Annotated in this window: 52 protein-coding genes and 2 pseudogenes; 14 read left to right on the top strand and 40 right to left on the bottom strand. The window is 70.7% G+C overall.

Going from position 1 to position 56,834, the window contains the following annotated elements; genetic code table 11:
- The coding region (locus IEZ31_RS56850) for a carbohydrate-binding protein (RefSeq protein WP_373294694.1) at positions 1 to 413 on the bottom strand (413 nt) is incomplete at its 3' end.
- Positions 414 to 619: 206 nt separating this feature from the next.
- Between IEZ31_RS56850 and IEZ31_RS26690 the strand changes: the two genes are divergently transcribed.
- Together IEZ31_RS26690 and IEZ31_RS26695 are read left to right on the top strand one after the other, a co-directional pair.
- Positions 620 to 1,555: a hypothetical protein gene (locus tag IEZ31_RS26690; protein WP_190252731.1), complete on the top strand. Its 936-nt coding sequence runs from the start codon at positions 620 to 622 to the stop codon at positions 1,553 to 1,555.
- A gap of 86 nt (positions 1,556 to 1,641) precedes the next feature.
- Positions 1,642 to 2,754, top strand: a complete 1,113-nt coding sequence (locus IEZ31_RS26695; RefSeq protein WP_190252732.1) for a glycoside hydrolase family 130 protein — start codon at positions 1,642 to 1,644, stop codon at positions 2,752 to 2,754.
- 261 nt (positions 2,755 to 3,015) lie between these two features.
- Here the strand turns inward: IEZ31_RS26695 and IEZ31_RS26700 are convergent, their stop codons facing one another.
- The 19 genes and pseudogenes from IEZ31_RS26700 to IEZ31_RS26785 all read right to left on the bottom strand — a co-directional run bounded on the left by IEZ31_RS26700 (position 3,016) and on the right by IEZ31_RS26785 (position 21,412).
- Positions 3,016 to 4,209 carry a thiolase family protein gene (locus tag IEZ31_RS26700; RefSeq protein ID WP_190252733.1) on the bottom strand — a complete coding sequence of 398 codons (1,194 nt, stop codon included), beginning with the start codon at positions 4,207 to 4,209 and terminating at the stop codon, positions 3,016 to 3,018.
- Positions 4,206 to 5,126, bottom strand: coding sequence for an acyl-CoA dehydrogenase family protein (locus IEZ31_RS26705; protein WP_190252734.1), 921 nt, complete (start codon positions 5,124 to 5,126; stop codon positions 4,206 to 4,208). Before IEZ31_RS26705 ends, IEZ31_RS26700 begins: the two co-directional genes overlap by 4 nt.
- Complete coding sequence (locus IEZ31_RS26710) at positions 5,116 to 6,621, bottom strand: class I adenylate-forming enzyme family protein (RefSeq protein WP_190252735.1); 1,506 nt, start codon at positions 6,619 to 6,621, stop codon at positions 5,116 to 5,118. The genes IEZ31_RS26705 and IEZ31_RS26710 overlap by 11 nt, the downstream gene beginning before the upstream one ends.
- Positions 6,618 to 7,724 carry an acyl-CoA dehydrogenase family protein gene (locus IEZ31_RS26715; RefSeq protein WP_190252736.1) on the bottom strand — a complete coding sequence of 369 codons (1,107 nt, stop codon included), beginning with the start codon at positions 7,722 to 7,724 and terminating at the stop codon, positions 6,618 to 6,620. Before IEZ31_RS26715 ends, IEZ31_RS26710 begins: the two co-directional genes overlap by 4 nt.
- A complete protein-coding gene (locus IEZ31_RS26720) occupies positions 7,721 to 8,530 on the bottom strand; it encodes an enoyl-CoA hydratase/isomerase family protein (RefSeq protein ID WP_190252737.1) in 810 nt (269 codons plus the stop codon). Before IEZ31_RS26720 ends, IEZ31_RS26715 begins: the two co-directional genes overlap by 4 nt.
- Positions 8,531 to 8,536: 6 nt before the next feature.
- Positions 8,537 to 9,679 (bottom strand): CaiB/BaiF CoA transferase family protein, encoded by a 1,143-nt coding sequence (locus IEZ31_RS26725; protein WP_190252738.1) that lies wholly within the window; start codon positions 9,677 to 9,679, stop codon positions 8,537 to 8,539.
- A gap of 26 nt (positions 9,680 to 9,705) precedes the next feature.
- On the bottom strand, positions 9,706 to 10,845 hold the full coding sequence (locus tag IEZ31_RS26730) for an acyl-CoA dehydrogenase family protein (RefSeq protein ID WP_190252739.1): 1,140 nt from the start codon (positions 10,843 to 10,845) through the stop codon (positions 9,706 to 9,708).
- Positions 10,846 to 10,855: 10 nt separating this feature from the next.
- Positions 10,856 to 11,626, bottom strand: coding sequence for an SDR family NAD(P)-dependent oxidoreductase (locus IEZ31_RS26735; RefSeq protein WP_190252740.1), 771 nt, complete (start codon positions 11,624 to 11,626; stop codon positions 10,856 to 10,858).
- The gene (locus tag IEZ31_RS26740; protein WP_190252741.1) at positions 11,623 to 12,453 is read right to left on the bottom strand and encodes an IclR family transcriptional regulator; all 831 of its coding nucleotides are present in this window, start codon (positions 12,451 to 12,453) and stop codon (positions 11,623 to 11,625) included. Before IEZ31_RS26740 ends, IEZ31_RS26735 begins: the two co-directional genes overlap by 4 nt.
- A 17-nt stretch (positions 12,454 to 12,470) precedes the next feature.
- Positions 12,471 to 13,697, bottom strand: a complete 1,227-nt coding sequence (locus tag IEZ31_RS26745; RefSeq protein WP_190252742.1) for an acyl-CoA dehydrogenase family protein — start codon at positions 13,695 to 13,697, stop codon at positions 12,471 to 12,473.
- On the bottom strand, positions 13,694 to 14,899 hold the full coding sequence (locus IEZ31_RS56855) for a thiolase family protein (protein ID WP_229835882.1): 1,206 nt from the start codon (positions 14,897 to 14,899) through the stop codon (positions 13,694 to 13,696). The genes IEZ31_RS26745 and IEZ31_RS56855 overlap by 4 nt, the downstream gene beginning before the upstream one ends.
- Positions 14,897 to 15,652, bottom strand: a pseudogene (locus IEZ31_RS56860) (NAD(P)-dependent oxidoreductase); the annotation flags it as partial. The pseudogene IEZ31_RS56860 and the gene IEZ31_RS56855, both read right to left, overlap by 3 nt.
- 3 nt (positions 15,653 to 15,655) lie before the next feature.
- The gene (locus tag IEZ31_RS26755; RefSeq protein WP_190252744.1) at positions 15,656 to 16,372 is read right to left on the bottom strand and encodes an ABC transporter ATP-binding protein; all 717 of its coding nucleotides are present in this window, start codon (positions 16,370 to 16,372) and stop codon (positions 15,656 to 15,658) included.
- Positions 16,369 to 17,148 (bottom strand): ABC transporter ATP-binding protein, encoded by a 780-nt coding sequence (locus IEZ31_RS26760; protein ID WP_190252745.1) that lies wholly within the window; start codon positions 17,146 to 17,148, stop codon positions 16,369 to 16,371. The genes IEZ31_RS26755 and IEZ31_RS26760 overlap by 4 nt, the downstream gene beginning before the upstream one ends.
- On the bottom strand, positions 17,138 to 18,115 hold the full coding sequence (locus IEZ31_RS26765; protein ID WP_190252746.1) for a branched-chain amino acid ABC transporter permease: 978 nt from the start codon (positions 18,113 to 18,115) through the stop codon (positions 17,138 to 17,140). Before IEZ31_RS26765 ends, IEZ31_RS26760 begins: the two co-directional genes overlap by 11 nt.
- A complete protein-coding gene (locus tag IEZ31_RS26770) occupies positions 18,112 to 18,984 on the bottom strand; it encodes a branched-chain amino acid ABC transporter permease (RefSeq protein WP_190252747.1) in 873 nt (290 codons plus the stop codon). The genes IEZ31_RS26765 and IEZ31_RS26770 overlap by 4 nt, the downstream gene beginning before the upstream one ends.
- Positions 18,985 to 18,991: 7 nt before the next feature.
- A complete protein-coding gene (locus tag IEZ31_RS26775; protein ID WP_190252748.1) occupies positions 18,992 to 19,408 on the bottom strand; it encodes a VOC family protein in 417 nt (138 codons plus the stop codon).
- 31 nt (positions 19,409 to 19,439) lie between these two features.
- Entirely contained in the window at positions 19,440 to 20,195 is a 756-nt protein-coding gene (locus IEZ31_RS26780) for an SDR family NAD(P)-dependent oxidoreductase (protein ID WP_190252749.1), read from the bottom strand.
- A complete protein-coding gene (locus IEZ31_RS26785) occupies positions 20,192 to 21,412 on the bottom strand; it encodes an ABC transporter substrate-binding protein (RefSeq protein ID WP_190252750.1) in 1,221 nt (406 codons plus the stop codon). Before IEZ31_RS26785 ends, IEZ31_RS26780 begins: the two co-directional genes overlap by 4 nt.
- Positions 21,413 to 21,744: 332 nt before the next feature.
- Between IEZ31_RS26785 and IEZ31_RS26790 the strand changes: the two genes are divergently transcribed.
- From IEZ31_RS26790 to IEZ31_RS26800, 3 genes and pseudogenes are all read left to right on the top strand, one after another.
- Complete coding sequence (locus IEZ31_RS26790; RefSeq protein WP_190252751.1) at positions 21,745 to 22,761, top strand: LLM class F420-dependent oxidoreductase; 1,017 nt, start codon at positions 21,745 to 21,747, stop codon at positions 22,759 to 22,761.
- A 95-nt stretch (positions 22,762 to 22,856) separates the two neighbouring features.
- A pseudogene (locus IEZ31_RS56865) lies at positions 22,857 to 23,177 on the top strand (FAS1-like dehydratase domain-containing protein); the annotation flags it as partial.
- A gap of 63 nt (positions 23,178 to 23,240) precedes the next feature.
- Positions 23,241 to 23,648 (top strand): MaoC/PaaZ C-terminal domain-containing protein, encoded by a 408-nt coding sequence (locus IEZ31_RS26800; protein ID WP_190252851.1) that lies wholly within the window; start codon positions 23,241 to 23,243, stop codon positions 23,646 to 23,648.
- Between the two features lie 74 nt (positions 23,649 to 23,722).
- On the opposite strand, the gene IEZ31_RS26805 is transcribed toward IEZ31_RS26800, so the two are convergent.
- Both IEZ31_RS26805 and IEZ31_RS26810 read right to left on the bottom strand, forming a co-directional pair.
- A complete protein-coding gene (locus IEZ31_RS26805) occupies positions 23,723 to 26,344 on the bottom strand; it encodes a toll/interleukin-1 receptor domain-containing protein (RefSeq protein WP_190252752.1) in 2,622 nt (873 codons plus the stop codon).
- A complete protein-coding gene (locus IEZ31_RS26810; protein WP_190252753.1) occupies positions 26,341 to 27,744 on the bottom strand; it encodes a helix-turn-helix domain-containing protein in 1,404 nt (467 codons plus the stop codon). Before IEZ31_RS26810 ends, IEZ31_RS26805 begins: the two co-directional genes overlap by 4 nt.
- A 99-nt stretch (positions 27,745 to 27,843) precedes the next feature.
- On the opposite strand from IEZ31_RS26810, the gene IEZ31_RS26815 reads away from it, so the two are divergent.
- Genes IEZ31_RS26815 through IEZ31_RS26835 form a run of 5 tightly spaced genes read left to right on the top strand, consistent with a single transcriptional unit; the run spans position 27,844 to position 30,718 of the window.
- On the top strand, positions 27,844 to 28,380 hold the full coding sequence (locus tag IEZ31_RS26815) for a hypothetical protein (protein ID WP_190252754.1): 537 nt from the start codon (positions 27,844 to 27,846) through the stop codon (positions 28,378 to 28,380).
- 56 nt (positions 28,381 to 28,436) lie between these two features.
- Positions 28,437 to 28,889, top strand: a complete 453-nt coding sequence (locus tag IEZ31_RS26820) for a hypothetical protein (RefSeq protein ID WP_190252755.1) — start codon at positions 28,437 to 28,439, stop codon at positions 28,887 to 28,889.
- Between the two features lie 4 nt (positions 28,890 to 28,893).
- A complete protein-coding gene (locus tag IEZ31_RS26825) occupies positions 28,894 to 29,394 on the top strand; it encodes a hypothetical protein (protein ID WP_190252756.1) in 501 nt (166 codons plus the stop codon).
- Positions 29,395 to 29,401: 7 nt separating this feature from the next.
- Entirely contained in the window at positions 29,402 to 29,731 is a 330-nt protein-coding gene (locus tag IEZ31_RS26830; protein WP_190252757.1) for a hypothetical protein, read from the top strand.
- A 39-nt stretch (positions 29,732 to 29,770) separates the two neighbouring features.
- Entirely contained in the window at positions 29,771 to 30,718 is a 948-nt protein-coding gene (locus tag IEZ31_RS26835) for an ATP-binding protein (protein ID WP_190252758.1), read from the top strand.
- A 349-nt stretch (positions 30,719 to 31,067) separates the two neighbouring features.
- Here the strand turns inward: IEZ31_RS26835 and IEZ31_RS26840 are convergent, their stop codons facing one another.
- Both IEZ31_RS26840 and IEZ31_RS26845 read right to left on the bottom strand, forming a co-directional pair.
- Positions 31,068 to 32,069, bottom strand: a complete 1,002-nt coding sequence (locus IEZ31_RS26840; RefSeq protein ID WP_190252759.1) for a TolB-like translocation protein — start codon at positions 32,067 to 32,069, stop codon at positions 31,068 to 31,070.
- Positions 32,066 to 34,939, bottom strand: coding sequence for an AfsR/SARP family transcriptional regulator (locus IEZ31_RS26845; protein ID WP_190252760.1), 2,874 nt, complete (start codon positions 34,937 to 34,939; stop codon positions 32,066 to 32,068). The genes IEZ31_RS26840 and IEZ31_RS26845 overlap by 4 nt, the downstream gene beginning before the upstream one ends.
- Positions 34,940 to 35,079: 140 nt before the next feature.
- Here IEZ31_RS26845 and IEZ31_RS26850 point away from each other — a divergent pair, with 140 nt between their 5' ends.
- Together IEZ31_RS26850 and IEZ31_RS56870 are read left to right on the top strand one after the other, a co-directional pair.
- A complete protein-coding gene (locus IEZ31_RS26850; protein WP_190252761.1) occupies positions 35,080 to 35,337 on the top strand; it encodes a hypothetical protein in 258 nt (85 codons plus the stop codon).
- A gap of 19 nt (positions 35,338 to 35,356) precedes the next feature.
- Positions 35,357 to 36,331: a peptidoglycan-binding protein gene (locus tag IEZ31_RS56870; RefSeq protein WP_229835871.1), complete on the top strand. Its 975-nt coding sequence runs from the start codon at positions 35,357 to 35,359 to the stop codon at positions 36,329 to 36,331.
- Positions 36,332 to 36,476: 145 nt separating this feature from the next.
- Here the strand turns inward: IEZ31_RS56870 and IEZ31_RS26860 are convergent, their stop codons facing one another.
- Positions 36,477 to 37,202 carry a TetR/AcrR family transcriptional regulator gene (locus IEZ31_RS26860; RefSeq protein ID WP_190252762.1) on the bottom strand — a complete coding sequence of 242 codons (726 nt, stop codon included), beginning with the start codon at positions 37,200 to 37,202 and terminating at the stop codon, positions 36,477 to 36,479.
- Between the two features lie 24 nt (positions 37,203 to 37,226).
- On the opposite strand from IEZ31_RS26860, the gene IEZ31_RS26865 reads away from it, so the two are divergent.
- A complete protein-coding gene (locus IEZ31_RS26865) occupies positions 37,227 to 38,357 on the top strand; it encodes an FAD-dependent oxidoreductase (RefSeq protein WP_229835872.1) in 1,131 nt (376 codons plus the stop codon).
- 226 nt (positions 38,358 to 38,583) lie between these two features.
- On the opposite strand, the gene IEZ31_RS26870 is transcribed toward IEZ31_RS26865, so the two are convergent.
- From IEZ31_RS26870 to IEZ31_RS26910, 9 genes are all read right to left on the bottom strand, one after another.
- Positions 38,584 to 40,437, bottom strand: a complete 1,854-nt coding sequence (locus IEZ31_RS26870; RefSeq protein WP_190252763.1) for a DUF4118 domain-containing protein — start codon at positions 40,435 to 40,437, stop codon at positions 38,584 to 38,586.
- Between the two features lie 417 nt (positions 40,438 to 40,854).
- Positions 40,855 to 41,895 (bottom strand): nitrilase-related carbon-nitrogen hydrolase, encoded by a 1,041-nt coding sequence (locus IEZ31_RS26875; RefSeq protein ID WP_190252764.1) that lies wholly within the window; start codon positions 41,893 to 41,895, stop codon positions 40,855 to 40,857.
- On the bottom strand, positions 41,892 to 42,929 hold the full coding sequence (locus tag IEZ31_RS26880) for an oligopeptide/dipeptide ABC transporter ATP-binding protein (protein WP_190252765.1): 1,038 nt from the start codon (positions 42,927 to 42,929) through the stop codon (positions 41,892 to 41,894). The genes IEZ31_RS26875 and IEZ31_RS26880 overlap by 4 nt, the downstream gene beginning before the upstream one ends.
- Positions 42,926 to 43,876, bottom strand: coding sequence for an ABC transporter ATP-binding protein (locus IEZ31_RS26885; protein WP_190252766.1), 951 nt, complete (start codon positions 43,874 to 43,876; stop codon positions 42,926 to 42,928). Before IEZ31_RS26885 ends, IEZ31_RS26880 begins: the two co-directional genes overlap by 4 nt.
- Before the next feature lie 10 nt (positions 43,877 to 43,886).
- Positions 43,887 to 45,464, bottom strand: coding sequence for an ABC transporter substrate-binding protein (locus IEZ31_RS26890; protein ID WP_190252767.1), 1,578 nt, complete (start codon positions 45,462 to 45,464; stop codon positions 43,887 to 43,889).
- A 33-nt stretch (positions 45,465 to 45,497) separates the two neighbouring features.
- On the bottom strand, positions 45,498 to 46,385 hold the full coding sequence (locus IEZ31_RS26895) for an ABC transporter permease (protein WP_190252768.1): 888 nt from the start codon (positions 46,383 to 46,385) through the stop codon (positions 45,498 to 45,500).
- Positions 46,382 to 47,356 carry an ABC transporter permease gene (locus IEZ31_RS26900; protein ID WP_190252769.1) on the bottom strand — a complete coding sequence of 325 codons (975 nt, stop codon included), beginning with the start codon at positions 47,354 to 47,356 and terminating at the stop codon, positions 46,382 to 46,384. Before IEZ31_RS26900 ends, IEZ31_RS26895 begins: the two co-directional genes overlap by 4 nt.
- Positions 47,357 to 47,606: 250 nt before the next feature.
- Entirely contained in the window at positions 47,607 to 48,392 is a 786-nt protein-coding gene (locus IEZ31_RS26905) for a DUF1838 family protein (RefSeq protein ID WP_190252770.1), read from the bottom strand.
- A gap of 25 nt (positions 48,393 to 48,417) precedes the next feature.
- Positions 48,418 to 49,338 carry an LLM class flavin-dependent oxidoreductase gene (locus IEZ31_RS26910; protein ID WP_190252771.1) on the bottom strand — a complete coding sequence of 307 codons (921 nt, stop codon included), beginning with the start codon at positions 49,336 to 49,338 and terminating at the stop codon, positions 48,418 to 48,420.
- 210 nt (positions 49,339 to 49,548) lie between these two features.
- Here IEZ31_RS26910 and IEZ31_RS26915 point away from each other — a divergent pair, with 210 nt between their 5' ends.
- On the top strand, positions 49,549 to 50,274 hold the full coding sequence (locus IEZ31_RS26915) for a FadR/GntR family transcriptional regulator (protein WP_190252772.1): 726 nt from the start codon (positions 49,549 to 49,551) through the stop codon (positions 50,272 to 50,274).
- A gap of 169 nt (positions 50,275 to 50,443) precedes the next feature.
- Here the strand turns inward: IEZ31_RS26915 and IEZ31_RS26920 are convergent, their stop codons facing one another.
- The 6 genes from IEZ31_RS26920 to IEZ31_RS26945 all read right to left on the bottom strand — a co-directional run bounded on the left by IEZ31_RS26920 (position 50,444) and on the right by IEZ31_RS26945 (position 56,763).
- Positions 50,444 to 51,271: an IclR family transcriptional regulator gene (locus tag IEZ31_RS26920; RefSeq protein ID WP_229835873.1), complete on the bottom strand. Its 828-nt coding sequence runs from the start codon at positions 51,269 to 51,271 to the stop codon at positions 50,444 to 50,446.
- Between the two features lie 332 nt (positions 51,272 to 51,603).
- Positions 51,604 to 52,452 (bottom strand): IclR family transcriptional regulator, encoded by an 849-nt coding sequence (locus IEZ31_RS26925; RefSeq protein WP_229835874.1) that lies wholly within the window; start codon positions 52,450 to 52,452, stop codon positions 51,604 to 51,606.
- A gap of 417 nt (positions 52,453 to 52,869) precedes the next feature.
- Entirely contained in the window at positions 52,870 to 53,877 is a 1,008-nt protein-coding gene (locus tag IEZ31_RS26930; protein ID WP_190252858.1) for an ABC transporter ATP-binding protein, read from the bottom strand.
- Positions 53,874 to 54,896, bottom strand: a complete 1,023-nt coding sequence (locus IEZ31_RS26935; RefSeq protein WP_190252774.1) for an ABC transporter ATP-binding protein — start codon at positions 54,894 to 54,896, stop codon at positions 53,874 to 53,876. The genes IEZ31_RS26930 and IEZ31_RS26935 overlap by 4 nt, the downstream gene beginning before the upstream one ends.
- On the bottom strand, positions 54,893 to 55,798 hold the full coding sequence (locus IEZ31_RS26940; RefSeq protein WP_190252775.1) for an ABC transporter permease: 906 nt from the start codon (positions 55,796 to 55,798) through the stop codon (positions 54,893 to 54,895). Before IEZ31_RS26940 ends, IEZ31_RS26935 begins: the two co-directional genes overlap by 4 nt.
- The gene (locus tag IEZ31_RS26945) at positions 55,798 to 56,763 is read right to left on the bottom strand and encodes an ABC transporter permease (RefSeq protein ID WP_190252776.1); all 966 of its coding nucleotides are present in this window, start codon (positions 56,761 to 56,763) and stop codon (positions 55,798 to 55,800) included. The genes IEZ31_RS26940 and IEZ31_RS26945 overlap by 1 nt, the downstream gene beginning before the upstream one ends.
- Positions 56,764 to 56,834 lie beyond the last annotated feature (71 nt).

The following is a 56,834-nucleotide window of genomic DNA, read 5'->3' on the forward strand; positions in this document are numbered from 1 at the left end:
GCGGTGGTACCCGTGACCGTGGCGCGGACCGTGGCGCCCTCGTAGACGCGGTACCCCGTCACCGTACCGGTCGACGCGTTCCACGCCAGCGAGAAACTCGTGTTGGTGGTGGCCGTGACACGGAAGTTACCCGGCGCGGACGGCACGCCCGACGGCGTGGTCGGCGGGGGCGTGGTCGGGCCGCCGCCTCCGGTGCAGGTGCCGAGATCCTTCCACAGCGCCGGTGTGGTGGACGGGGTCCAGCCGGCGCCCGGATAGGCGGTGTGCGTCTGCAGGGCCTGGTAGGTGTGACCCTGGTACGTGACCTGGGTGCCGGCGGTGTACGTGTTGCCTTCCGCCCAGGCCGGGGCGGTGCAGGCGGCCTGGATGGCGGTGCTGCCCGCCTGCGCCTGGAGCGTGGGCACGAGAACCATGGTCGTCACGATGGCCAGTGCCGCGCCCGCTGCCAGGGCGATTGTGCGACGTCGAGATCTCATTGAACTCCTCACCATCGATGGATCGATGGTGAGGTACGCTATCAGTTAACATTATTAAATGTAAGAGTCGGCAACCTCAGGCACGCTGAAACACGAATCGGGCGACCGCGGGGCGGGCGACGGTGCGCGGCTATGATGCCGCGATGATCGATCTGGACGGTCTGCGGGCCGATGGCTCCTGGCAGCTCGCGTGGTCCGGCGACCGGCTCGACGAGGCCGTGTTCCGGCTGGCCCCGGACACCGCCGCCGCCCGTGGCGACCTCGTCGCCGGGCTCGGCACGGATTCGAGCGACCCGGAGCGGTGGGAGGCCGCGCTGATCGACACGCTGCTGGCCGATCCGGTCTCGGCCGGGCTGCGCCGGCTGGAGCTGCACCTCACCGACTTCCACCACAGTGCGCACCGCGCCGCGCGGGCGCTGGCCGCGCACCGCCGCGAACAGCTCACCAGCCTCTACTTCGGCCACGACTTCACGCACCTCTACGAGCACAGCCACACCTCGACCGGCGGCCGGATCGACCCGCTGGAGCGGCTGCACGAGGGATTCGCCGCCGAGGGGCACGCCGGGATGTGGGCGGCGTTGCCGGCGCTGCTGGAGCTGACCGCCGAGGGCGGCCTGCTGTTCGACGCCATCGACAGCGGCTCCCTGCGGCACCTGCGGCTGCGCGGGGCGCTGTTCGCCGACGGCAGCGTGTTCCCGGCCCGGGCGCCCGCGCTGGAGTCGCTGGAGCTGGAGATCCGCTCCGATGTGTTCGGCACCGCGTGCCCGGTCGAGCAGCTCGAGGAGCTCGACCCGGCCGGCCTGCCGGGCCTGCGCCGGCTCGACCTGGGGTGCTGCGAGTTCGACGCCGGTGACCTCGGCACGCTGCGCACGCTCGCCGAGGCCGCGATCCTGCCGCAGCTGGCGGCGCTGGTCCTGCCGGGGCTGCGGATCGAGGCGGACGAGTTCGACGGTGACCCGCTGGCGGAGCTGGCCGGGTTGGCCCCGGCGTTCGCACACCTGGAGCTGTCCGTGGCCGACGTTGTCGATGTCGAGGGCGTGGAGGATGCCGAGGTGACGCGTCTGTTCTCGTTGGAATGACCACTTCGACGAGTTGCGGGGCTGCCCGGTGAGGTCCCCCTCCAATGGTGACCCGGGACCGCCCTACGTGTGCGACGGTGAGCGCTGTGACGACGCGCCACGTACGCTTCGGCGACGCGACGACCGGCACGGTCTCGCTCGACCGGCCGGTCCTGCGTCACCCGGCCAATCCGATCCTCACCGCGCGGCAGGTCAACGCGGTCTGGCGCGAGCCGCACCTACAGGTGGTCACCGTGCACAACGCGGGCGCGGCGGCGCTCGCGGACCGGACCGCGCTGCTCTTCCGGTCGCACCTGCGCTGCGGGATCAGCGTGCTCGGCCTCGCCACCAGCGCCGACGGCGTCACGGACTGGACGGTGCACCCGCGGCCGGTGTTGTCGCCGGCGACCGAGCAGGACCAGCGCGTCGACGGCGTCGACTGGCAGCACCTCGTCGAGGTCGAGTCCGGCGGCGTCGAGGACGCCCGGATCAACCCCGTCGAGGACACGTTCGCGGTCACGTACAGCGCCTACCACGCCGGGATCCGCAATCGGGTCCGCGTGTCGCTCGCCCTCACCGACGATCTCACCACGTTCACCAGGCACGGCCCGATACTCGATCGCGACATGCGCAACGTGGTCGTGTTCCCGGAGCGGATCGGCGGGCGGTATGTCGGGCTGTTCCGGCCCAACGACGTCAGCCCGGGCGACACCGGCGGCGTGTACACGCAGGTCAGGATCGGATACGCGGACGACTTCCGGACCGGGCCGTGGGAGATCGCCGACGAGCCGGTGATGCGCACGGGCGCGGGACCGAGCGCCTTCTCCGACAAGATCGGGCCGGGCGCGCCGCCGGTGCGCACGCCGCACGGCTGGCTCAACGTCTTCCACGGCGTACGCACGACGATGGACGGCAATCCGTACGTGCTCGGCGTCGCCCTGCACGATCTCGACGACCCGAGCGTGGTGCGCATGTCGAGCATCCCGATCCTGTTCCCGTCGCGCGCCGACTGCCGGGTCCCCGACACCGACTACGTCCACGTGCCGAACGTGGTCTTCTCCTGCGGCCTCGTACGCGAGGCCGACGGCACGGTCGTCGTCTACTACGCCGGCAACGACACGGTCATGAACGTGGCCGTGACGCACGAGGACGTGCTGGCGGAGCTGTGCCTGCGCTACGGCCAGGATCCGCTGACCGGAAGGCTGCTTTACACCCTGTGACCGCGTCGAGGCACCTTGCCCGGCACCCACTGCCCGCCAAGTCATCGGTGACGTTCGGCCGGCGGGCCACTCAAGCACCACGCGAACAACGGGATCGTTTCCGGGCCCGAATCGCGAACGTGGTCGGCGTCGGCGTGCCGCCCTCGGCGAACCTTTCGAGGTGCTGTTCCTCATGCGCACCGGCCGCACCAGCAAGTTGGTCAAGACCGAGGTTCCGAAGCCCCGTCAGGGCGACCTTCGTGAGGAAGCCGTCCGCCGCAGTCACCGGACGGTGACGATGACCGACTCGGCCTCGCCGACGCCACCGCAGATGGTGACCAAGCCCCGCCCGCCACCCCGCCGGCGCAGCTCATTGATCACGGTCATCACCAGCCGGCCGCCCGTGGCGCCGGTGGGGTGGCCGACCGCGACGGCGCCGCCGTTGACGTTCGTCCGTTCGCGCAGCCGCCGCGCCTTGTCCCGGTCGCCGTCCGCCAGTACGAGCGTCGTCACCAGGGGTACGGCGGCGAATGCCTCGTTGACCTCGATCAGGTCGATGTCCGCGAGCGTCAGGCCGGCCCGGGCCAGCGCCCGCTGGGCCGCCCGCGCGGGCATCGACGCCAGCCGTTGCGGGTCGCCGGAGACCTGGGTGCAGGCGCCGACGGTGGCCAGGCCGGTGGTGCCGCGCCGGGTCGCCTCCCCCTCGCTGGCCAGCACCAGGGCCACCGCGCCGGTGCTCATGTTGGGCGCGTTGCCCGCCGTCACCGTGGCACTGCCGTAGACCGTGGGCAGCGCGGCCAGCTGCTGTGCCGTGGTGGCCGGCCGCGGTACCTCGTCGGCGGCCAACCGGACGGCGCGGCCGTTGCGGTCCGGCACGTCCACGGGCACGATCTCGTCGTCGAAGCAGCCGCGGGCCAGCGCGTCGGCGTAGCGTTGCTGGCTGCGCAGCGCCCAGTCGTCCTGTTCGGCGCGGTCGACGCCGTACTCGGTGGCTTCGGCGCCGGCCTGTACGGCCCTGGGCACCCCAGTGTGCGGGCAGGAGACGACGAGTTGGTCGGTGAGCACGATGTCACCGATCCGGTTGCCGAAGCGGGCCTCGTGCACGAAGTACGGCACCCGGCTCAGGTTCTCCACGGCACCGGCGACGCTCAGCGCGGTGTCGTCCAGCCGCAGTCCCCGGCTGGCCAGCGTGATCGCCGCGAGCGACGAGCAGCAGGCCCGGTCGACGGTGTACGCGACCTTCTCCTCGGGGATGCCGGCACGCAGCAGCACCTGCCGGGCCACCGAGCGCTCGGAGCCGGGGAAGTTCACCCCGAACGCCAACTCGTCGACGTCCGCGCCGGTCAGCCCGGCGCGGTGCAGCACGGCGCCCACCGGGATCGCCCCGAGCTCGGGCAAGGGCAGGTCACGCAGGGCGCCGCCGAAGCGGCCGAACGGGGTACGACCCGTGGCGAGGACGACAACGTCGCCGGTCATGGGGACTTCCTTTCGAAGACGTCGGCGGTCCACGCCGACCTGCGGTACGGGGCCAGCGCCTGGGTGCGCAGTTGGGCGATGCGCCGCCCGTACCAGGCCACGCCCCCCTCTTCGGTGAACGCCATCGCGCCGTACGCCTGGAAGGTGTGGTACGTGGCGGTACGTGCCGCGCGGGCGGCGGACAGGACGGCGGCACGGGCGGCACCGGCGGCGTCCGGCGCACCGTCGGCCAGCCGGGACGCGGCACGGCTGGTCAAGGCATGCGCGGCCGCCAGGCCGACGTCGGCCTCGGCGAGCGGGAACGCCACGCCCTGGAAGTCGCCCAGCGGCCGGCGGAACTGGTGGCGGGTGGCCACGTACCCGGCGGCGTCCCGAACCAGCCGGGTGCCGGCTCCGACGAGTTGCGCGGCAAGCGCCAGGTCACCGAGGGCGAGCGCGCCGCACTCGTCGGAGATGCGCCGGCGGGGCGCCAGCGGCAGCTCGGCCCACCGGTCACCGGTGAGCATCGGCACCGGCACCGCCTCGCCGACCGGCTCACATTCCCAGAGGCCGTCGTCGGTGAGCGCGAAGAACGCGGTGGCGCGGTGTCCCCAGGGCAGCGGACCGCCGGTGCCCACGGTGGCGATGCCGTTCGCCGGTGGTCCGCCGGCGGCGCGGGTCGCCAGGACGGTTTCCCAGAGCGGGCCGGGGCAGCCGAGCCCGCCCAGCTCCTCCATGACGGCGGCGATCTCGCGGGCCACCTCGGTGCCCTCGGACGCGAGGCCGAGGAACCCGATGTCGGCGAGGTCCTGCCAGGTCTGCTCGGGGAACCCGTCGCCCGGCAGGTGGCGCCAACCCTCCTCGTGGCGGCGGCACAGCGTACGCACTGCCTCCGCGAACTCCCGCGGCTGCTGGCCGTAGTCCACCTCAAGCGTCACGGGTGACCTCCCGCAGGGTACGTTTGTCCACCTTCATCGCCGGGGTCACCGGCAGCGCGTCGAGCACGTGGAACCGGCGGGGCACCTTGTACCCGGCCAGTGCGGCGCGGCAGTGTTCGCGCAGCGCGTCGGGATCCACGCCGGCGCCGGGGTGCGGTACGACGGCGGCCTCCACGCGTTCGCCCCACAGCGGGTCGTCCGCGCCGAACACCGCCACCTGGTGGACCTGCGGGTGCCGGGCGATCACGTTCTCGACCTCGATCGGGAAGACGTTCTCGCCGCCCGAGATGATCATGTCTTTGGCCCGGCCGGCCAGGTGGAGGAAGCCGTCCGCGTCGAGCCAGCCGAGGTCGCCGGAGCGGATCGCGCCGTCGACCACCGTGGTGCGGGTCTGTTCCGGCCGCGCCCAGTACCCGGACATCTGCCACGGCGTGCGGACCAGGACCTCCCCGACGCTGCCCCGTGGCACGTCCTGGCCGGTGTCGTCGACGATGCGGATCGACGCGCCCGGCACCGGGCGCCCCAGCCCCCGGTCGTCGCCGTCCTCCTGTTCCCAGGAGCGCACCCGGGCCGCCGCGCCGAACTCGGTGGCGCCGTACCCGGTGATCAGGTGGGCCCGGGGGAACGCGGCGCGCAGCCGGCCGGGGAAGTCGGGTGCGCTGGCGGTGGAGCCGAACAGCACCCGGCGGATCGAGGCGCCGTGCTCCGCGCCGAAGCCGGGATGGTCCAGCAGCCGTAGCAGTGCGGTGGGTGCGCCGAACAGCCGGGTGGGCCGGCCGGTGGCGAGCGCGTCGAGGACGGTGGCCTCGTCGAAGCGCGGCAGCAGCCAGGCGGTCCCGCCCGCGTACAGGGTCGCGAACACGACCGTGGCGATCGCGATGTGGAAGAACGGGGAGAAGTACAGCTCCACGTCGGTGCGCCGGATCTCCATCTGCGCCTGGCAGGACGCGGCGTACTGATACAGCGCCGAATGGGTCCAGGTGGCGCCCTTCGGCTCGCCGGTGGTGCCGCCGGTACCGATGATCATCGCGGCCGCCTCGTCCCGGAGCAAGGACGACGAGGAGGCGGGCGTCGCGACGGTCAGCGCCATCCGGTCGGTCAACGACCCGGCCGCGCCGGCCGCGGGCAGCGTGGCCAGGCCGCAGCCCAGCCGGGCCGCCAGCTCGGTGCCGGGTTCGGCGGCCAGCAGCAGGGCCGGCCCGAGCGGGGCCAGGAAGGCGTATGCCTCGGGTGGGGCGAGTCGGGTGTTCAGCGGTACCGCGACCGCCCCGGCGGCGACGACCCCGAACAGCGCGGCCAGATGCGGGGCGCCGGGAGCCAGCGCGGTGACCACCCGGTCGCCCGGGGCGACGCCGAGGGCGCGCAGCGCGGCGGCGTGCTCCTCGATCGCGGTCCACAGTTCCGCGTAGGTGTACTCGCCGGCCGGGTCGATCAGCGCCGGCGCGTTCGGCGCGTGCCGCGCGTGGTCGGCCAGCACCTCCAGGTACCCGGTCATCGCCGTCCTCCCAGCCCGAGCGCCTCGCGGGCCAGCACGCCCAGCATGATCTCCGAGGTGCCTCCGGCAATGGTCTCCATGAAGGTCTCGTGCCACAGGAAGCTCGGCGTGCCGGTGCCGGCGGCCCCGGCATCGCCGACGTCGAACGGCAGCCGCGCGATGCGTTGCAGGGTCCTGCTGCCCAGCAGCTTCGCCCGCGCCGCCTGCGCGGCACCGTCCTGGCCGGCCTCCAGGGCCGCGAGGGTGCTCATGGCGGCCGCCTCCACCTCGGCCACGCCGAGCGCGACGTCGGCGATGTCGGCGCGGATCCGGGCGTCGGCCGACCAGCCCCGCTCGACCGACCAGCGCAGCAGATCCTCGTAGTCGCGGCGGACCCGGCCGGGCAGCACCATCAGATGCCGCTCGACGGCCAGCGCGGCCCGGATCAGCCGCCACGCCTCGCCTTCGGCACCGATGCGGTTCTCCTGCGGCACGTACACGCCGTCGAGGCTCACCTCGTTGAGCCGGTGCCCGTCGATGGTGTGGATCGGCCGGATCTGCACCCCGGGTGCCGTGAGGTCGAGCATCAGCAGCGTGTGACCGTCGTCCGGGGTGCGGCACAGCAGCCACAGGTAGTCGGAGTTGTGCGCGTCGGAGGTCCACCGCTTCTCGCCGGTGACCCGGTAGCCGTCGCCGTCGCGTACCGCCCTTGTGCGCACCCCGGCCAGGTCGGAGCCGGCTTCCGGCTCCGAGTATCCCAACGCGAAGCTGATCTCACCCAGGCCGATGCCGGGCAGGAACCGCGCCCGCTGCTCGCCCGTGCCGTGGCCGATGATGGTCTTCGCGACGATCCCGGCGGCCAGGTCGGGGCGTACGGCGCGGGCGTAGGCCAGCTCGTCCCAGACGATGAACTCGGTCGAGGGCGGCGCGTCCTGCCCGTCCCACTCCCGCGGCCAGGCCAGCCGCAGCCAGCCGCGCCGGCCGAGCTCGCGGTACAGCTCGCGGCTGGCACCGCCGCGGCCGTGGAAGTACTGCATCGGGTCGCGGCTGTGCGCGTGGTCGGCCAGGAACGCCCGCACCTCGTCGCGCAGTCGCTCCTGCTCGGCGGTGAAGGCCCACCTCATGCCGGCACCTCGACGTTCCATTGTGGAGGACGTCGCTGCACGAAGGCGCGCGCACCCTCCAGGAAGTCGGGGTGGGTCCACTGCTGGCGGGCCAGTTCCCAGCCGTACTCCAGGGCCTCCTGGTGCGGCCGTTCGGCGGCCCCCCAGATCGCCTGCTTCGAGCGCGACACCGCACTCGGGGAGTTGGCGGCGATGGCCACGGCCAGCTCCCATGCGGTGTCCATCAGGCCGGCTGCCGGCACCAGCTCGTCGACCAGGCCCAGCTGGTAGGCGCGTGCCGCGTCGAGCCGGAAACCCTTGCCCGTCAACGTCATCCGCAGCACGGTACCCAGCGGCAGCCGGCGGGCCAGGCCGATGTTCTCCACCGCACCGACCTGCCCGACGCTGACATGGGTGTCCATGAACTGGGCGTGGTCGGCGGCCACGACGACGTCCGCGTCCGCGACGAAGTGCAGCCCGCCCCCGGCGACCAGCCCGTTCACGGCGCAGATGACGGGCTTCCACACCTGGTTCTGCAACGGTGACCAGACGATGTCCTCGGCCACCGTGCCCTGGCCGGACGTCGTCGTGCCGGTGTCGGCCACCTCGCGGACGTCGGCGCCGGTGCAGAAGTGCCGGTCCCCGGTGCCGGTGACGATGACCACCCGTACCGACGGATCGTCACGCACCTTCGCCCACAGCTCGCGCAGCCGGGGCCGCATCCGCCGGGACAGTGCGTTGCCCACGTCCGGCCGGTTGAGCCGGATGGTGGCGATGCCGTCGCGCTCGTCGTACTCGATGCCCTCGTTCGTCACACCGTTCGTCATGCCGGCCTAGCCCACGATCCGGTCGGCACGCAGCCGTCCGATGTCCACTGTGGATAGCCCGAGCTCGCCGAGCAGTTCGTCGGTGTGCCGGCTGTAGCCGACCGGCGGGCCCGGCGGGACCGGCGCGGTCCGGGAGAACCGCGGCGCGGGTGCCGGCTGGGGCGCACCCTCGACCGGGACCAGGGTGCGCCGGGCGGCCAGGTGCGGGTGCGCGGCGGCCTCGGCCATCGACAGCACCGGCGTGACGCAGGCGTCGGTACCGTCGAAGGCCGCCGTCCACTCGTCCCGGGTGCGGGTGGCGAAGATCCGGGCGAACGCGGCGGCCTGGGCCGGCCAGCGCTCCCGGTCGTGCTGTGGAAAGTCGTCGGCGGCCAGCTCGAGCCCGGACAGCAGCTGCGCGTAGAACTGCGGCTCGATCGCGCCGACCGCCATGAAGCCGCCGTCGCTGGTGCGGTACGTGCGGTAGAACGGGGCACCGCCGTCGAGCACGTTGCTCTCCCGCCGGTCCGACCAGGTGCCGGCGGCCAGCATCCCGTGGAACATCGCGGTCAGCGAGACCGCGCCGTCCACCATGGCCGCGTCGATGACCTGCCCGGTCCCGGAGAGCTCCCGTTCGCGCAGGGCGCACGCGATACCGAAGGCCAGGTACAGCGCTCCCCCGCCGAAGTCGCCGATCAGGTTCAACGGCACCGGCGGTGGCAGCTCGGCCGGCCCCATCGGATGCAGCGCGCCGGCGATCCCGATGTAGTTGATGTCGTGCCCGGCGCGCTGGGCCAGCGGCCCGTCCTGCCCCCACCCGGTCATCCGCGCGTAGATCAGCCCCGGATTGCGGTCCAGGCAGGGTTGCGGGCCGGCACCCAGCCGCTCCATCACGCCGGGCCGCATCCCCTCCATCAGCACGTCGGCGCCCGCCACGAGGCGCAGCAACAGGTCCACGCCCTCGGACCGCTTGAGGTCCAGTGCCACGGTGCGCCGGTGCCGGTGCCGCGGATCCGTCTCGGCGCTCGCTCCCGCGCCCGGCGCGGGAGCGCCCACCCGGTCGACCCGGATCACCTCGGCACCCATGTCGGCCAGCAGCATCCCGGCGAACGGCACCGGGCCCAGCGCCGCCACCTCGATGACCCGTACCCCGTGCAGCGGCCCGGACATGACGTCTCCCTCTTCGTGTGCTGTGTTCATCGCAGTGCTGACACCCCGAGCAGGTGCTTGCCCAGGTGCAGGATCTGGATCTGGCTGGTGCCCTCGGGGATGGTCGCCTCCCGCGCGTCGCGGAAGTAGCGCTCCACCGGGGACTCCTCCATCAGCCCGGCCCCGCCGTGCACCTGCAACGCCAGCGTGGCCGCCTGACCGGCAGCCTCGCCGCAGTAGTACTTGGCCATCGAGCACTCGTACCGGCCCGGCAGCCCGGCGTCGAGCGTGCGGGCTGCCTGATAGCCCAGCAGCCGGGCCGTCTCGGTGAGTGTGGCGACCTGCACCACCATCTCCTGCACCAGTTGGAATCCGGCGATCGGGCGGCCGAACTGTTCCCGGGTGCGGGCGAAGCTCACACAGGACTCCAGGCAGGCCTGGGCCAGCCCGACCGCGCCCATGGCCATGTTCAACCGGCCCAGGTTGACGCCGGCCATCGCCAGGGCCAGCCCGCGGCCCAACTCGCCGAGCAGGTTGGCCGCCGGTACCCGGGTCTGGTCGAAGACCAGTTCGCAGCTGGTCGTGGCCCGCAGCGGCATGTGCGGGATGTCGTAGGCCTGGTACTGCGACTCCGTCCGGTCGACCAGGAACGCGCTGACCTCGCCGGTGTCCGGCACACGGGCCAGCACGACCCCGAAGTCGCCGGCCAGGGCGTTGGTGATGTACAGCTTCCGCCCGTTGATGACGTAGTCATCCCCGTCACGCCGGGCTGTCGTGCGCAGCGCCCCGGCGTCGGAGCCCGCGTCGGGTTCGGTGAGCGCGAACCAGCCGAACCGCTGCCCGGCCAGCAGCGGCCGCAGGAACCGCTCCTTCTGCTCCGGCGTGCCGGCCGTGCTCAGCACCCGGGCCAGCATGCTCTGCACGTTGAGCGTGGTGCGCAGCGAACCCCAGCAGCGGCCCGCCTCCTGCATCAGCAGCGCCAGCACCATGTGGCTGGCACCGTCGCCGCCGTCGGCCACCGGTACCACGCCGCGCACGTACCCGAACTCGTACAGCTCGACCAGCCGATGCCAGGGGAAGGTACGTGCCCGTTCGTGCTCGGTCACGATCGGCGCGATCTTCGCGTCGAGGTACGAGCGCACACTGTCGCGCAGCAGCCGCTCGTCCTCGTTCAGCAGGACGTCCATGGCCGCCGCCTCAGCTGAACCGGCCGCCGGTGACGTGCAGCACGTCCCCGGTGACGAACGAGGCGGCCGGCGAGGCGAGGTACAGCGCGGCGGCGGAGATGTCCTCGGGGGTGCCGAGGCGGCGGATCGAGTTGGCGCGCTGCGCCCGTTCCGCGATGGCGTCGAACTTCGGGTGCCGGCGGACGGTCTCGGTGGCGACCAGGCCGGGGGCGATCGCGTTGACCGTGATGTTGTACCGGCCGAGTTCCTTGGCCAGGGTACGGGTCAGGCCGACGATGCCGGCCTTGGCCGCGGCGTAGTTCGCCTGCCCCGGGTTGCCCAGGTAGGCGCGGGAGCTGATGTTGATGATCCGTCCATAGCCGCGCTCGATCATGCCCGGCGCCACGGCCCGGCTGCACGCGAAGGTGCCGTACAGGCACACGTTGAGCACCTGGTGCCAGTCGTCGTCGCTCATGGACACCAGCGGCCGGTCCACCGGGAAGCCGGCGTTGTTGACCAGGATGTCGATGCGGCCGTGGCGCTCGTTCACCTCGGCGGCCATCGCGTCGATGCTCTGCCGGGACGTCACATCGAGCACGTGCGGATGTGCGTCGATGCCATCCGCGGCGAACTGCTCGGCACCGCGGGCGGCGGGTTCGGCGGCGATGTCGGCGACGATCACGATGGCGCCGGCCAGCCCGAGTTCCCGGCCGATGGCCAGGCCCAGCCCGCCCGCTCCACCGGTGACCACGGCCACCTGACCGCGGAGCGACTGTGTTGAAACCGAGGCCGTAGCCGTCATGTGCGGTACTCCCTGTCCTTCAGAGGTTGGTGGCCGGCCCAGGACTCGTCCTGACCGACGAGTTCGGTGCGACCGGCGAGCATCTTCGTGATCCGCTCGCAGCATTCGCGCAGCAGTCGCCCGTACAGCGCGGATCGTTGTTCGTCCATCTCACTCGTGAAACCCACGGCGGCGGCGACCAGCCGGATCCGCCCGTCCGGCCCGAAGACCGGCGCGGCGACGGTGCTGACGCCCAGCGCGTAACCCTCGTGGTCGACCGCGAAGCCCTGCTCGCGCACGCGTTCCAGATCGCGCAGGAAGATCTCCTTGCGCGTGACGCTCTTGCTGGTGAACAGTTGCAGCCCGGTGGCCAGCGCGGCGTTGACCTGCGAGGGCTGGTCGTAGGCGAGGAAGACCCGGCCGAACGAGCCGCCCTGGATCGGCACCGGCGTGCCGACCTGCAGGGTGATGCGGACCCGGTGCGGGCGTTCCAGCTTGTCGACCAGGATGATCTCGGTCAGGCTGATCCGCCGGTACAGCACGATCGTCACGTTCATCTGTTCCAGCAGTTCGGCCAGGCTGCGCTTGGCGATGCTGACGTCGTTCATCTGGTTGGCCGCGGCGGCACCGAGCTCGACCAGGGCCGGGCCGAGCTGGTAGCGCTGCCCGGCGTCGTCGTACTGCACGAGGTTCTCGGCCAGCAGGGTGCGCAGGATGTAGTAGGTGGTGCTCTTGTTCATCCCGGTGGCTTCCACCGTCTGCGCCAGCGACATCGAGTCCGACGCGGCGAGCAGCCTCAGCACCCGTACGGCCCGTTCGATGGCGGGGACTCGGTACTCCTCGGACATGGCACCATCACCTCGACTCATCCGCTCACCTCGCCATTGGCCAGACGCCGTGAGATGAGCCGCTTGAGTATCTCCGACGAGCCGTCCGCGATCCGTACCGTCCGCATGCTCTGCCACGCCTTCGCGAGTCCCACCTCGGTCGTGATGCCCATCCCGCCGAGCGTCTGCATGGCCCGGTCGATGACATCGGTGGCCATCTCGGTGGCGAACAGCTTGGCCATCGCCACCTCGGTCAGGGCGGGCCGCCCGGCGTCGACCAGTCCGGCGGCGTGCAACCCCATCAGGTGCGCCGCGTGGATCCGGGTGGCGGCATCGGCCAGCGGGAACGAGATGCCCTGGTTGTCGAACAGCCGGGTACCGAACGTCTCCCGCCCGGTGGCGAACTCGACCGCCAGGCCCAGCGCCCAGCGGGCCAACCCGACGCCCTTCGCCGTGTTGTACAGCCGGCCGGTGGCGATGCCGTCCAACCCGAGCGACAGCCCGCCGCCCGGCTCGCCGAACAGCTGCCAGTCCTCGACGCGCACGTCGTCCATCGACAGGATGGCATGCTCGCCGCCCATCTGGCCGTACAGGCCGATGACGCTGTCCACCCGGAACCCCGGCGCGTCGGTCGGCACCAGGAAGGCCGAGATGCCGCCCGCCCGGGCCCGCACCCTTTCGGGGTCGGTGACCGCGAAGACGAGGGCCAGGTCGGCATGCGGACCGTTGGAGATCCACTGCTTGACGCCGGTGAGCCGCCAGCCGCCCGCCTCGGGTACCGCCCGGGTCGACATCTGCCACACGTCCGAGCCGGCACCCGGCTCGGACATCGCGAAGCACATGGTCTGCTCGCCGGACAGGAGGGGGCCGAGGAACGTGTCGCGCAGCCGTTGCCCGGCGCGGGCGAACACCACGCTCGGTCCGGTCGCCCAGTGCGCCACCACCTCGCTGCCCAGCCAGCCGGCGCTGCCGCAGAGCCGGTTGATGAGCTCCCACGCCGCGTACATGGTGACCGCGCCCTGCCCACCGCCGCCGAGCTCCTCGGGAACGCACATCGTGTAGTACCCGGCGCGGGACGAGGCCATCCGGACCGCGCGGCGGTGCTCCTCGACCGCGGCGACGTGCCGGCCGTCCGGCCCGTACCGCTGGCGCGGGTCGGACAGCAGCGCACCGGCGTCGCGGTGGCGGGCGAGCACCTCGGCGTCGAGGAAGTCGCGCAGCCCGTCCAGAATCTCCCGGGTCTGCGCCGGCAGCAGTTCGCTCATGCCTCACCCATCCGTTCGTAGAGCGTCGCGGTGGCCATCCCGTATCCGGTGCACATGACCTGCAACCCGTAGCGACCGCCCCGGCGGCGCAGCTCGTACAGCAGGGTGGTGGCCAGCCGGGCGCCTGAGCACCCGGTGGGGTGGCCCAGCGCGATGGCGCCACCGTTGACGTTGAGCCGGTCGGGATCGGCGCCGGTCTCCCGCAGCCAGGCCAGCGGGACGCTGGCGAACGCCTCGTTGACCTCGTACAGGTCGATGTCGGCGAGGGTGAGTCCGGTGCGCTCCAGGATGCGCTGGGTCACCGGGATGACGCCGTGCAGCATCAGGTCGGGTTCCACGCCGACCACCTCGGTGGCCACGATCCGGGCCAGCGGTTCCAGGCCGTGCCGTTGCGCCTCGGCGCGGTCGCAGACCAGCACGGCCGCCGCGCCGTCGGTGAGCTGGCTGGAGTTGCCGGCGTGGTGCACGCCGCCCGCGCCGAAGGCGGGCTCCAGCGTGGCCAGGGCCGCCAGCGAGGTGTCCGGCCGGATGCCCTCGTCGCGCTCGATGAGCCAGCCGGCGTCGGGCAACTCGCCGGCGAGCAGCGCGGCGGTGAGGTCGGCGGGCACCGGCACGCACTCGTCGGCGAACCGGCCGTCCCGCCAGGCGGCCTCGGCGTTGCGGTGGCTGGCCAAGGCGAAGGCGTCCAGCTCGGCCCGGTCCAGGTGCCAGCGGGCGGCGATCCGGTCCGCCGCCACGCCCTGGTCGACCAGCGCGTACCGGCCCGTGACCGCGGCGGGTGGCGTAACGCCCGCCGCATCGGCGCCCAGCGGTACCCGGGACATCGACTCGACGCCGGCGGCGATCACCATCCGCTGCTGACCGCTCAGCACCGCGTGCGCGGCGAAGTGCAGCGCCTGCTGGCTGGAGCCGCACATCCGGTTGACCGTCACGCCGGGCACCGTGACCGGCAGGCCGGCGGCCAGCGCGGCCACCCGGGCGATGTTGCGGCCCTGCTCACCGACGGCATTGACGCATCCGGCGATCACGTCGTCCACCGCGTCCGGTGCGATGCCGGCCCGCTGGACGAGCCGGCGCAGGGTGTAGGCCAGCAGCTCGTCCGGGCGTACCGTGCTCAGCGCGCGCCGGCGACGGCCCAGCGGGGTCCGCAGCGCCGCCACCACCACCGCCTCCCGCGGGGGGCCGGCGGCGAGGCGGGTCAGCGGGATGTCCGCGCCGTCGCCGGCCAGCGCAACGGCGGCGCGCAGGTCCTTGGCGACCATGCCGGGCGGCAGTACCTCGCGGATCTGGCGGCGGTAGTAGGCGAAGTTGCCGGTCAACCAGGACCGCGCGGTGCCGGAGTCCAGCACCTCCAGCAGCTCCGCCTCGCCGACACCCGCGTCGCCGCCCACGGCCAGGGCCTCTTCCAGCACCTGGAACCCGACGTGCAGCGCGAGGTTGTTGGCCAGCTTCGCGGCCAGTCCGGCGCCGACCGGCCCGACGTGGTGGATCCGGCTGCCCAGGGCGTCGAGGACCGGGCGGACGCGGGCCAACTCGTCCGGGTCGCCGCCGACCATCAGGGTGAGCTCGCCGCGTCGCGCCAGGGCGTCGCCGCCGGCGACCGCCACGTCCAGCAGTGCCACCCCGGCCGCGCCCGCCTGGGCCGCGACGTCTCGCACAGTGCCCGGCGAGATGGTGCTGTGCACCAGGATGGTGCCGCCGGGGCGCATCCCGGCCAGCAGGCCGGTCACCACGTCGCGGACCTGGCCGTCGTCGTACACCGCGACGCCCACCACCGTGGCGGCGGCGCCCAGCTCGGCCAGCGAGGCCGCGACCCGGGCACCGGGCACCCCGGCGGCGGCCGACGCGTTCACGTCGTACACGACCACCGGGAACGCAGCCGCGAGCGTGCCGGCCATCGGCTGGCCGATGTTGCCCAGCCCCACGAAACCGACCACCACGGTACCGTCGGTCACGGCTCAGCCCTCCACGACGGCGCCCATGGCGGCCTGGTAGGCGGCGTCCAGCTCGGCGACGTCATCGTGTTCGGCGACGACCCGGCCGCGCATCAGCACGACGCCACCGTCCGCGACCTGGCCGAGCACGCCGATGGTCGGCGCGGCCAGCAGCACGGCGGTGCCCGACCGGGCCAGATCCCGCACGGTGCGCAGCAGGTCCTCCACGATCAGCGGGGCCAGCCCGGTGGCCATCTCGTCGAGCAGCAGCACGCTGGGGTCGGTCATCAACGCCCGGGCCACCACCATCATCTGCTGCTCACCGCCGGAGAGCACGCCGGCCGGCCGGTTGGCGCGGGTCCGCAGGATCGGAAAGCGGTCCAGTGCCTGCTCCACCCGCTCCGGGTCCAGTCGCAGCAGTTCGGCGCTGACCATCAGGTTCTCCCGGACGCTCATCCGCGCGAAGAGCTGCCGGCCCTGCGGCACCAGGGCGAGCCCGGCCCGGGCCCGGTTCCGGGTGGGCAGCGCGGAGACGTCCCGGCCGCCGAGGAACACCTGCCCGCCCGCCGGCACGGAGCCGTACATGGCCAGGACCAGGCTGCTCTTGCCGGCGCCGTTGGGGCCGACCACCAGGGTCACCCGCCCCGCCGGCACCCGCAGCTCGGTGCCGGCGAGGTTCAGCGCGCTGGCCCGTCCGTACCGGACGGTCAGGCCGGAGGCCCGCAGTCCCGTCTCGCTCATCGATCCACCTGCCCGGTGCCGAAGTAGACTGCCTGCATCTCGGCGCTGGCGAGGCAGTCGCGGGGTGCGCCGTCGAAGACGACCGTGCCGCCGGCCATCAGCACCATCCGGTCGGCCATCGAGGCCACGATGTCGACGTTGTGGTCGACCAGCAGCACGGCCGTGCCCCCGGCGGCCACCGTGCGGATGGATTCGGACAGGCCGGCGATGCCGTCAGCGGCCAGCCCGGCGAACGGCTCGTCGAGCAGCGCGATGCGCGGGTGCTGCAGCAGCGCACGGGCCACCTCCAGCAGCCGCAGCTCGCCGAGGGTCAGGTCGGCGGCCAGCCGGTCGATGCGGTGCAGCCCGAGGCGGGCGGCGATGTGGCCGGCCTCCTCGCGCAGTGCCCGCCCGCCCGGGGCGACCACGCCTCGCACCGCCGTGCCCAGCAGCGCGAGGCCGGAGGACAGGTCCCGGGCGAGGCCGCCGACGATGATGTTGTCGCGGGCGGTGAGCGCCCCGGCGACCTGCGGGTACTGGTAGGTGCGGGCCAGCCCGGCGCGACGGGCGCGGCGGGAGGGCGAGCCGGCCAGCGGTACCCCGCCGGCGAGGACCTGGCCGCTGTCGGGCTGCTGCTCGCCGCCGATCAGGTCGACGATCGTGCTCTTGCCCGCGCCGTTGGGACCGACCAGCCCGACGATCTCCCCGGCGCCGACCGCGAACGAGGCGCCGGTGACCGCCTTGACTCCGCCGTACGACTTGGTCAGCTCGTGACAGGAAAGGATGTCAGCGTTCATCGCGTCCGCCTCGGTTGACAGCGCCGACGAGCCGACCGGTCAGGTCGCGGGCCACGCCGATCAGGCCCTCCGGGGCGAAGATGAGCACGGCCACCACGGCGACGGCGAACAGGAGCGTCCCGGAGCCCTGGAAGAAGTTGAGGTTGAAGGTGAGCTGCGTGACCAGCAGCGCGCCGATGACCACACCCCACGGGCTGGAGCGCCCGCCCAGGAACGGGATGAACACCGCGAGGAACGCCACCGACAGCGGGATCGACTCCGGCAGGATCGACAGGTTCGCGGTGGTGAACACGGCGCCGGCCAGCGAGCCGATCGCGGCGCCGATGCTCAGCGAGATGAGCGTCAGCGCGGTCACCGGCACCCCGGCCGCCTCGACGGCGACCGCGGCCTGGCCCTTGGCCCGCAGCGCGACGCCGAACGGCGAGCGACGCAACCGGGACAGCAGCAACGTGATCAGCCACATCAGTACCAGCGCGACGATCACGATCTCGTCCCGGCCGAGCTGCGCGCCGAAGACACTGATCGACCGGGTGAGGATCACGCCCTCGGCGCCGCCGGTGACGTCGTGCGCGTCGATGAGCCATGCCTGGAACGCCTCGCCGAACAGCAGTGTCACGGCGGCCAGGTAGAAGCCGTTGAGCCGGCGGGTGGCCAGGCCCAGCACCACGGAGATGAGCACCGCGGCGACGATGCCCAGTGGTAGCGACACCAGCAGCGGCCAGCCGGTCCGGGTGGCGACCAGGCCCATCGCGTAGCCGCCGATCGCCGCGTAGGCGTTGTAGGCGATGGACAGCGAATCGCCCATGATGAAGTGGCTGTACAGGCCGAGCCCGATCAGCCCGTACGTGACGGTGAGCACGGCGAGGTCCTGCCGGTACCCGTCGGTGCCGACCCAGGTGATGGCGAGGATCAGCAGCGCGCCGGTGATGACTGGCTCGGCGAGGGGCCGCAGGCGGGTGGCGCTCATACCCGTACCCGTTTCATGAAGATGCCCTGGGGGCGGAAGGCGAAGAAGAGCACGGCGGCGGCCAGGGTCGCGTACTGCAGGGCGGCCGCGCCGAAGTAGAAGATGGCGGCGGACTGGATGGCGGCCAGGATCAGCCCACCGGCCAGCGGCCCCCACACCGACGAGGTACCGCCGATCACCAGCGCCAGGAACGCGAAGAGGGTGTAGTCCATCGAGCTGTCGAAGATGATCCCGGAACGTGCCGCGAAGACGCTGCCCGCGAGGCCGGCGAGCACCCCGGCGAGGGTGAAGGAGGCGATGCGTACCGCCCGCACCGGCAGGCCGAGGACGATGGCGGCCGGCGTGTTCTCGCCGATCGCGCGCAGACCCCGGCCCATCCGGGTGCGGTAGATGAACAGCAGCAGCAACCCGAACGCCACCGCGGTCAGCCCGACCTCCAGCGCGGCCTGGGACGTCACCGTGGCGTTGCCCAGCCGCACCGCGCCGTCCCCGACCAGTTGTGGTCCGGGCAGCGCGGCACGGCCGAACAGCACCCCGGCGAGCTGTTCCAGGGCGAACAGCGTGGCCACCAGCGCGATCACCATCGGCAGCTCCTCGTTGGCGCCCGGCTTCCACATCGGACGCACCACGAGCACCTCGGTCAGCAGCGCCAGTGCGACCGCGCCGATCACCCCGATGACGACCCCGGCGACGGCGGGCAGCCCCCGCACGCTGGTGAAGTACGCCGAGGCAAGCCCGGCGAACACCGCGTATCCGCCGATCGCGAAGTTGAAGAATCCGGAACTCTCCCGAACCACGAACATCGCCGCGGCCAGCAGACCGAAGAAGCATCCTGTCTCGATGATCGAGACGATGACCTGAAGGGGCATCGTTGACTCAGGGGTGCTTCTGGTTGATCTCGACGACGTTCATCGACGGGTCGTAGCAGTAGACCTGCCGGTACCCCTTGAACGCCCACGTGCCGGCGTCGTTGTAGGGCATGCCCAGCTCGTCCAGCCGCCGCATCACGCCGTCGATGTCATCGACCTCGATGGCGAGGTGCCCGTTGATGACCGGGTGCAGCCGCAGCTGGTTGTCCCACGGCAGCGACGGGGTCGGCTTGCAGATGTGGATCTGCCGCTGGTTGTGGTCCTCGAACAGGGCGACGAAGTCGTTGCCCGTCTCCAGGGCGCCCCGTCCGTCGCTGACGAACGGGAACGTCTTCTCCTGCATGCCGAACACCTTCGAGTAGAAGGCGGCCATCGCCCGGACGTCCGAGGCGGGCAGGTTGACGTGATGCAGGCTCCACGACATGGAACTCACTCCTTGGATGTTGTGACGGGGGTCAGACCCGAAGCGGGTGACCGCCACCGACGATCAGGGTCTCGCCGGTGATGAAGGCGCTGTCGGCGCCGCAGAAGAACCGCATGGCGCCCACGAGGTCGGCCATCCGGCCCTGGCGCTGGATGAGCTGCTTGTTGGCGATGAAGTCGCGAAGCAACGCTTCGGGCAGGTCGGCCATGGCCGACTCGGAGTCCATCGGCCCGGGGGCCAGGCAGTTCACCCGGATTCCGTCGGGCGCGAACTCCTTCGCCAGCGCGGCGGTCAGGCCGCGCACGGCGAGCTTGGTGATGCCGTACACGTCGGTGGCCGCGAACCCGGACACCGAGGAGATGTTGAGTACCGCACCCGCGTCGCTGCGGCGCAGGTGCGGCCGGCAGGCCCGGGCGCAGTTGACGATGCCCAGCACGTTCACGTCGAGGATCTCCCGCCACCCGGCGGTGGAGATCTCGGTGACCGGCCGGCTCCAGGCCATCAGGTGCTTGCCGGCGTTGTTGATCAGGATGTCGAGACCGCCGAAGTGTGCCGCCGCCTCGTCGACGGCGCGTTGCACCGACGCCTCGTCGGCGGTGTCGCAGGCGACCCCGAGCGCCGCGGCGGCCCCGAGATCGGCGGCGGCCTGCTTCGCCGCCGTCTCGTCGATGTCGGCCAGGACCACCCGGGTCCCGTCGGCGACCAGCGCCTGCGCGAACGCCCGCCCGATGCCCCGGGCACCGCCGGTGATGAACGCGGTGCGCGGCTGGCCCGTCGTGCCCGTCATGAGCACTGCGGCTGGTAGTCGGCCCAGTTGTCGCCGGGCTGGTTCTGCTCGGTGAAGCGGCGCAGCACGATGCCGCACAGCCCGTCGCTGCCGACGTGCTTGCTGGACGTGAAGCTCATCGTGAAGCCCTGCCGTCCCCAGCTCGCCGGGAACTTGCTGATCTGCTCGAGCCCGTCCCGCACCTGCGCCGGGCTGCTGTCCACGCCGGCCTTCTCGATCGCCTGCTTGAGCAGGTACACGGTGTCGTAGCCCTGCGCGGCGAACGCGGTCAGCCCGAGGTACTTCTCCCCCAGCTTGGCCTTGAGCTTGCCGCCCAGCTCGGTCGAGCGCTCGTTGTCGGCGGAGATGGCGCTGGCGTAGACGAGCTGCCGCAACGCGCCGGGCTTGGCCAGCTTCCAGGTCTCCGGCTGGTTGCCGATCGACGCCAGGGAGATCCGCGGCGTGTCGGGCATGATCTGGTGCGCGGTGTTGTGGAACAGCACCTCCAGCTGCCCGCCCAGTGAGGACACGAACAGCGCGTCGGGCTTGGCGCCGGCGATGCGGCTCAGCTGCGGCGCCACGTCGGTGCTGTTGAGCGGCGCCTTCTCGTTGGCGACGATGGTGATGCCGGACTGCTCGAAGATGGGCAGCAGCCCCTTGTTGAGCCCGGCCATGGTGGGCGAGTCGTCGGTGATGACAGCCAGCTTCGTGACGCCGGTCTTCTTGAACGCCGCCGCGTAGACGGTGCCGATGTCGGTGATCGGGTTGGCCAGGATGAACGAGAACGTGTTGTTCGGCGGTTCCGCGATGGCGGTGGCGATGTTCGTCGCCGAGACGGCCACGATCTTCTCCTGCTCGACGACCGGCTTGACCTGCTGGGCTGACGCCGACGACGAGTTCATGATGATGACGCGGGCACCGTCGCTGACGAGCTTGCGAACCACGGCCGGCGTCTGGCTGGGCTGGCTGCCGTCGCTCTGACGGATCAGCTTGAGCGATCGCCCCCCGACGCCGCCCGCCTTGTTGATCTCGTCGATGGCCAGCGAGATCCCCGTGCTCGCCTCGGCCGAGGTGGCCGCGGTACCGCCCGAGGTGTCCTCGACCATGCCGATGACGATGTCTTTTCCGGACGACGAGGAGCCGGAGTCCTTGCCGTCGCCGCAGGCGGTGATCAGTGCGGCGAACGTGAGTGAGGTGGCCACGATGCTCAGGCATCGTGCCGCGCGGGTACGGGACATGGTCGCTCCCTGCGGGGTGGGCAATGCGGCCGGAAGCCCTGACGGGGGAAATGCGCGCAGGGCTGTGGGGTGTGAATGCGACGAGCCGGAGGCTCCGGCTCTCGGCGTCCCGAAGAGCGGTCGGGAAGCGCCGACGGTCTGTCAGTAGAACGTCGTTCAAGGTGTAGGTGCCGAACATCATGGAATGGATCATCCGGGAGTGTCAACCCTCAGCGCCGCTTTTCCAGCGAAGACGGGCGCGGTTCCGGCCCTTGACGCTCACCGTCGGCGTCCCTACTGTTCTCGAAACCAAGACAATGATCGTTCTATATACAGAACAGAACCGGGACTTCATGAAACTCGGACTCAGCCTTGGACACTCCACCGGCCTGCGTGACCTCGCCGCCGTGGCCCGCCGCGCCGACGCGGCCGGCCTGGACTCCCTGTGGGTCTCGGAGGCGTACGGCTCCGACGCGGTCAGCGTGCTGGCCTACCTGGCGGCGGTGACCAGCCGGATCGGCCTGGGCACGGCGGTGCTGCAGATGCCGGCGCGCACGCCGGCCGCCACCGCGATGACCGCGCTCACCCTCGACCAGCTCAGCGAGGGCCGGCTGCTGCTCGGCCTGGGCACCTCCGGCCCGCAGGTGGTGGAGGGCTGGCACGGCGTCGCGTTCGACTCCCCGCTGGCCCGCACTCGCGAGTACGTCGACATCGTGCGCGCGGTGGTGGCCCGGCGGGACCCGCTGACCTACCCGGGCGTCCACTACCCGCTGCCGTACCCGCGGCCGGACCGGGATCCACCGCGCCCGCTGAAGGCCACACTGCACCCGACCCGCCCGCGGATTCCGGTCCTGTTGGCGGCCAACGGCCCGCGCAACGTGGCGCTGGCCGGGCAGCTCGCCGAGGGCTGGCTGCCCGCCTTCTACTGCCCCGACCGGCCCGAGCTGTACCACGAGCTCCTCGCCCCCGGGCTGGCCCGCCGCAGCGCGGACCTGGGCCCGCTGCGGGTCGTCGCCACGGTGCACCTGGCGCCCGGAGCCGACCTCGCGGCCTGCCGGGACGCGCTGCGCCCGGTGTTCGCCCTGTACCTGGGCGGCATGGGCACGCGCGGCCGCAACTTCTACGCCGACCTGGCGTCCCGGCTCGGCTACGGGGCGGCCGCCCAGCACATCCAGGACCTGTACCTGGACGGGCACCGCACCGAGGCGGCCGCCGCGGTGCCGGACGCGCTCATCGACCAGCTCGCCCTGGTGGGACCCCGGGAACGGATCCGGGACCGGCTGGCGGCCTGGGCGGATGCCGGGGTCGACGTACTGACCCTCAAGACCACCGACGTCGACCTGGCCGCGTGGCTGGCCACCGCGCTCTAGCAGACCCCGATCAGGAGAAGAACATGCCGCTCAACGAGGCGTTCATCGGCAAGGTGTTCACACCCACCGCGCCGTACCGGGTCAGCCGGGAGAAGATGCAGGAGTTTGTCCTGGCCACCGCGGCCGCCCCCGGCCAGAACGGCCGGCCGGTGGTCCTGCCCACGTTTCCCATCGTGCTGAGCCTGCCCGCCACCCGCCACGCGCTGTCCGACCCGGCACTCGGGCTGGACTACAGCCGGGTGGTGCACGGGCGCCAGCGATTCCGGCACACGAGGGACATCCGGGCCGGCGACGAACTGACCGTGACCGTCCACATCGAACAGATCCAGTCCGGTGGGGTGCACCAGATCGTCACCACGCGCAGCGAGATCGCCACCACGGCCGGGGAGCCGGTCTGCACCGCATACTCGACGCTGGTCGAACGGGGGACCCGGCCCCGGGCCGGCAATCGCGGCGCGGAACCGCCGCAGCCCTGGACCGTGTCCGGCCAGCAGCTGCCAGACCGCGAGTTCACGGTCACCCGGCAGGACCTGGTGCGTTACGCGGGCGCGTCGGGTGACTTCAACCCGATCCACTTCAGCGATCACGCCGCCACCCAGGCGGGACTGCCCGGTGTCATCGGGCACGGGATGCTCACCATGGCGCTGACCGCGCGGGCGGTCACCGAATGGATCGGCGACCTGGCCGGAGTGCTCGACCATGAGACCCAGTTCAAACGGCCGCTGCTGGTGCCCGACGACGGGGGTACCACGCTCACCGTGTCCGCGACCGTCGGCGACCCCGACGACGCCGGCCACCGCCAACTGGTCGCCGAGGCGAACGCCGGTGCCACCCTCGTCGCGGTCTCCCGCCTCACCATTCGCCCGGTCGCGCGCACCGGTCGATGAGGAACAGGTCGCCTTCTTCCGCGCCGGCGGGGGCCTGGTGATGGCACGCGGCGGCAGTCGGCGGCTGCGCGTGCTCAGCCGAGGTCCGCGCTGACGATGGTCAGGAGGCGGCGCGCGTTGATGGCCATCGCCAACAGCGGGATGGTGTGGTGCTGCAGCAGCCGCAGCGCATCGGCGCTCGTGCACTCGGCTTCCACGGTGAGCCGGGACAGCTCGCGGTCAAGCTGATGAGCCTCGTTGCGGGCCTCCTCCGCTCGGGCGTGCTCGCCGGCCGCGGCCAGCGTCCGCCCGGCCACCGTCAGGCAGTCCCGCAGGTCTTCGGCCAGGGCGACGGCGACGAGGCCGGCTCCCTCCGCCGCGGTCAGCCCGACGGCACCCACCGGAGTCGGGCGGGTCGGCGTACCGCGGGGGTGGTCGTCGACGAGCGGGCGCATCAGGCCGACGCTCGCCTCCGCGTCGACGACGGCGGCGGGCACGTCGCCGAGCGTCAGCCGGCAGACCGCCGCGATGGCCAGCAGACGGGCCATCTCGCGAACGACCGCTCGATCGTTGTCGCGGAGAGCCTGGCGCAGCTGGTCCCCAACGGCCGCAGTCATCATGATCATGTGCCACATCGGCACGGGACCGAATCCCTGGCGCGGCGGCGGACCCGGCTCGGCCGCGCCCGCCACGAGATGCGTGTAGCTGGTCGCGAGCGTGAGCGCATCGCGGAGGCTGCGACGCTTGACCATCCCCAACGCGGCGAAGCAGACGTCGGCGAGCGTGTCGTCGAGCCCGAAGCTGGGGACGGCCCAGCCGAGCGCCTCGTTCGCGGTGCGATAGCCGCCCCGATGAGCGGCCTGGGCCCGATTGAGCTTGGCGAGCATCCCGTCGTGCAGTGCCGCAGCCAGCTGAGGATACTGCCTCGTGAACGTGTTGTCGCCCAGTCCGATCCGGGCCAGATCGGCGGTGAGGTCGATGTCGCCGTGCGCGGTCAGCGCCGCTGCCGCGGCGCGGTCAAGGGCTTCGGGCTGATCCAGCTCTCTGATGATCACGAGGACGAGGGTCATCATGCGCGGTAGGTCGGAGGCGAGCAGTTCGATCAGGATGTCGTGCAGGTGCGGGTGGCGGGTCGCGGCCCGGCTGAGCACCGTGAGAGCCCGCCGGTGCTGGTATCCCGCGAGTTGCGGCGCGATCTTGGCGAGCAGCCCGGACCGGGTGAGGAACGCTCGCGCAACGTGCTCCTCACCGAGGATGTCGGGGCGTAGCGCTGCGGGGGCGAGGCGATCCCCGCTCGGGTACATGCCGAGCACCCAGGTTCTGTACCGGGCTACCACGTGCCCGGGCTCCTCGGACAGCTCCGGCATGAGAGCCAGGGTTTGATCGAAGCGGGCGGGGTCGTGACCGCCGAATGCTGTCGCGGCGAGCACCACGGTGTCGAGCCGGTCCCGAAACGGATCGACCAGGTCGTATGAGGATGCGCTCTGCCGCCAGTACTGCGCCTCCAGCTGCAGCAGCCGGGTCGTCGGATGTAGCGCGGGCCGCACGCCGGGCCCGTCGATCAGCCCGGTCAGGGCTTGCACGTGCAGTGACAGGCTGGTGGAGTCGTCGAGGTGGGCGAGCTCGGCCTCCACGTCGGCGACGGGAAGGCCGAGCTTGCCGGCGAACGCGGCCGACGCTCGCCGGTATTCGGCAATCGGGTCGCGCACGTCGGGCGCGAGTTCGAGGTGGAGCAGCCGGGCCGCGCTCTCCGCGATGCGGACGTCGCGATGCCCGGTGAGGTCGTCCAGCCAGCGTCCCCGTGATCGGGCCACGATGAGGCCGCGCACGACGGAGCGCTCACGCTCGCCGCACAGCGCCGCGAAGATGTCGGCGATCCGTTCGCTTTGCCCCTCGGCTTCGTCGGCTATCAGCAGGACGTTGCTGTCGAGCCGGCTGAGGTGCCGGGCATCGGCGACGGTGCCGTGGGCGGACAGCTCCCCGGCCCACCAACCGCGACCGGACAGTCCGGTGGCGAGCTTCTGGGCCAGTCGTGTCTTGCCGACGCCGCCCGGCCCGGTGAGCAGGGCTATCGACAGCTGGTCGGGCCCGTCGAGCCAGTGCTGTAGTGCCGAGATCTCCGCTGTGCGGCCCGCGAACGGCACGACGGCGTGCTCTGGCAGCAACAGCGCGGCGACGGATCCTGGTGCTGGCGGTTCGGGGGTGACGAGGAGGTGGTTGGCCGACAGCGCGGGCACCGCCTCACGCATCGAGTCGACGAGGTGGCGCAGGTCGGGAGCCTCGAAGCGGCTGCGGAAGTAGACGGTCTGCCGGTCGGCGATCCCGGCGATGCTGGGTGGCAGCATGTCCCGGGTGAGCCGCTCGGCGCCGTCCAGGATGACCGGAATCAGCGGGATGTTCGCGGTCAGGGCGTACTCAATCTCCCGCCGCACCCAGTCGTCGGGGTCGGCGAGCCGGGGGCGGCCTCCGCGGTCGGCGACCGTGGCCCACTGCGGCCCGATGACGGCGATCATGACACATGCCTGCCGCAGCGCGGCCGTAAGCTCCTCGGGGAAGGCCGCGCCGACGGGGATGGAGCGAGCCGATCGGAACACGTGGCGGTCGCCGAAGACTTCCCCCAGCCGGCCGTCGATCTGTCCCGCGGCGTAGCCGCCGTCGGTGGACCGGAAGCTGATGAAGACGGCGTTGCGTGGCGCCTGCGGGGGGCGGCCCGTCACGGGTACAACCGCCCCTGCATGGCCGCGTTCAGGTGGGCCTGGACGCTGGCCACCTGCGGCCGCTGGTTCCAGCGGTGCAGCCCGTGGGTGAGCAGATGCAGGTCGGACCTGATGGTCGCGGAGTCGACCATGGTGACGTCGCCGACAATGCCTTGCACGATGTGGCAGGATTGCTCGACGTTGCCGGCGGAGGCGTGGGCGAGGGCCTGCCGGATCGAGAACCGGGCCGTCGACCTGATCGCATCGGGGCCGATCTTCGGTACTTCCCTGTCGAACACCTCGATGGCCTGGTCGAGGAATCCGAGTTCGTAGAGGCACCAGCCGCGGACGAGCTGGGTGAGATTCGCGTCGTCGACCGCTGGGTTCTCCAGGGTCGGCAGCATCGTCGCCGCCCGGTCGGCGGCCCGCAGGGACAGCGTCGCATCGCCGGCCAGGGCGTGCGCCTGGGCGAGACGCTGCGCGGCGAGCCATCCGGTGCGCGGGCTCGTGCCCGCACGGCTCGCAGCCGCGCTGGCGAGTCCGATCGCCAGGCCGTGATTGCGTTTGTAGAGCGCCATCAGAGATTTGCGGATCAGGCTGTACGCCCACAGGTCGTCGTCGCCGACGAGGCTGGCGATCTCGGTCGCCTGGTCGGTCCACCATGTCGACATGTGGTGGTCGCCCAACTCCTGGGCGAGCCACCCGGCCAGCTCGGTGCCGAGGCCGAGCAGGCTCATCAGGCGCGCCCAGCGCTCGCCGGTGGCGCCGGCCGCCTCGATCCGAATCGCCTGCAGCGTGCCCACGAGCACCGGGAAGATGACCGCGGGACTCATCGACCGCGCCATCGTCCGCAGACCGTCGATGGTGCCGCCGAGCATGGCGGCAGATCCCTTGGTGGCCGCGACGGGTGCCCACGACATGAGCGCGGGGTTGTCCAGGAACTCGCGGCCGGTGTGGCCGGGGACGACGAACTGACCCGATCCGTCGGGGCCGAGGCGGATCACCCAACCGCTCGCCGCCGCCATCGGCAGCATGCCTTCACCCGATGCGATCAGGGCTTCCGAGTACCCAGGTGCCGCGGGCAGGGCGGGATTGTCAGCCTCCAGGAGGGCCGCGAGCGTTCGCCCGGAGCCGAGCACCGCGTCGCAGCGCCGGGCGATCTCGACGTTCGGCCGCTTCTCGCCCCGCTCGATCTTGCTCAGGTGACTCTTGCTGTAGTGGACGCGCTCCGCAAGCTTCGCGATCGACATTCCGGCAGCGAGCCGGAGCTGCCGCAACTGTCCTCCGAACGTGGAAGCGGTCACGGTACTCCCCGTATCGACGTCTTCCGTCTCCTGGTCAGAGGGTACGAGGACACAGTGGAAGTGACAACGACGCTCTGTCCATAGTGGGCATAGAAAACGGCGTCGATGTGCAGACAAGCATCCTGCTCAAACCACCGAAGGGCGGATTCCGCCGTTGCTCGGTGGCGATCGCCGCTGCCCTGGAGGTGGAGAATGTCGGAATCACCGGTCGGTCCCGTGCTGGACTCTGCCGGCGCCTACCTGAAGCGAGCCCTCGACCTACGCCAGGACGAGACCCTCGGGGGCCGGGTCATCACGTTCGGCATGCGACTGCTGGGTGACCTCGTCAAGCAAGTGGCGGACGACGTGGCCAGCCAGGACCTCGCCGAGGTCGCCCTCGTCTACGACGTGCTCTCGTCGCAACTTGCCACGGTCACCGGACGCCTGCCGGATGAACTGTACCCGGCACTGGTCGAGCTCTGTGACGACTCGGCGGCTCGCCCGCTGGTGGCGCGCGTCCCGCGCCCACAGCCCGCCCTGGTGGCGTCCCTGCGCGCACTGGTGCTGCGAATCCGGGTCACCTACGGCTGGCCGAAGGCCACCGACGCCACTCGGGTGGTGCAGGTCATGCATCGCGCCGGAGGGGCGAAGGTCATGGCGATCACGGTCGAACACAGCATGTCCCGTGACGACCTGCCTGCGCACGTGCGCGGGCTCGCGTTCACGACGACCGAGCGGTCCGCCAGCTTCCAGCTGTTCCCCCGGTCCTCCTAGCCGGTCGACCGACGTCGGCATATCGATGTGGAGATCAGATGCCTATTCCCGTCATCGTGATCGTGGCGCAGGTCGTTGCGACCGCGCTGGTCGGCGTGGTGGTCGCCTACTGGCCCCGGATCATGCAGTGGTCGGTGGACAGCCTGCTGCCGTGGGTGGACGAACACCTACCGGCGTTCGCCGAGGACGTGCGTCTGGCGTTCCAGAGCCTCGACAACGCCATTGTCGACATCCGGCGGGCCATCCGCAGCGCCTGGCGACGGGTACGCGACTTCCTGCTGCGGGAGACAGCCGACTTCATCCGCCTGTTCAACGGACGGTGGGCCGTACAGATCACCTCGTACCTGCGAAATCAGGCGATGAACGGAAAGCCCATCGTCAAGATCGTCTCGCAGGAGGAGATCGATTGGGACGACCTGCCCGAGGATGTCCGGGCCCAGGTGATGCGCGACGAGCTCGCCCCCGTCGACGTCACGAAGATCCGCGACGAACTCACCCAGGAGGGGTGAATCGATGAGAAGGGATGGAACGGTGTTCACCATCTGGTTGGTCGTCGGCGTGGCAGCGGTGGCCGTGGTGCTCGTCCTGGCGACGCGACGACGGAGCACGCCCGCGGCCGGACCCGCCGTCGACCGGCAGTCGCGAACCCATCGCGAGATGGGAGAGCTGGTGCTGACGGCGTACGCCAACGAATGGGCCACCAGACTCGCCAGCACTCCGGAGGACCTGGCGAGAGCGGTGCGCGGGGGCGACCCCGACCTGCTCGCGGCGCTCGACGGCCTGGTGGGGCAGGTGACCGTGGCCTTCGGCGCTGACGGCTCCCCGCGCACCGGCGTGACCGCGACCGTGACCGTCGCCTACAGCGACGGCAAGCGGCGCTCGACGGCGCAGGTGCAGGCGCCGTGGGACCTGGTGCCGAGCCAGGCCCGGGCCGCGTACCTGTCCGGCAGCGCGCAGCAGCCGCTGAGGTTCACCTGGCGAGCCGTGCCGCCCGCCACCGCGGCACAGAACTGAGGCGGCGATGATCTGGCTGGTCTGGGCCGTGGTCGCCGCGGTCGTCGGTACCGCCGCGGTCGTCGTGGTGACGTCGTGGCCCGAAGTGGCCGAGCTGCTCCAGCGGTGGCTTCGCCGCAACAACCTCACCAAGAGTTCACTGGCCACTGCCGTCGTCGTCCTCGACCGCCTGGCCGTCGGCGTGCGGCGGGTGGTGCGAGTGACGACACACGCGGGTGTGACGCGAAAGGTCTCCACCGAGGAGATCGACATCGATGACATCGACGATCCGGAGCTGCGGGCCACGCTGCAGCGGACCGGGCATGCCGAGGGCGACGTCCTGCGGCTGGTGGACTAGAGCGACAAGGAGCACAGCGCGACAATGAACAACTGGTCCATGGTGCCGCCGGACAAGACCGTCACCCGAAGAGGCGCGGAACCACCGCCGAAACCGGAACCTGCCCGCGTCGACGTTGCCGACACGCCCATCGAGTTCGAACCGCGCACACCGCGCCGCACGATAGCCGACCTCATCGTCCCTGCCGAGGTCCGCACCCGCATCGACCTCGCGGTCAAGCAGCTGGAGAACCACGACGAGCTCTACCTCAAGTGGAACCTGCGCAAGGTCGATCCCTACCGCACCGGGACGGCACTGAACTTCTACGGGGCGCCGGGCACCGGCAAGTCGCTCGCGGCGGAGGCGGTGGCGGCCCGCCTCGGCCGGTCGTTCATCGACGTGAGTTACGCCGAGATCGAGTCCAAGTACGTCGGAGACACCCCCAAGAACATTGTGCGGTGCTTCGAGCAGGCGCGGCAGATGAACGCCGTGCTTGTCTTCAACGAAGCGGACTCCATCCTCGGCAGCCGTCTGAGCAGCGTCACGCAGAGCGCCGATCACAGCGTCAACGTCTCGCGCGCCGTCATGCTCGCGCAACTCGACGCCTTCGGCGGACTGGTCGTCTTCACCACCAACTTCCCTCGCAACTACGACGCCGCGTTCGTCCGCCGCATCCTGGTGCATGTCCGGTTCGACCTGCCCGACCTGGCGACCCGGGTCCGCCTCTGGCGCCATCTCATCCCGGAGGACATGCCGCGCGAGACCGGCTTCACGGTCGAGCGTCTCGCGGAGGCGTCCGACGGGCTCGCCGGCGGCGACATGGTCAACGCCTTGAAGGCTGCCGGCGCGGAGGCGGCGTCCCGGCCGCATCCCCGCCACCATCTGGAGCTGGCCGACCTGATGCGGGAGATCGATCAGATCCGCCGGGCGAAGGCCGAGGTCGGCAAGGCGCACGGCGGGTTGCGTCACACGTCGATCGAGACGGTCGACGAGATGCCCGATGCATGATCGCGGCCCAGTCCTCTGACGTGATCGATAACTGAAGGGGTCTCCGGTACGTGTTCAGCGACCAAGCAGAACCTCATACCGGAGACCTCGTGGCCAACTTGGCGGTGACGAGGCGACACGATCGCACCGACGCGCAATGGCCAACGCGGCCTGATCGCCGCCGGTCCAGAGGTACCAGCCGCCGCCGAGGTGTCGGAACCTCAGCGACTCGAACAAGACGGCGCCGATGTCCGCGGTCGGCCCGCCGGGCAGATAGGCGAAGCCGGCGCGGGTGAAGAGTTCGCCGTCGCCTTCGTAGAAGACCGCGCCACCGGGCACCCAATCGGCGCTCGTGATGCTGTAGAGGCGCCTACGGGCGGTAGGTCACCAGGTTTCGGCCGGACGGGTGCTGCTGCGTCGTGTCGGGCAGGGTGGCGAGCGTGCTGCCGTCGGCGCGCAGCAGAACGAAGGTGTACCTGCCGTCGTTGGTCACGGTGCGCACCACCATGCCGCCGTCCGGCCGGAAGAACACCCTGTCGACGCTGCCGCCCGGTGCGGTCGGCGGCAGGTTGACCAGCCCGCCGGTCCGCATGTCGAGCACGAGGTGAGCCTCGGTGACCCGGCTCGGATCGCTGTTCATGTGGCCCAGCGCCACATACCGCCCGTCGTCGGACACCGCCTGCACCGAGGTCGGGCAGCCGGCCGCCTCCCGGCACTCGGGGAGCGAGGCGACCGATCGCTTGACCTCGCCGGTACCGTCCGCGGCGGTCACCGTCACGTCGGTGCTCCCGCCGATCGCGCGCCAGTGTCCGTTGGTCGACCAGGTGAGGTAGCCACCGTCCGCCCCGGGCCTGGGTCCGGCCGGGTAGGGCGTCGCCGCGCCGTTCGCCACGTCGATGACCCTCCACTGGCCGCCGACCGCCGCGATGACGTGCTGCCCGTCCGGCATCCAGACCGGTGCCGAGCCGCCGCCCCACATCACCTTCGTGGCGACCGTGTGCCTGGCGCCTCCCGCGGAGATGACCACCAGGTCGCCGGGCGCGACGCTGTCGGGGTCGGGCGACTCGACCGCGGCGAGCCGGGTCGCGTCCGGCGACGGTACGAGCACGTGCTCGTCGCTGCGGGTCGCGGTGCCGAACGTGGTCCGGCGGGCCGCACCGTCGGTGACCGTGGTCATGGTGATGGGCCGGCCGGCGGCCACGTCCAGGTAGACCAGCGTGCCCGGCACCGCGGTCGGGCTGGTCACCATCGAGGTGCCGGTCGCCGTGGTGGCCGGCTGCGCGCGGTCGCCGGTGCCCGGTGCGCAGCCGCTCACCGCGGCCACGACGAGCACCGCAGTCCCGGCGACGATGTTCCGGCGGAATTCAATCATGAGGAGGGCACCGACAGGCCCGCCAGCTTCTCCCGCAGGCCGTCGGCGTCGCTGTGGCCGAGATCGTCCAGGATCGCCAGGGCCTCGTGCCAGGCGGCGGCCGCGGCGTCGTGGCGGGCCGCGGTCCGGTATGACTCGCCGAGGTGTACGAGCACGTTGGCCTCGTTGTACCGGTCGCCCAACTCGCTGAGTACTTCCAGTGCGTTCCGGTAGCATCTTGTGGCCTGGGCGTGGTCGTCGAGCTTCTCGTTCGCGACGCCGAGGCTGTCCCAGGTCGCGGCCAGCCCGTTGCGGTCATCGACCTCCTCGTGCAGGGCAAGTGCCTCCGTGCAGACCTGTATCGCCCGGACATGGTCGCCGAGTTGGATGTAGTACCAGCCCAGCGAGTTGGTCGCCACGGCAAGGCCGGCGCGGTTCCCGTCGGCCGAGTACAGCGCTTGAGCCCGCCTGGCGTGCTCGACCGCATCGGCGAAGTGGCTCTGCAAGCAGGACAGCCGGCCGAGATTGAGGTGCGTGCGTGCCTGGTTGGAGTGCCGGCCGAGTTTCTGGTACAGCTCCAGCGATCGTTGGAACTGCAGGTGGGCGTTGTCGTACTGGCCGAGCCGACCGTGCGCGGCTCCGAGGTTGAGCAGGGCGTATGCCTGCGCCGGCAGGTCGGCGAGCCGTCCGGCGCCGGCCACCGCAGCGGTGTGGACGGTGACCTGGTCGTCCCAGTGACCGCGATAGTCGAGGAACGTGTGGACGGACCAGGGCAACTGCCAGGCGTGGACATGGAAGTCGTCGCGGAGCGCCAGCTGGATCGCGGCCATCAGGGGTCCGTGTTCGTCGGTGAACCACGCGAGTGCGTGGTCGTGGTCGGCGATCGGCTCTGGACTGACGCCGGCCTGCGGCGCGCTGATCTCGATGGGGTCGCGCACCGAGTGCAGCACCGACGCGCCGGCGTGCGCCGTGTGGAGGTAGTGGTCGAGCAGCCGATGGGTCGCCGCCCGTCGCTCGGTGTCCCACTCCTCGGTGTGGACGAGCTCGACGGCGTACACCCGGAGCAGGTCGTGGCAGGTGAATCGGCCCGGGGTGTGCTCGACGAGCAGGTGGGCGCGAGTCAGCTCACGCAGCATCGCCCGGGCCCGTCGGATCGGGACCCCGGCCAGGCTGGCCGCGGCCAGGGTCCCGGTGTCGGGGCCGGGATGCAGCGCCAGCAGGCGGAACATCATCGCCGCGTCCGCGCTGAGCAGCCGGTACGACCAGGAGAAGACCGAGCGCACGTCCGCGGTGGCGTCGCCGGCCTCGAACCCGTCCAGGCCGCCGCGGGCCTCCCTCAGCTCCTTGGCCAGCACGGCGAGCGGGAATGCCGGGTGGGTGGCCGCGCGAGCCGCGACGACACTGAGCGCGAGGGGTAGCCGGGCGCAGTCACGCACGATCTCCTCGGCCGCCTCGGCTTCAACGTCGACGCGGTAGCTGCCGAGTCGTTCGACCAGCAGCTGGCGTCCCTCCTCGGCCGACATCGGGTCCAGTCGCATCGGGCGGGCACCCTCGGTGGCCACCAGGCCGGCCAACCCGTCTCGGCTGGTCACCACCACCATGCATCGCATCGAGCCGGGCAGCAGCGGGCGGACCTGGTCGACATCGCGGGCGTTGTCGAGGATGATCAGCATGCGGCGGTCGGCCAGCAGGCTGCGGTACATCCCTATCTGCGCCTCGAGCGAGGCCGGAATCCGATGGGCCGGCACGTGGAGCGCTTCGAGAAAACCGCGCAGTGCCTGGGCCGTGCTCACCGGCGTGTCGCCCGGGCCGAAGCCGCGCAGATTGACGTACAGCTGGCCATCGGGAAACGCGGTGGCGACCCGGTGCGCCCAGTGCAACACCAGCGTCGTCTTCCCCACGCCCGGCATTCCCGTGACCACGGCGATCGTCGTGCACGTGGCCGGACGATCCCGTGCCGAGCTCCGCAGTCGATCCAGACGGGTCAGCTGCTCCACCCGGCCGGCGAATCCGCGCACGTCCGGCGGGAGCTGTGCCGGCACCTCGCCGGCCGGTGACGTTCCCGGCTCGGGCTGGTCAGCGTCGTCGCCGTCCTGACTCCGGGCCGGTGCCCCGCGCAGGATCGCCTGATGCAGTGTGCGCAGTTCGGGCCCGGGGTCGACGCCGAGTTCCGCGGACAGGTGCCGCTGGGTGATTGCGTAGCAGCTCAGTGCGTCCGCGCCGCGGCCCGCGGCATGCAGGGCCCTCATCAGCAGGGCCGACAAAGGCTCGACCGTCGGATGTTCGGCCACCAGCGGGTACAGGGCGTCGATCACCAGCTCCTGGCGCCCTAGCGACAGTTCCATCCGGGCCCACGCCAGCACGATGTCGAGGCGTTGGCGTCGCAGCCCCTCGCGTTTCCTGGCCATCCACTCGCCAGGCAGGCCGGCCAGCGGATCGCCACGCCACAGCGCGAGCGCCTCCCGCAGTGTCCTCACGCGGTCCGCGTCGCTGCGCTCCGGCCGGCGCGCCTGATCCGCCAGCGATCGAAAACGATGCAGATCGATGAGTTCCGGATCGACCCGCACGAGGTAGCCGCCGGATCGGCGCTCGAGCGCCATGGGATCGCCGGTGGTGTCGGCCAGCGTGGCCAGGATGTGCCGGATCCGGCTCACGTGCGCGTAGAGCACATCGCGCGCCTTCCCCGGGGGCTGCTGATCCCAGACCCGATCGATCAGCGTCTCCACGGTGAGCGCCGACCCGGCGTCGAGCAGCAGTGCGGCCAGCACGGCGCGGCGCTTCGGCGCGCCGATGTCCACGAGCCGGTCGCCCACCCAGACCTCGGGCGGCCCCAGCAGCCGAAAGTGTGCGCGCGGGCGCAGCACGTCATCGGCTGACGTGAATGCGTACACAAACGATGATCGTGGACCATCCGGCTAGGATTCCGCAAGCTTTTCGCCAGATGCCCACCCGACCCTGAAGGCGCCCGAGGAACGCACTGCGACCGACGCAGGGGCAGAAGCCTCGTGAGCACAACAGTGGGAGGTGCTGAGTGAAGCGACGCAATCTGCTGACCGCCGTGGCGGCGGGCAGCATAGGCGCCATGCTCCTGGTGAGCGAGGCCCAGGCCGACCCCGGATTCGAGCAGCCGGCATTGGCCGGCGCGGCCGGGCTCACCGAGACGACGGTCGAGCCCGCGGGCGGCGCCGGCCTGTTCGACGTCGACCCCGACCAGGGGAACATCTCACAGAGCCCGACCGTCGTCGTAACCGGTGACGTGACGGTCCTGCCCGAAGACTGGGGGTTCTGACATGGGTACCGTCGCTGGCATGCTGACGGAGGCGCGCAAGCTGCTGGGTCTTGCCGAGAGCCCGCCGGGATCGAACCACAACTATGTCACCGCCTGGTATGGCTTTGACGGACCCTGGTGCGACATGAGCGTCAGCTACATCGCCGCGCAGTCGGGCAACCTCTCCGCCGTGATGGGCAAGTTCGCCTATACCGTCGCGCACGCACAGGCGTTCGCCAACGCGGGGCGGTGGCACTACGGGCTCGGCGGGATCCGCCCCGGCGACATCGTGTTCTTCGACTGGGGCGGCTCGGGCTCCATTGCCAACATCGATCACGTCGGGATCGTCGAGGCGGTGCGCAGCAACGGCACCATCGTCACCCTGGAGGGGAACACGTCCGACATGTTCCTGCGCAGGGTGCGCAGCAACTGCATCGTCGGTTACGGACGGCCGGCGTACGGTGACGCGAGCCCCATGCCCGCCACCGACGGCATGCTGCGCCTGGGCTCGACCGGCAACGCGGTCAAGAAACTGCAGGGCAACCTGAACACCGTCATGAAGTCGGGCCTCACGGTGGACGGGCAGTTCGGTCCCCTCACCGACGCGGCGGTCCGGGCGTTCCAGTCGAAGTACCGGCTGGAGGTCGACGGCATCTACGGCCCGAAGTCGGCGGCCATGATGAAGGCGGCCCTCGCCGGCAAGGCCACGCCGGTGAAGCCGACGCCGAAGCCGCCGACCGGCGCGCTCGTCGTCGACGGGATCTTCGGCCCCTCCACCTGCGCGGCGCTCCAGCGGGCCCTCAACAAGCACGGCGCGTCGCTGGTCGTCGACGGCTCGATGGGGCCGCTGACCAACCGCGCCCTCCAGAAGTACCTCGGCGTGGCCCAGGACGGCATCGTCGGGTCGATCACGGTCAAGGCGCTGCAGAAGAAGGTGGGCGCCACCCAGGACGGCATCTGGGGGCCGGACACCACCCGCAAGCTGCAGACCAAGCTCAACGCGAACACGTTCTGACCCGGGCGGGCGTCCACCGCCAGGCCATCGACGTCCTGGCGTCGTCCCGATCCCCTCAACCGGGTAGCGCTCGGCGCGGCGGCCCCTGGGCCGCCGCGCCACGGGCGGCGCCGCCGCCGGTCGATTGGTGAACCGGCGCAGTGGGTCATGGGTGGGGATGGCTGGTGATGCCGTCCAAGATGGTGGCCAGGTTGTGGTTGAAGGTCTCCTCGGCGTTCAGGTGGGCGCCGTCGATGACGAGCCGGGCGACGGTGGGATAGCGGCCCGTCTCGAGCATGCGTGTGAGGTAGGGGCCGAGGCTGGCCTGCCAGGCGGTCAACTCGGTGCCGGTGGAACGGGCGGTGCGCCGCTCGGTGACCTCTCGGCGGAGCGCTCCGATGATGAAGGCGTTGAGGGCGCCCAAGGCCCGCTGAAGGTCGTCGATGCCGCGCACGCCAGGGGCCTGACTGAGCGCCGCCGCGGTCGATTCGCCCACGGCGAGCGCATGCGGTCCCAGGTGTGGCCGTCCGCCGAGCAGGTCGGAGAACCACTCGTGCGCAAGAGCGGCGTCACGGGTCCGGCGAACGACGGCCAGGACCGTGGCGCGCCACTCGGAGTGCTGGCCGGCCTCGGCGATCTGGGCATAGACGGCGTCGACCATCAGATCGAGTAGTTCGGATCTGTTGATCACGTAGTCGTAGAGCCGCATCGGACCGACACCGAGCTCTTTGGCGATCTTGCGAACCGACAGTCCGTCGAGGCCGTGCTCGTCGGCGAGCCGGATCGCCGTGGCGGCGATCTTCGCGCGGCTCAACGGCACCGGCGCCGCCCGCGGCTGAGGCTCGGGCCGTTCCCAAACGGGCACCGATTCGCTACCGTGCGGTGTATCCATGCGATACAGTGTACGGTAACGGAGATGAAGATGCGAATCGCGATCGCCGGTGGCGGCCTCGGCGGCCTGACGCTGGCACGAGTCCTGCACCGGCACGGCATCGAGGCGGTGGTGTACGAACGCGAGGCGAGCCGATCCGCGCGATCGCAGGGCGGCTCACTCGACCTGCACCCGGAGTCCGGGCAACAGGCCCTGGCCGAGGCGGGTCTCGCCGGCCGGTTCCGGTCCGAGGCGCGGCCCGAGGGCGAAGAACATCGCATCCTCGACCCGGCCGGACACACCCTCGTGCACCACCAGCCACAACCGGGCTCGTTCTCCGGACGTCCCGAGATCGACCGGAGCGCACTGCGCGATCTCCTGCTCGACTCGCTCCCCGGCGACGCGGTCGCGTGGCAGCACCGGCTCGTCGCGGCGACGCCACGACCTCACGGGGGCTTCGAGCTGACGTTCCACGGTGGCCACGGCACCGACTGCGACATCCTCATCGGCGCGGACGGCGCCCGCTCGGTCGTCCGGTCGCTGCTGACCGACGCGAGACTGTCCTACGTGGCCACCCTGGTGGAGCTGAACATCAGCGACGCCGACCGGCGCCACCCGGATCTCGCCGAGCTGGTCGGCCCCGGAAACCTGTGGTGCATCGGCGTGAACCAGATCCTTGCAGCGCAACGCCTCGGCGACGGCAGCATACGAGTCGGGATCTCATTGCGCGCGGAGAATCACGACATCGACACGTACCGCAGTAAGCGTGCCCTGCTCGACATGTTCGACGGCTGGGACGCAGGCCTCACCGCACTCATCGAAGCCGGCGACGGCGCGCCGACGCCCCGCCGGATCGAAGCGATGCCCATCGGCACCCGCTGGGCCAGCCAGCCGGGAATCACCCTCATCGGCGACGCCGCGCACCTCATGGCGCCGGTCGGCGAGGGCGCCAATCAGGCCATGCTCGACGCCGCCGAACTCGCCGGCGAGCTCGCCGCCAACCCCGCCGACCCGGACTCGGCGATCCGGACGTACGAAGAGGCAATGTTCGCCAGGACTCACCCGATCGCCGAGATGTCCGCACGAGTCCAGGCGATGATGCTGTCCCCGACCGCAGCGGACGACATCACCCGCTTCTTCACGGCACGGCCCACCGAGCCGGCACCCGCAGATTGAGCACGCCGTGGTGCGGGCCGGACCACGTACGGTCGTGCGTATGAGTGACCACGAGGTCCTGCAGGATGCTCCGCGTCGCAAGGTGGTGCGCATCGCCGACACCGTGCGTCGCCCCTTGCACCGTGGTCCGCGACCATTCACGAGCTGTTGCAGCATCTCCAGGACGTCGGTTTCCCGTACGCGCCGCGGCTCCTCGGCATCGACGCGGACAGTGACCGGCGATCCGTCATGCGCGCCCGACCGGCTCGTCGTCGATTTCGGTCGGCAGCGTGACGAGCAGCGACGTTCCGTGGCCGGCCGGACTTGTCAGCCGTAGTTGTCCGCCGAGGGCCTCGACTCGGTCGTTGAGGCCGACGAGCCCCGAGCCGCGGGTCGGGTCGGCGCCCCCGACACCGTTGTCGCGGATCGACAGCACGAGCTTCTCTTGCGCCGTCCCGTCGTCGACGGCACTGTCGACGTTGATGTCGATCGCGGATGCGTGTGCGTGTTTGGCGGCGTTCGTGAGCGCTTCCGACACGACGTAGTAGGCGGCGACCTCGACGCTACTGGGTAGCGGGCGCTTGGGGCCGGTATGCAGCGTGACCGCGATGGGACTGCGGCGGGCGAGCGCCTTGAGCGCGGACGTGAGGCCGCCCTGGGAGAGCACGGCCGGGTGGAGACCCCGGGAGATCTCCTGCACGTCCTTGAAGGCAGTCGCCAGACTCTCGCTCGTGCGTCCCAGCTGTGCCTTGAGCTCACCGGACTCGTTCGGCACCAGTTCCTCCGCGGCACGCAGTTCGAGGCCGACCGAGACGAGGCGTTGCTGGACGCCGTCGTGCAGATCGCGTTCGAACCTGCGGCGTGCCGCGTCGGCAGCCAGGACGATCCGGGCCCGCGACGCCTTGAGCTCGGTCCGGCTCTCGGTGTTCGCGACAGCGGTGGCGACGAGCTCGGCGAACTCGGCGAGCCGCGCCTCGGTGCCGGGTGGTGGCGCGCGCCGGGACCACAGCACCACCAGTGCGCCCCAGGCCTGGCCCTCGACCACGATCGGCGCGCAGACCGACGAGCTGAAGCCTTCGCGGCGGGCCAGATCTGCGAGCGTGCCGTCGCGGTCGTCGTAGCTGTCCGCCCGTGCCGGGCGGGAGGTACGCAGCACCTGCTCGACGACGCCACCGTCGACGGGCAGCCGTTGCCCGAGCAGCGGCTGGAGGCCGGGTGTGCCGTGTTCCGCGATGACGGTGACCGTGCCCGGAGCCTCGGACCGCAACAGCCTTGTGGCGTCCGCTTCCAGCAGCGCGGCTGTCTCCGCGGCGACCGTGGCCACGACGTCGCCCGGCGGCGCGCCGTGAGCGACGAGCACCGCCAACCGCCGCAGGCTCGCCTGCTCCGTTGCGAGCTCACGCAGGGAGCTGCTCATGTCCTCGCGCTCGCTCGCGGCCGCGAGCAGGGTCGCCAGCGGAGGCGTCACCCGGTCGCGGAGGCGTCGCAGGGTCAGCTCCGGCAGGCCCGCGGGGACGAGCAGGGTGCCGGTCCGCGAGCCGTATCGCAGCGGGAACGCGATCTGCCGTTCGTCGCCTGGAACGCTGTCGAGCTCGATCGTCGCGAACGGCAGGTGCAGCGCTCGCGCCAAGCGGTGGGAAACCTCGGGAAGTACCGAGCGCGGATCGCCCGCGGACAGCATGAGCCGGCTCAGGTCGGCGAGGAGGTCGGCCTCCCGGCGGCGTTCGACCGACTCGACGGCCCGGGCGCGGGCCAACTGGGCCATCGCGCTGGCCAGCACCGCCACCGCGAGGAACACCGCGAGTTCCACCCATTCCCGTGAGTGCGTGATGTCGAGGCGCCGGACGGGCGGGACGTAGAAGATGTTGTACGTGGCGACGCTGGCCACCGCGACCGCCACGGCCAGCCACATGCCCCACACCACGGAGATGGCCAGTACGCCGAGAAGGAACATCATCGCCAGGGCGCCGCGCGACGCGACGAATCCGAGCGAATAGACCAGCAGCGTCTCGACCGCCACGAGCAGCGCGCCCACGATGATCCCCAGCGCGAGCGGCGGCGGCTTCGGCCGCACGAGCCAGGCGACCAGGTGTGCCGGCATCACTCATCCTCCTCCGCATCACGACATGCCGCAGGTGTCGGCGTGCCGGCGAGCGGTTCGCGGCACGGTCCGAGCGGCGTAGGGCCGTTGCCGCACCGCCAACCACGCTCAGGCTTCGCCGCACGACGAGCCCTTGCGCCTGTCGATCATTGATCATGACCGGATGAGACACCGGGTGAACCCGATCAGCGCAGGCACAGCGGAGCCAACTCATACGCACCACAATCCGCCAGGCGACATCCGAGCAGACCGGGTTGGCCTACCCGGTCTCCGGTCGCCTTAGGCGAGCGCTGCCAGGGACCGGGGCGGTGAATTCCTGGCGGATCAGGTCCGGTCGGTGCCGGCGCTCGCCGACGCCGCATCGATGAGCGCGAGATGGCTGAACGCTTGTCGGCCGGTCGAACACCACCCGGCTCATCACCCGGCCGTACGTGGTGCTGCCGCCCACCGAGACTTGTCGGCCAGGTAGGCGGCTGCATCGGCAAGGCTGTCGGGCTGATAGCTGGAGAAGAGGTTCGGCTCGTAGCGGCCGACGTACCTGTCGAAGACCGGCCGTGCGAGCTCGAGGTGGATGTTGGGCTGACGATGCCGGGCCCGGAACCGCCGGATGGGGATCCGCGCCGTCAGCAGCGTCTCGAACTTGTCCGCCGGACCGGCGAGCGCCTCGCCGTCAGGGCCGTAGATCGCCGATCCGCCCGCCCCGGTGTCTTGGAAGAACGGTCCCTCGGGCAACAGGAGCGAGTTGTTGGCGACCGCGCAGTAGATTCCGTTGTGCAAGGCGGTAGACCGGACGTCCACCTCGTAGAAGCTGCCGGTCACGGTGCGCAACACGAGTTCCGCGCCCTTCATCGCCAGCGCCCGGTACAGCTCGGGTTCCAGCTGGGTGGACGACATCGAGATGTTTCCCAGCGGCGTCCGTGCCACGGGGAGCACAGCATCCGCACCGTACCGCTCGATGTACTCGTCGAGGACGTCATGGACCGTCGTCGTGAAGAGCTCGAACCCCGGGAAGACTCCCTTCACGTTGCGAGCCTTCCAGTGCTTGGCGAGGATCTGACCGTCGGGACCGATGAGCGTCGTGACGCTCAGGAGGTGGCCGGGCCAATCGGGATCCTTCACGTACGCCCCGAACGAGATGTAGCACCCGTACTGGCGCGCCTTGGCGGAGATCTGCTCGGTCTCCGGACCGGGCACCTCGATCGCTCGTCGTTCGGCCTCGGACCTCGTCCAGGAGTCCCAGCCGCTGATGGGGAACTCGTGGAACATGAGGAAGTCCGGGCCGTGGCCGTAGTGGAACGCGTTGTCGATCAGATGCAGCATGTGCGCGAGGTTGGCCTTCTGCTCGGCGTCGTTCGCCGAGGGGTGCACGCGCGACTGGACGACGCCGAGCGTCCACTCGTCCTTCGCCAGTTCGACGGTCGAGTATCCACCGTTGCCGGCGATGTCGATGTCATTCACGCCTTGGTCTCCGTTCGACTCGCGAGAGTGGACAGGGCGCCGGCCGCCGGACTCGGCAGGTCGGCGAGCCGGAAGCAGGCCACGGCCGCGTCGCCGTTCCCGACCAGCGCCGGAACCGCTGCACGGCAGGCTTGCTCGGCAAAGGGGCACCGGGTGTGGAATCTGCACCCCGCCGGCACGTCGATGGCGGACGGAACCTCGCCCCGTATCGAGACGACCGGAAGCTTGCCCAGGTCGTTCACGGACGGCACCGCCGCCAGCAGCGCGCGGGTGTACGGATGGCCCGGGCGCCCGAAGACGTCCACGACCGGGCCGACCTCGACGAGCTTGCCGAGGTACATGACCGCGACGCGGTCCGCCAGGTGCAGGACGATGTCGAGCTCGTGGGTGATCAGCACGTAGGTGAGCCCGAGGTCGCGCTGCAGGTCCGCGAGCAGGTTGACGAGGATCGCCTTGACGCTGACGTCGAGACTGGCCGTGGGCTCGTCCAGGACCAGGACATCGGGACCGACCGCCAACGCGCGCGCGATGGTCACCCGCTGCAGCTCTCCGCCGCTGAGCTCGTAGGCCCGCCGATCCAGATACTCGGGTGCGAGGCCGACGCGCTCGATCAGCTCACGAACCCGCCCCTCCCGCTGCCGGCGGGACGGAAACAACCGGTGCACGACCAGCGGCTGCGAGACGATGTGCCGGACGGTCTTGCGCTGGTTCAGCGCCGACCACGGGCTCTGCGACACCAGTTGCACTCGGCGACGCTCGTGCCGCGCCCTCGACGTCACCGGCGGGAGGCGCCGCCCTCCGATGAGGATCTCTCCGGACGTCGGCGTTGTCAGGCCGACCATCGTCTTGGCGACGGTGGACTTCCCGCATCCCGACTCTCCGACGATCGCCAGCGTCTCGCCGGCGGGTACGTCGACATCTATCCCGTCCACGGCGTGCACGACCTGCCTCGAACGCCGCGAACCTCCGACCGGGAAGTGCTTGACGAGGCCGGCGATGCGGACCATGGGGTCCAGCTGGGGATCGGCGGTCATGAGGTGGCTCCCGCGTGGTGGCAGCGCACCGTCGAGCCGGCCACCGGACGGGGCGGTGGAGCCTCGGCGGCGCACAGGTCAGTGGCGACGTCGCATCGGGGCGCGAAGGGACACCCGGGCAGGCGCTGCGAGCCGCTGACGGTGCCGGGGATCGCGCGCAGGCGTTCCCCCCGCGCGCGCCGGGACGGCATGGCGTCGAGCAGCGCGCGCGTGTACGGGTGCTGGGGGTTCGTGAACAGATCGCGGGTCTCGGCGGCCTCGACCAGCTGCCCGCCGTACATGACACCGACCCGGTCGCACACCTGGGACAGCACCGCGAGGTCGTGGCTGACGAAGATCACCGAGTTGCCGAGCCGGTTCCTGAGGTCGAGCAGCAGGCGCAGGATCTGCGCCTGGACCGTCACGTCCAGGGTGGTGGTCGGCTCGTCGGCCAGCACGAGGTCCGGCTCATGGGCGAGAACGGCGACGGCCATGAGCATGCGCTGGAGCTGGCCACCGGAGAACTGGAACGGGTAGTCGCCCAGCCGGTCGTACAAGCCTCCGAGCCCGACGTCCGTGAGCAGCCGCTGGGCGCGCACGTCGTCGATCACACCGCCGCTGAGCAGCGCGAGTTGCTTGCGCACCGTCGTCACCGGGGACAGCGAGGTCATCGGGCGTTGCGGGATGAGACCGATGCGGCGGCCCCGCAGCCGCCGCATCGGGGCGTCGCCCAGGGAGAGCAGGTCTGTTCCGTCGAAATCGACGCGCCCCGCCGCGACCCGGGCGCTCCGCGGCAGCATGCGCATCAGGGCCGTGAGGACCGTGCTCTTGCCCGATCCCGACTCACCCACCAGTCCCAGGATCTCGCCTTTCCGCAGCGTGAGCGAGACGCCGCGCGCGGCGGGAAGCAACCCGCCGCGCGTACGGTAGGTGACGTTCAGTCCTTCGACTCGGAGCAGCTCAGACACCGAGGGAACCTCAAGCCTGCATTCGCAGCGGCGCCGCCTTGAGCCGCCCGACGGACATCAGGTCCTCGTTGATCGGGGTCACATCCGTACGCTGCGCCACGATGAACTTGGGGTAGACCGGCGGGATCCCGATCGCGTCGTCCGCGAGCAGGGCGTCGATCTGCTTGCACTTCGCCGTCCGCTCCGCCTCGTCCTGTGTCTCCCATGCCTCGCCCATCAGCCGGTCGACGTCGGGGTTCGCGTAGCCGAAGTTCAGCGGGTGGGCCGAGTGCTTCGGCGCGATGACCGTGAAACAGGTGTGGCCGCTGCCGAACCCGCTCTCGTACAGGGTCATCGCCAACTGGTACTTGCCGGCTCCCCAGTTCGTCACCCACGCGCTGGTGTCCAGCGTCTCGAGGGTGGCCTTGATGCCCGCCTTCTTCCAGCCCTCCACGAGCACCTGTCCGACGTTCTTCATCGTGTTGGAGGTGTTCGAGATCATCAGGGAGAACTCGATGGTGTCGACGCCCGCCTCGGCCATGAGCCGCTTCGCCGCCGCGACGTCGGGCTCCTCGCCGTAGTTCGCCGAGTCGGGGTTGTGCCCCTCCTCCGAGGGGCTGATCGGGCCGCGCGCGATCTGCGCCGTGCCCGCGTAGACCACGTCGCGGACACCCTTGCGATCCATCGCGTAGGCGATCGCCTTCCGCAGCCGCGGGTCGTTGAACGGCGGCTTGTTCGCGACGAAGTACGTCATGATGTCGGTGGGCGCCGCCACGGAGTGCAGCTGGATGTTGGCGTCCGCCCGCAGGGTCGTGGCGCTCTCCGGCGGCACGTCAGTCATCACATGGATCCTGCCTTCACGGAGGTTCACGAGCCTGGTGGCCGGCTCGGGGACGGCCGTGAACCGGACCCCGTCGAGCCAGGAGTGGGTGCCGTGGTAGGACGCGTTCGCGACCAGGTCGACGCTGCGCTCCTGCACGACCTTGTCGATCTTGAACGGTCCGGTGCCCACCGTGGTGTCGTTCTTCGCCACGAAATCCTTGTGCACGATCGGCAGGCTGTTGAGGTGCGACCGCATGACGCCGTACGGCTTGCTCAGTGAGATCTGCACCGTCGACGGGTCCAGCGCCTTGGCGTCCGTCACGTACGTGCCGAAGTAGCTGGTCCAGTCGCTGTACGACTTGGGATTCGAGACGAACTTCAGGACCGCGGCGACGTGCTCCGCCGTGAGGGCGTCTCCGTTGGAGAACGTGACGCCGCTCTTCAGCTTGATCGTCCAGGTCAGCCTGTCGGACGAGACCGTGGGCTCACCGTCGGCCAGGAGTGGGACCGACTTGCCTGCTTCGTCGTAGGTGTACAGCGACTCCACGATCGGGTCGGTGACCCACTGGATGCGTGAGTTCGTCGACGCGAGCGGGTTGACGTAGGGCGAGATCGACGTCACCCCGAAGATCAGAGTGCCGCCCTGCTGTGGCGTGCGCTCCCGCGCCGGCGTCGGTTCGGCGTCGCAACCGGCCAGGGTAGGGGCGAGTGCGACTCCGCTCGTGATGATGCCGAGCGAAGCCAGGAAGCGTCTCCGGCTCAGGATGGCCTGGTCGATTTCCGTCATTGCGAACTCCTGTATGGATGAGAGCGCTGATGGTCAGCGGCGCCCGAGAGCGCGTGAGATCGAGTCGCCGACGAGATTGAGGCCCAGCGTCGCGACGAGAAGCGCGACGCCCGGGATCACCGGGTACCACCAGGCGCCGTAGAGCATGTAGCTCGTTCCCTCGCCGATGATCGAGCCGAGGCTCGCGGCCGGTGGTTGGATCCCCATCCCGAGGAAGGACAGCGCGGCTTCGGCGAAGATCGCGATGCCGATCCAGAGGAATCCCTGGACGAGGACCGGGGGAAGCACGTTCGGCAGCAGTTCGACGAAGACGATGCGCCACCGGGGTACGCCGACGACGCGCAGCCCGTCGACGTAGTCCTGCTGCGCCTCGACCAGCGTCGCGGATCGGGCGACCCGGGCGAAGTACGGCAGGAACGAGATCGCCAGCAAGAAGACGACCTTGGTCGCGGGTGACAGCGTCAGCGGCCCGACATCCGACGCACCGGTGCCGAGCAGCCCCATCACGAAGAGCGCGAAGACGAAGAACGGCAGCGCCTGCAGGGCGTCCATGACCCGCATCACGGCCTCGTCGATCCAGCTCGCGCCGTGCAGCCCGGCGAAGATGCCGGCCGGCACGGCGAGGAGCAGCCCGATGCCGACGCTGGAGAGGCCCACCCAGATGGAGAGCGCGGCGCCGGACGCGACCCGGGTGAACAGGTCGCGGCCCAGGTGGTCCGTGCCGAGCGGGTGGGCGCCCGAGGGAGGCTCCAGCGGCAGGCCGCTGCGCGCCGCCGGATCCCCGGTGACGAGGGGTCCCACGAGCGCCACCGCCAGGAAGAGCAGCACCAGACCCGCCCCGATCCAGGCCAGCGGCCCTTCGATGACGGGAGTGCGGGTCCTCCACCAGGCCCGCACCCGGCGCGGCATCACGACGTTCACCGCGATCCCCTCCCCATGGACGCGTACTGCACCCGGATCCGGGGGTTGATGGCGTAGTAGAGGAGGTCGACCACGAGGTTGGACACCAGGAACACGAGCGCAGTGAAGAGCGTGCAGGCGATCGCGACCGGGTAGTCGTGGGACGCGAACGACTTGACGATCAGCTGCCCGAGTCCCGGCACGTTGAAGACGTTCTCGATGAGCACCGTGCCGCTGATGAACAGCCCGAGCATCAGGCCGACCACGGTCACGGTGGGAATGACGGAGTTCCGCAGGGCGACCCGGCTGAGCAGGTGACGATCGCTGAGTCCCATGGCGCGGCCGAACGTGACGTGGTCGGAGTCGAGCTGCTCGATCAGCGAGGCGCGGAGGGTTCGGGCGACGATCGCCGCGGACCCCATGCCGAGCGTGAACGCCGGCAGGACCAGCGACCTGAGGTTGCCGAGCGGGTCCTCGCCGAACGACACCCAGCCGGAGCTCGGCAGGATGCCGCGCACGTACAGGCCGAACACCACGACGCACACCGTGCCGAGCCAGAAGCTCGGGATCGACAGGCCCGTCACCGTCACGACCCGGACCGCGCCGTCGACCAGGCCGCCCCGGCGGGCCGCGGCGATGAAGCCGGAGGCCAGCCCGATGATCGTCCAGGTCAGGAAGGACGCGAGGCCCAGCTCCAGGGTCACCGGCACGTGCTGCCACAGAAGCTCGGAGACGGGCCGCTGCGTGGTGAGGGAGACGCCGAGGTCGAGCGTGAGCGCGTTCCCGACGAAGTGCAGGTACTGCGACCACAGCGGCTCGTCGAGCCCGAGCTGGCTCAGCACCGCGGCGCGCTTCTCCGGCGTCGGGTTCACGCCCAGGTAGGCGAGTTCGGGACCGCCCGGGGTGGCCTGCAGCATCAGGAAAGCCAGGCTCAGGACGAGCACCAGGACGACGAGTATTCCCGAGACGCGCTGGATCATGAATCTACGCATATGGAGCACATCCTCGTCCCGGCACTGCGCGGAGTGTTCCATCTGGCGAAATGGCGTTCCGCATGCCGTCGATGATAGGCAGGCCCCATCCAGGGATGGAAGAGGCTTCATGTATCTGATCTTTCGGGGCCGCGCGCCCGATCCACCACCCGCTCGGCAACTTCGTCCTCATTGGACAGACCACCGGCCGGGCCGGCGTGGCCACCGCTGCGAACGACTCGAGCTCCTGCTCGACGTGTCGAAACAGGCCTTAGCCGTGCCGAAGGTGCTTGAAGTACGTCCAGCTGGTCTCGTTCGGCTCCTCCCAGCCCTCCGGCGCGCGGAGGTACCGGGGACCGTTGGCCTCCAGGAACTCCCGGAAGTCGGCGGGGAGCCCGGCCGCACCCTCCGGCAGCTTCACTCCGTGACAGTGGTAGAGCAGACCGCCGCCCTCGGCGCCCATCTCCATCCAGGGCAGCCACTGCGACAGGCGCGTCCACGAGACGACGCACGAGCTGGAGCTGCGGGACGCATCTTCGAGCTCGGCCCGGGGACTGATGAACTGCAGCAGTTCGGCGGCGCGGTACGTGTCGTCGCCCGAGTTCTTCGGGTAGTCCGCGACGGGCAGCGGGGACGGGTAGTCGATGAGCGCGTCGAAGGCGAAGGCCACGTTGTCCTCGGTCTCGTACACCTTCGCGCCGAACCGTACCGGGGGCCGGTCGAAGTCGTAGGTGCTGTTGACCGGATCGTTCCAGAGATGGATCACGTCGAGCTCGGCCCCGGTGAAGGGGTTCGTCCACCGCCGCAGGATCTCGCCCGACTCCGGGCTCCGGTAGACGCCCGCCTCCCGGGAGAGCATCCGATAGCCGTTCGCCCACTGCTCAACCCGAGCGACGTTCACGCCGTCGAACGAGAAGAGGCGCCGCGCTCCTTCCGGCCTGCCGTAGCTGTAGATGGTGCCGGTGAACCACACGGTCGCGTCCACCGGGTCCAGCGACGCGCGGGTCTTGAGAAATCCCTTGAAGTACCCACGGGTGTCGCTCGGATCAACAGACATCACGGGGTTTCCTTTCGCGGCGAGATCACGGTGAGGTCGCCGTGGCGGCCACGTCGGTGACGAAGTACTCGAGGAAGTCGTGGTCGTACGGCGGGACCGCCGAGACGAACAGGTGGTCCGCCCCCGCCTCGCGGTACTCGCCGAGGCGTTGGGCGAGCTGGTCCTTGCCGCCGCACAGGACGCGGTTCTCCAGATCGGCGAAGGGCCGCCCGAACAAGGTCTCGAGCGCGGCGCGTTTGACCGCCGTCGCCGCGGCCGTCCGGCCACACGCCTCGTACACGATCACCGCGCGCTCGATGGACGCCGGCGGACGACCGCCGCGTTCGCAGAGCGCGTCCAGGTCGCGGTTGAGGATGCGCAGCTCGCCGGGGGTGGCGGCGGAGACGTGGATGTCCGCGAGGTCCCGGACCAGCCGCAGCATCCGGGGCCCGCGGGCGCCGATCGCGATCTTCGGTGGCGGGGTGCCCGGAATGAGGCGGGCGTTGTCCAGTTCGAAGATCCCGTCGCGCAGCGACACGGTCCCGCCGTGCAGCAGCGAGCGGATGATCGATGCCGAGCTCGCGAACCGACCGACCCGTTCCCCCGCAGCCGGGTACGGGATGCCGAACATCGCGTGCTCCAGCGGGTTCGACCCGGCGCTGATCCCGAGCGCGAAGCGTCCGCCGGTGACCAGGGCAAGGGTGGATGCCGCCTTGGCGACCAGGCTCGGGTGCCGGAACTCGCTGGCCAACACCAGGCTGCCCAGGGTGATCCGGCTGGTCAGGGGAGCCAGCGCCGCCAGGCTGGTCAGGCACTCGAGGGTGGGTCCCGGACCACTCGACGTCCGGGACACCAGGTGGTCGTAGGTCCAGAAGCTGGAGTATCCGAGCGCCTCGGTCCGCAGGCACAGCTCGCGGTAGTCGTCCCACACGGTTGTCTGCGGAAGGGCGTTCACGCCGAATCTCATGTCGTCTGCCTTCATTGCTCGTACCGCGTCGCACCACGGATCCCGCGCCGTGAGGACCGGGCGCCGGAACGGGTGTAGCATCGCGCGAACGTGCCGCTTTGAAACGGCGTTCCAACTACGATGGGACCCATCGTCGCCGGTTCCCGAACGTCAGGGAAGGGGCCGGACATTAGTCAGACGATTGGCCCGGGACGATGAAGGGCGTGGCGCATGCGCAAGCAGCACGAGAACATGCACGCCCTGGTCGTCCAGCAGCTCGGCGCCCGGATCGGCTCCGGCCGGCTCACCGGGGCCATCGATCTGGTGGCCGTCGCCAACGAATTCCAGGTCTCGCGCCTGCTGGTACGCGAAGGGCTGCGCACCCTCGCCGCGAAGGGGCTGGTCCAGGCGCGTCCCCGGCTGGGGACCTACGTGACTCCGGTCGAGCGGTGGTCGCTCCTCGACGAGCAGGTCATCCAGTGGCGGGCGGCCGGTCCACGGCGGTTCGCGCAGATGAAGGACGCGCTCGAGCTTCGCCAGCGCCTGGAGCCGCTCGGCGCGCGCCTGAACGCCCGCCATCCCCGGCCCGACGTCGTCGAGGATCTCCGGGCCGCGGTGCGCGGCCTCGAACTGGCGATCGAGGAGCACGACCGTCCGTCGATGGTCGTCGCCGACACGCGCTTCCACGTGCTGCTGTTCACCGGCGGGGAGAACGAGATGCTGGCCCAGCTCGGCGGCACGGTGCACGCCTGCCTCTGCGTGCCGGATCTGCAACACCTCGCGAGCTTCTCGACGGAGTCCGTACGCCGCCACCTCGCCCTGGTGAACCTCGTCGCGGCCGGCGACGAACGCGGGGCCGAGGAAGCTGCGGCTGACCTCGTGGCCGTCGCCGCGCGCCTGTTCATCTCGGCCGCGCGAAGAATTCAGGAGACGTCGCGAGCCAGCCTGGCGTCCTGAGTCGCTGTTGCCATGCTGTGCGTGGATGATGGTCGCGGTCCGTCGCATTCCACGACGCCACCACGCCGGGTGACTCGTGCCGGCCGCCGCCGCGCACGCTGGCGCTGCCCGGTCATGCATCCCCTGCGGTCTCGCCGCACGCCGTCACGTGCCGGTATGCCGGCTGACGTCAGGCACCTTCACCCGCTGGGGACCCGCCCTGTCGCCGGGGCAGGTAACCCATGCGGGCGGAGACGCGAGCGGCCGCGGCGAGCAGCGCGGGGAGCACGTCGCTCGCCTCGGCCTCGAACCGATCGGCCGGCCCGCAGACGCTCAGCACCGCCGCCACCTTGCCCTCGTGGTCGAAGACCGGAGCGGCCACCGACGCGGCGTCGGACTGGCGCTCGCCGATCGAGGCCGCGTATCCGCGTTCTCGGATCTTGGCCATGTCCCGGCGCAGCGTGGCCACACTGGTGATCGTCTGCTTGGTGACCTTGTCGAGTCGACCCGCCAGATATCGCTCGGCCTCCTCGCCGGGCAGGAAGGCGAGAAAGACCTTCGAGGAGCTGCCCGCGTGCAGCGGGTAGGGCACACCGATCTGCACCGACATGACGATCTCTCGATGCGGCCGCACCTGGTCGATGTAGTACCGGTGGTAGCCGTTGCGGATCGAGAGCGTGGCCGTCTCGCTCGTGACCGCGGACAGCTGGGCGAGCTCGTCCTGCGCCATGTACCGGACGTCCACGCGCGACAGATAGGACAGGCCGATGCTGAGCGACATCGGACCCAGGCGGTACCTGCGGGTCCGGCTGTCGAACTCGATCAGGTCCCGGCTTCGCAGCGACGCGAGGATCCGATGGACGGCGGGCTTGGACAGCGACAGCGAGTTGGCGATCTGGGTCACCCCGAGCGTCGGCTCCTGGGACTGCGCGAAGACGACGAGCACATCGGCCGCGCGCTCCACCGTGGCGATCGTCTGCCCGAGCCCGGCCCGCTCAAGATCTTCGTCGTCGTTCACGGTCGCGTCCTTGAGTGCCGTTGGGTTCGAGCCCCGTTTCACCATCGTGCCCCCTAAATCGACGACAATAGATCATGGCGCACGAGTGCACCTTCACTCGCGCGGACCTTCGCACGCTATCGATCAACGGAAGCCCCACCACGGCTGCCGAATGCCGATCGTCCCGACCCGGTCCAACCGGCCGCCGCACCACCCGGGCCTTGACGCATGCGATGCGGCGCGACCCGCTCGGCCTCGAGGTCCTCACCGCCTCGGCGCCGTGTGGGCCGCGCAGTGAAACATCGTTCCACCAACTGTAGAGGCACCCGGCAGCCCGCTGCAACGACGAACGGTCAGTGTTCGAGCTGGGCGGATATCCGCTCGATGGCGGCGAGCAGCGCGGGCGCCACCTTGTCGGCCTCGATCCGCCCGGCCGGGCCCGACACGCTGACCACCGCGACCACGTGACCCATGCCGTCGAGGATCGGCGCCGCGACCGACGCCGCCCCGGACTGCCGCTCCCCCGTGGAGATCGCATACCCTCGCGTCCGCACTCTGGCCAGGTCGCGGCGCAACGTGGTGACGCTGGTGATCGTCTTGTCGGTGATCCGGGGCAGCCCTCCGGCAAGCACCCGGTCGGTCTCCTCGCGGGGCAGGAAGGCGAGCAGCGCTTTCGAGGAGGCGCCCGCATGGAGCGGATACGGCACGCCGACCTCCACCGACATGGCGATCTCACGCGAGGGCACCACCTGGTCGATGTAGACGCGTCCGTCGCCGATGCGGATCGACAACGTCGCGGTCTCGTTCGTCGCGGCCGACAACGCGACCAACTCCGGACGAGCCAACGCCCGGACGTCGATGTGCGACAGGTAGGTCAGCCCGAGGGTCAGGGCCAGCGGCCCCAACCGGTATCGCCGGGTCTGGGCGTCGAAGTCGACCAGGTTGCGCGTGCGCAACGAGGTCAGGATGCGGTGCACCGCCGCCTTGGACAGCGAGAGGGCGGTCGCGATCTCGGTGACGCCCAGGTCCGGCGTCGACACCCGGCTGAAGTGGATGAGGACGTCCATGGCCCGCTCCACCGTCGCGACCGTCTGGCCGGGGCGGTCGACCCCGTCCACGTCAGGCCGGGGCGCCGGCACCACTGCCGGCAACTGCCGCGCGGGCGCTCCGCCCGGCGCGGTGTTCATGGCACGCCTCACCACCGCGACTCCTCCGCATACGACGCAGACAAAATCACCGGGGATGGTACGGCACACATCGCCATGTCGACACACCCGAGCAAGCAGCCCCGGCCCGAACGGCCGTGACCAGTACTTCGCCCGTGTTCCCCAACACGGTACATCGTTTCGTTCGACAGCGAGGGCAATCGCGAGGCCGGAATACGTTGCGACGTCAGAGGGATCCGGCCGTCCGCACCGGACCGGCGAGGGGCTGCCGCCGGTCCTGCCGCACAACGCGCCGACTCCCCCCGGCAAACGGGGCCGCACACCGCACCGGCGGTCGCGAGTGACGTGTTGGCGACACTTCGGTGACCTGCCGGTGGCGCGCAGATGACGTACCGGTGACATTCGGGCCGATCGCGGCGCCGCCGCGATCGAGCAGCACCTGCGACTGCCGGCCTACTTGGCACCCGTGGCCGCCGGCACCGCATGGCAGGCGACCCATTGGTCGTCCGCCTTGCGCTCCAGTGCCGGGTACTCGGCGCGGCAGATCGGCATCGCGAGCGGGCAACGGCCGTGGTAGTGGCAACCGCTGGGTGGGTTGACGGCGCTGGGAATCTCACCGAGCGGCAGGATGTGCGCACGTCGTGCGCGCGGGTCCGGCCGGGGTACCGCGTCGAGCAGCGCCTTCGTGTACGGGTGCCGCGGAGTGCGCTCGACGCTGTACTTGCTGCCGATCTCCACCACCCGGCCGAGGTACATCACGGCGACGCGATCCGACAGGTAGGACACGACGGACAAATCGTGGCTGATGAAGAGCAGCGTCAGGCCGAGCTGCTGCTTGAGGTCCGCGAGCAGGTTCATCACCTGGGCCCGCACGCTCACGTCGAGACTCGCCGTCGGCTCGTCGGCGACGAGGAAATCGGCGCCGGTGCTCAGCGCCCGGGCGATCCCGACCCGCTGCAGTTGGCCGCCACTGACCTCGTGGGGATAGCGGGCGGCGAAATCCCCGGAGAGACCGACCATGTCGAGCAGTTCCAGCCCGCGCTCCCGCCGGCTCTGTACCGTGCCGACGGCGTGCACCGTCATCGGCTCGACGATGATCTGGAGCAGAGTGCGCCGGCGGTTCACCGCGGAGTACGGGTTCTGGAACACCATCTGCATCTTCCGGCGCAGGCGGCGCATCTCCTCGCCCTGGAGATGGGTGATGTCCCGGCCGCCGAAGGAGATGCGTCCCGAGGTCGGCGAGTACAGCCGCAGCAGCGTGCGGCCGAGCGTGCTCTTGCCCGATCCGCTCTCGCCGATGAGCCCGAGCGTCTCGCCCGGCCGGATGCTCAGGCTCACCCCGTCGACGGCGTGCACGACGGGTCGCCTGCGCCCCGGCCACCAGCCCGCCCCGACCGGAAAATGCATCCGCAGATCCTCGACGGCCATCACCGGCGTGGCCGGCGTCGAGATGTCGGTCATCGGGAGATCGCCTCCTCCGTGGACTGCGCCGGGTGCCGGTGGCAGGCGACCTGCCGACCTCCGTCGGCGACCGGCAGCAGTCGTGGCGGCGAGTCGTCGCAGACCCGGCCGAGGTGGCTGTCGCATCTCGGCGCGAAGGGGCAGCCGACCGGCTCACCGGTGAGCTTCGGCACGCCGCCGCGCATCGTGTAGAGCCGCTTGCCGTCGTGCGGAAACGCCGGAATGGAGCGCAACAGCTGCTGGGTATAGGGGTGCTGCGGCGTGGCGAACAGGCCGTCCACACTCGCCTCCTCGACGATCTGGCCCGCGTACATCACCATGACGCGGTCGCAGAGCTCCGCGACCACCGAGAGGTCGTGGGTCACCAGGACGAGCGCGAGCCCGCGCTGCCGGCGAAGCTCCCGCAACAGTTCCAGCACCTGCGCCTCGATGGTCACGTCGAGGCTGGTGGTCGGCTCGTCGGCGAGCAGCACCTTGAGGTCCCGGCTCGCGCAGGCCACCGCGATCATGATGCGCTGCAGCTGGCCCTGGCTGAACTGGAACGGATACGCGGACAGCTTGCCGCGGCCGTCGATGCCGACCGCCCGGAGCAGCCTGAGGATCTCGTCCTCGTGCTGCCGCGGCGACAGGTCCGGCCGGTGCAGCCGCAACACCCGCTTGAACTGGTCCCCGATGCTCCAGGCCGGATTGAACGAGTTGATCGGATCCTGGAAGATCATCGAGATCTGGCCGCCACGGATGCGGCGCAGCTCCGCCGCGGACATCTCGGCGAGCTCACGCCCGTCGAGCGCGAGCCGCTCGGCGCTGACCCTTCCCGGGGGCCGGATCAGCCCGAGCACCGACTTCAGCACGGTGCTCTTGCCCGAGCCGCTCTCCCCGACCAGGCCCACGATCTCACCGGCACGGATCTGCAAGGAAACGTCACGCACCGCATGGAGCGGCTCACCGCTCGCCGGGTACACCGTACGCAGCCTGCTGACATCGAGCACCGTCGGTCCGGTCCACTCAGCGGTGCTCACGTGCCTGCCTCCTGGCTCAGCTTCGTGCGGGCCCTCGGATCCATCTCGTCGCGCAGGACGTCACCGAGCAGGTTCGAGGTCAGCACCGCGAGTGCGATCCCGAGCGAGGGGAACGTCACCAGCCACCACGCTCCGAGGATGATGTACTGCCTGCCGTCGGCCAGCATCGTTCCCCAGCTCGATTCCGGCGGCTGGACGCCGAGACCGAGATAGGACACCGCCGCCTCCACGGTGATCGAGATCGCGAACGAGAAGGCGGCTTGCACGATCAACGGCGCGGAGATGTTGGGCAGCAGGTTGACGAGCAGGATGTCGCGCCGCCGCGCCCCGAACGAGCGCGCCGCGACGACGTAGTCCTCGCGCACCTCGGCGAGGACGCTGGCGCGGGCGATCCGGGCGAACAGCGGGATCAGCACGATCCCGATGGCCACGGCGACCAGGGCCACCGGCCCCAGGTCGATCGGGCCGATCCGCAGCCCCCGGGCGCCGACGATACCGGTGATGACGGGCACCAGGACGAGCAGCGGAAAGGCGAGGACGACGTCCATCAGCCGCATGAGGAGGCCGTCCCAGGGCCGTCCGGCCGCCCAGCCGGCGAGCATGCCGACCAGCGTGCCGAGGCAGAGCCCGATCGCCACCGAGGCGATGCCCACGAACAGCGACACCCGGGATCCGTACAGGAACCGGCTGAACGTGTCGCGGCCGAACGCGTCGGTGCCCATCAGGTGTGACCAGTCCGGCGGGCTGAGCGCGTCCACGCTCGTCGCGGCCGGGTCGTACGGAGCGAGCCACGGACCCACCAGCGCGAGCAGCACGAAGAAGGCCACCCCGCACACGCCGACGAGACCGAGCTTCTTGCGGAGCAGGCGCCGGAGGAACGAGGACTCACGGGCCGCGGCCATCATGCCTTCCTGGATTCGTAACCGAGCTTGATGCGCGGATTGATCACGCCGTAGAGGAGGTCGACGACGATGTTGACGACGACGAAGACCACCGCGATGAACATCATCACGCCGATCGTGACCGGGTAGTCCCGCGAGCCGAACGACTCGATGAGCAACCGGCCCACCCCGGGGATGCCGAAGACCGACTCGACCACGACCGAGCCGCCGAGCAGGAACCCGGTGATCACACCGAGGACCGTCACCACCGGCAGCAGCGCGTTGCGCAACGCGTCCTTCCAGACGACGACCCGCTCCCGGACGCCCATGGCCCGGGCGGCCGAGATGTAGTCCTGTCCCAGGATCTCGAGCATGCTCGATCGGGTCAGCCGCGCGACGAGGCCGATCTGCGGCGCGGCCAGGGCGAAGGCGGGCAACACGCTGTGCTGCAGGCTCTCCAGCGGGCTGTCGGTGAAGCGGACGAAACCCTGGTACGGCAGAACGCCCGGCACCCACCAACCGAAGATCAGCACCAGGAAGATCGCGATCACGACGTTCGGCACGGAGATGCCCACGAGCGAGCCGACCCGGACGAACTGGTCGGCCGGCTTGTCCTGGCGCAGCGCCGACCAGATTCCCAGCGGGACACCGATGACGATGATGAGGAGCAACGCGACGAGGCTCAGCTGCACCGTCACGGGCAGCCGATGGGCGATCAGGTCGAGGACGGGCTGCCCGGAGCCGTAGGCGTTGCCGAGGTCGCCGCGCACCGCGCTCGCGGCCCAGGCCAGGTACTGGACAGGTATCGACTGGTCGAGGTGCATCTTCTGGCGCATCGCCTCGATCGCCTCCGGCGGCGCGTCAGCGCCCGCCTGGAGCAGCGCCGGATCGCCCGGCGCCAGCCGCAACAGCGTGAATGCCACCATCGAGACGAGGATCAACACGGGCACTGCGAAGAGCGCGCGCGAGACGAGCAGCCTCAGCATCGCCCGACCGCCCGCGAGGTCCTGCGCCCACCGGCTCTAGCTTTCAATGCTTCTCCCGCGCAGCAACGGCC

Origin of the sequence: Dactylosporangium sucinum (genome assembly GCF_014647515.1) — a bacterium.
Classification (GTDB): domain Bacteria; phylum Actinomycetota; class Actinomycetes; order Mycobacteriales; family Micromonosporaceae; genus Dactylosporangium; species Dactylosporangium sucinum.

Coding starts and splice junctions, on each gene's coding strand:
- IEZ31_RS26830 (WP_190252757.1), top strand. CDS start 29,402: ATGATCTGGCTGGTCTGGGCCGTGGTCGCCGCGGTCGTCGGTACCGCC.
- IEZ31_RS26840 (WP_190252759.1), bottom strand. CDS start 32,069: ATGATTGAATTCCGCCGGAACATCGTCGCCGGGACTGCGGTGCTCGTC.
- IEZ31_RS26755 (WP_190252744.1), bottom strand. CDS start 16,372: ATGAGCGAGACGGGACTGCGGGCCTCCGGCCTGACCGTCCGGTACGGA.
- IEZ31_RS26730 (WP_190252739.1), bottom strand. CDS start 10,845: ATGGACGTCCTGCTGAACGAGGACGAGCGGCTGCTGCGCGACAGTGTG.
- IEZ31_RS56870 (WP_229835871.1), top strand. CDS start 35,357: ATGCTGACGGAGGCGCGCAAGCTGCTGGGTCTTGCCGAGAGCCCGCCG.
- IEZ31_RS26690 (WP_190252731.1), top strand. CDS start 620: ATGATCGATCTGGACGGTCTGCGGGCCGATGGCTCCTGGCAGCTCGCG.
- IEZ31_RS26720 (WP_190252737.1), bottom strand. CDS start 8,530: ATGACGAACGGTGTGACGAACGAGGGCATCGAGTACGACGAGCGCGAC.
- IEZ31_RS26745 (WP_190252742.1), bottom strand. CDS start 13,697: ATGAGCGAACTGCTGCCGGCGCAGACCCGGGAGATTCTGGACGGGCTG.
- IEZ31_RS26835 (WP_190252758.1), top strand. CDS start 29,771: ATGGTGCCGCCGGACAAGACCGTCACCCGAAGAGGCGCGGAACCACCG.
- IEZ31_RS26785 (WP_190252750.1), bottom strand. CDS start 21,412: ATGTCCCGTACCCGCGCGGCACGATGCCTGAGCATCGTGGCCACCTCA.
- IEZ31_RS26890 (WP_190252767.1), bottom strand. CDS start 45,464: ATGACGGAAATCGACCAGGCCATCCTGAGCCGGAGACGCTTCCTGGCT.
- IEZ31_RS26710 (WP_190252735.1), bottom strand. CDS start 6,621: ATGACCGGGTACCTGGAGGTGCTGGCCGACCACGCGCGGCACGCGCCG.
- IEZ31_RS26715 (WP_190252736.1), bottom strand. CDS start 7,724: ATGAGGTGGGCCTTCACCGCCGAGCAGGAGCGACTGCGCGACGAGGTG.
- IEZ31_RS26940 (WP_190252775.1), bottom strand. CDS start 55,798: ATGGCCGCGGCCCGTGAGTCCTCGTTCCTCCGGCGCCTGCTCCGCAAG.
- IEZ31_RS26770 (WP_190252747.1), bottom strand. CDS start 18,984: ATGCCCCTTCAGGTCATCGTCTCGATCATCGAGACAGGATGCTTCTTC.
- IEZ31_RS26915 (WP_190252772.1), top strand. CDS start 49,549: ATGCGCAAGCAGCACGAGAACATGCACGCCCTGGTCGTCCAGCAGCTC.
- IEZ31_RS26735 (WP_190252740.1), bottom strand. CDS start 11,626: ATGACGGCTACGGCCTCGGTTTCAACACAGTCGCTCCGCGGTCAGGTG.
- IEZ31_RS26880 (WP_190252765.1), bottom strand. CDS start 42,929: ATGACCGCCGATCCCCAGCTGGACCCCATGGTCCGCATCGCCGGCCTC.
- IEZ31_RS26740 (WP_190252741.1), bottom strand. CDS start 12,453: ATGTCCGAGGAGTACCGAGTCCCCGCCATCGAACGGGCCGTACGGGTG.
- IEZ31_RS26900 (WP_190252769.1), bottom strand. CDS start 47,356: ATGCGTAGATTCATGATCCAGCGCGTCTCGGGAATACTCGTCGTCCTG.
- IEZ31_RS26910 (WP_190252771.1), bottom strand. CDS start 49,338: ATGAGATTCGGCGTGAACGCCCTTCCGCAGACAACCGTGTGGGACGAC.
- IEZ31_RS26765 (WP_190252746.1), bottom strand. CDS start 18,115: ATGAGCGCCACCCGCCTGCGGCCCCTCGCCGAGCCAGTCATCACCGGC.
- IEZ31_RS26870 (WP_190252763.1), bottom strand. CDS start 40,437: ATGCCGGCACACCTGGTCGCCTGGCTCGTGCGGCCGAAGCCGCCGCCG.
- IEZ31_RS26780 (WP_190252749.1), bottom strand. CDS start 20,195: ATGACGGGCACGACGGGCCAGCCGCGCACCGCGTTCATCACCGGCGGT.
- IEZ31_RS26860 (WP_190252762.1), bottom strand. CDS start 37,202: ATGGATACACCGCACGGTAGCGAATCGGTGCCCGTTTGGGAACGGCCC.
- IEZ31_RS26700 (WP_190252733.1), bottom strand. CDS start 4,209: ATGACCGGCGACGTTGTCGTCCTCGCCACGGGTCGTACCCCGTTCGGC.
- IEZ31_RS26930 (WP_190252858.1), bottom strand. CDS start 53,877: ATGACCGACATCTCGACGCCGGCCACGCCGGTGATGGCCGTCGAGGAT.
- IEZ31_RS26865 (WP_229835872.1), top strand. CDS start 37,227: ATGAAGATGCGAATCGCGATCGCCGGTGGCGGCCTCGGCGGCCTGACG.
- IEZ31_RS26725 (WP_190252738.1), bottom strand. CDS start 9,679: ATGTCCGGGCCGCTGCACGGGGTACGGGTCATCGAGGTGGCGGCGCTG.
- IEZ31_RS26790 (WP_190252751.1), top strand. CDS start 21,745: ATGAAACTCGGACTCAGCCTTGGACACTCCACCGGCCTGCGTGACCTC.
- IEZ31_RS26945 (WP_190252776.1), bottom strand. CDS start 56,763: ATGCTGAGGCTGCTCGTCTCGCGCGCGCTCTTCGCAGTGCCCGTGTTG.
- IEZ31_RS26760 (WP_190252745.1), bottom strand. CDS start 17,148: ATGAACGCTGACATCCTTTCCTGTCACGAGCTGACCAAGTCGTACGGC.
- IEZ31_RS26825 (WP_190252756.1), top strand. CDS start 28,894: ATGAGAAGGGATGGAACGGTGTTCACCATCTGGTTGGTCGTCGGCGTG.
- IEZ31_RS26775 (WP_190252748.1), bottom strand. CDS start 19,408: ATGTCGTGGAGCCTGCATCACGTCAACCTGCCCGCCTCGGACGTCCGG.
- IEZ31_RS26905 (WP_190252770.1), bottom strand. CDS start 48,392: ATGTCTGTTGATCCGAGCGACACCCGTGGGTACTTCAAGGGATTTCTC.